39 protein-coding genes and 1 pseudogene (2 of these 40 cut by a window edge) are annotated in these 57,671 nt (G+C 44.2%); 17 read left to right on the top strand and 23 right to left on the bottom strand.

Annotated features, from left to right (window positions below; all coding sequences use genetic code 11):
- The 5 genes in view from lacZ4 to H6A28_RS05700 are tightly spaced (at most 27 nt apart) and all read right to left on the bottom strand, a layout consistent with a single transcriptional unit that may run on beyond the window.
- Window positions 1-1,755 carry the 5' portion of a beta-glucuronidase LacZ4 gene (gene lacZ4, locus H6A28_RS05680; RefSeq protein WP_204476121.1) on the bottom strand. 282 nt of this gene lie to the left of the window's left edge, so the window shows 1,755 of its 2,037 coding nt (coding positions 1-1,755); its start codon is at window positions 1,753-1,755; its stop codon lies beyond the left edge, outside the window.
- Between the two features lie 4 nt (window positions 1,756-1,759).
- Entirely contained in the window at window positions 1,760-3,172 is a 1,413-nt protein-coding gene (locus H6A28_RS05685; RefSeq protein WP_430622435.1) for a sulfatase, read from the bottom strand.
- 14 nt (window positions 3,173-3,186) lie between these two features.
- Window positions 3,187-4,974 (bottom strand): RagB/SusD family nutrient uptake outer membrane protein, encoded by a 1,788-nt coding sequence (locus tag H6A28_RS05690; RefSeq protein WP_204476122.1) that lies wholly within the window; start codon window positions 4,972-4,974, stop codon window positions 3,187-3,189.
- 9 nt (window positions 4,975-4,983) lie between these two features.
- On the bottom strand, window positions 4,984-8,418 hold the full coding sequence (locus tag H6A28_RS05695; protein ID WP_430641266.1) for a TonB-dependent receptor: 3,435 nt from the start codon (window positions 8,416-8,418) through the stop codon (window positions 4,984-4,986).
- Between the two features lie 27 nt (window positions 8,419-8,445).
- Window positions 8,446-9,468, bottom strand: coding sequence for a FecR family protein (locus H6A28_RS05700; protein ID WP_204476123.1), 1,023 nt, complete (start codon window positions 9,466-9,468; stop codon window positions 8,446-8,448).
- A 152-nt stretch (window positions 9,469-9,620) separates the two neighbouring features.
- Here H6A28_RS05700 and H6A28_RS05705 point away from each other — a divergent pair, with 152 nt between their 5' ends.
- Both H6A28_RS05705 and H6A28_RS15085 read left to right on the top strand, forming a co-directional pair.
- Window positions 9,621-10,217, top strand: coding sequence for an RNA polymerase sigma-70 factor (locus H6A28_RS05705; RefSeq protein WP_204476124.1), 597 nt, complete (start codon window positions 9,621-9,623; stop codon window positions 10,215-10,217).
- 188 nt (window positions 10,218-10,405) lie between these two features.
- Window positions 10,406-10,632: pseudogene (locus H6A28_RS15085) on the top strand (DDE transposase); the annotation flags it as partial.
- A 130-nt stretch (window positions 10,633-10,762) separates the two neighbouring features.
- Here the strand turns inward: H6A28_RS15085 and H6A28_RS05710 are convergent.
- From H6A28_RS05710 to H6A28_RS05725, 4 genes are all read right to left on the bottom strand, one after another.
- Complete coding sequence (locus tag H6A28_RS05710; RefSeq protein ID WP_204479292.1) at window positions 10,763-11,341, bottom strand: hypothetical protein; 579 nt, start codon at window positions 11,339-11,341, stop codon at window positions 10,763-10,765.
- A 624-nt stretch (window positions 11,342-11,965) separates the two neighbouring features.
- A complete protein-coding gene (locus H6A28_RS05715) occupies window positions 11,966-14,191 on the bottom strand; it encodes a GH92 family glycosyl hydrolase (protein WP_204479294.1) in 2,226 nt (741 codons plus the stop codon).
- Window positions 14,192-14,217: 26 nt separating this feature from the next.
- A complete protein-coding gene (locus H6A28_RS05720; RefSeq protein WP_204479296.1) occupies window positions 14,218-16,494 on the bottom strand; it encodes a GH92 family glycosyl hydrolase in 2,277 nt (758 codons plus the stop codon).
- 27 nt (window positions 16,495-16,521) lie between these two features.
- Complete coding sequence (locus H6A28_RS05725) at window positions 16,522-18,738, bottom strand: GH92 family glycosyl hydrolase (RefSeq protein WP_204479298.1); 2,217 nt, start codon at window positions 18,736-18,738, stop codon at window positions 16,522-16,524.
- A 631-nt stretch (window positions 18,739-19,369) separates the two neighbouring features.
- On the opposite strand from H6A28_RS05725, the gene mnmA reads away from it, so the two are divergent.
- Window positions 19,370-20,419 carry a tRNA 2-thiouridine(34) synthase MnmA gene (mnmA, locus tag H6A28_RS05730; RefSeq protein WP_204479300.1) on the top strand — a complete coding sequence of 350 codons (1,050 nt, stop codon included), beginning with the start codon at window positions 19,370-19,372 and terminating at the stop codon, window positions 20,417-20,419.
- Here the strand turns inward: mnmA and H6A28_RS05735 are convergent, their stop codons facing one another.
- Both H6A28_RS05735 and H6A28_RS05740 read right to left on the bottom strand, forming a co-directional pair.
- Entirely contained in the window at window positions 20,420-21,913 is a 1,494-nt protein-coding gene (locus H6A28_RS05735; RefSeq protein WP_204479302.1) for a DUF3843 family protein, read from the bottom strand. It abuts the gene before it with no gap.
- A gap of 285 nt (window positions 21,914-22,198) precedes the next feature.
- Window positions 22,199-23,470: a peptidase U32 family protein gene (locus tag H6A28_RS05740; RefSeq protein ID WP_204476285.1), complete on the bottom strand. Its 1,272-nt coding sequence runs from the start codon at window positions 23,468-23,470 to the stop codon at window positions 22,199-22,201.
- An 88-nt stretch (window positions 23,471-23,558) separates the two neighbouring features.
- Here H6A28_RS05740 and dusB point away from each other — a divergent pair, with 88 nt between their 5' ends.
- Window positions 23,559-24,548, top strand: coding sequence for a tRNA dihydrouridine synthase DusB (dusB, locus tag H6A28_RS05745; RefSeq protein ID WP_204476286.1), 990 nt, complete (start codon window positions 23,559-23,561; stop codon window positions 24,546-24,548).
- A gap of 19 nt (window positions 24,549-24,567) precedes the next feature.
- Here dusB and H6A28_RS05750 read toward each other — a convergent pair whose 3' ends face one another.
- The 3 genes from H6A28_RS05750 to H6A28_RS05760 are packed head-to-tail and all read right to left on the bottom strand — an operon-like array spanning window position 24,568 to window position 27,459.
- Window positions 24,568-25,545 (bottom strand): phosphatase PAP2 family protein, encoded by a 978-nt coding sequence (locus H6A28_RS05750; protein ID WP_204476310.1) that lies wholly within the window; start codon window positions 25,543-25,545, stop codon window positions 24,568-24,570.
- Window positions 25,542-26,552 (bottom strand): NAD-dependent epimerase/dehydratase family protein, encoded by a 1,011-nt coding sequence (locus H6A28_RS05755; RefSeq protein ID WP_204476287.1) that lies wholly within the window; start codon window positions 26,550-26,552, stop codon window positions 25,542-25,544. Before H6A28_RS05755 ends, H6A28_RS05750 begins: the two co-directional genes overlap by 4 nt.
- Before the next feature lie 4 nt (window positions 26,553-26,556).
- Entirely contained in the window at window positions 26,557-27,459 is a 903-nt protein-coding gene (locus H6A28_RS05760) for a cation diffusion facilitator family transporter (protein ID WP_204479304.1), read from the bottom strand.
- 148 nt (window positions 27,460-27,607) lie between these two features.
- Here H6A28_RS05760 and rnr point away from each other — a divergent pair, with 148 nt between their 5' ends.
- Window positions 27,608-29,758 carry a ribonuclease R gene (rnr, locus tag H6A28_RS05765; RefSeq protein WP_204476289.1) on the top strand — a complete coding sequence of 717 codons (2,151 nt, stop codon included), beginning with the start codon at window positions 27,608-27,610 and terminating at the stop codon, window positions 29,756-29,758.
- Between the two features lie 306 nt (window positions 29,759-30,064).
- Complete coding sequence (locus tag H6A28_RS05770) at window positions 30,065-30,976, top strand: serine O-acetyltransferase (protein WP_204476290.1); 912 nt, start codon at window positions 30,065-30,067, stop codon at window positions 30,974-30,976.
- A gap of 116 nt (window positions 30,977-31,092) precedes the next feature.
- Here the strand turns inward: H6A28_RS05770 and fucO are convergent, their stop codons facing one another.
- The 8 genes from fucO to H6A28_RS05810 form a co-directional block, all read right to left on the bottom strand.
- Window positions 31,093-32,247, bottom strand: coding sequence for a lactaldehyde reductase (gene fucO / locus H6A28_RS05775; protein WP_204479306.1), 1,155 nt, complete (start codon window positions 32,245-32,247; stop codon window positions 31,093-31,095).
- A 198-nt stretch (window positions 32,248-32,445) separates the two neighbouring features.
- Entirely contained in the window at window positions 32,446-35,856 is a 3,411-nt protein-coding gene (locus tag H6A28_RS05780; RefSeq protein ID WP_239465277.1) for an alpha-L-rhamnosidase, read from the bottom strand.
- Window positions 35,857-35,982: 126 nt separating this feature from the next.
- Window positions 35,983-37,494: a glycoside hydrolase family 30 protein gene (locus H6A28_RS05785; protein ID WP_204476293.1), complete on the bottom strand. Its 1,512-nt coding sequence runs from the start codon at window positions 37,492-37,494 to the stop codon at window positions 35,983-35,985.
- Window positions 37,495-37,918: 424 nt separating this feature from the next.
- Window positions 37,919-39,475: a sulfatase family protein gene (locus H6A28_RS05790; RefSeq protein ID WP_204476294.1), complete on the bottom strand. Its 1,557-nt coding sequence runs from the start codon at window positions 39,473-39,475 to the stop codon at window positions 37,919-37,921.
- 17 nt (window positions 39,476-39,492) lie between these two features.
- Window positions 39,493-41,133 carry a RagB/SusD family nutrient uptake outer membrane protein gene (locus H6A28_RS05795; RefSeq protein ID WP_204476295.1) on the bottom strand — a complete coding sequence of 547 codons (1,641 nt, stop codon included), beginning with the start codon at window positions 41,131-41,133 and terminating at the stop codon, window positions 39,493-39,495.
- A 6-nt stretch (window positions 41,134-41,139) separates the two neighbouring features.
- Window positions 41,140-44,445 (bottom strand): TonB-dependent receptor, encoded by a 3,306-nt coding sequence (locus tag H6A28_RS05800; RefSeq protein ID WP_204476296.1) that lies wholly within the window; start codon window positions 44,443-44,445, stop codon window positions 41,140-41,142.
- 234 nt (window positions 44,446-44,679) lie between these two features.
- On the bottom strand, window positions 44,680-45,687 hold the full coding sequence (locus H6A28_RS05805) for a FecR family protein (protein ID WP_204476297.1): 1,008 nt from the start codon (window positions 45,685-45,687) through the stop codon (window positions 44,680-44,682).
- Window positions 45,688-45,753: 66 nt separating this feature from the next.
- Window positions 45,754-46,347, bottom strand: a complete 594-nt coding sequence (locus H6A28_RS05810) for an RNA polymerase sigma-70 factor (RefSeq protein ID WP_204476298.1) — start codon at window positions 46,345-46,347, stop codon at window positions 45,754-45,756.
- A gap of 595 nt (window positions 46,348-46,942) precedes the next feature.
- Between H6A28_RS05810 and H6A28_RS05815 the strand changes: the two genes are divergently transcribed.
- The 5 genes from H6A28_RS05815 to H6A28_RS05835 are packed head-to-tail and all read left to right on the top strand — an operon-like array spanning window position 46,943 to window position 49,452.
- Window positions 46,943-47,263, top strand: a complete 321-nt coding sequence (locus H6A28_RS05815) for a DUF3836 domain-containing protein (protein ID WP_204476299.1) — start codon at window positions 46,943-46,945, stop codon at window positions 47,261-47,263.
- 26 nt (window positions 47,264-47,289) lie between these two features.
- Window positions 47,290-48,159 (top strand): CPBP family intramembrane glutamic endopeptidase, encoded by an 870-nt coding sequence (locus tag H6A28_RS05820; protein ID WP_204476300.1) that lies wholly within the window; start codon window positions 47,290-47,292, stop codon window positions 48,157-48,159.
- Window positions 48,146-48,760: a DUF2975 domain-containing protein gene (locus H6A28_RS05825; protein WP_204476301.1), complete on the top strand. Its 615-nt coding sequence runs from the start codon at window positions 48,146-48,148 to the stop codon at window positions 48,758-48,760. The genes H6A28_RS05820 and H6A28_RS05825 overlap by 14 nt, the downstream gene beginning before the upstream one ends.
- Before the next feature lie 15 nt (window positions 48,761-48,775).
- Window positions 48,776-49,228: a DUF2975 domain-containing protein gene (locus H6A28_RS05830; RefSeq protein WP_204476302.1), complete on the top strand. Its 453-nt coding sequence runs from the start codon at window positions 48,776-48,778 to the stop codon at window positions 49,226-49,228.
- 14 nt (window positions 49,229-49,242) lie between these two features.
- A complete protein-coding gene (locus tag H6A28_RS05835) occupies window positions 49,243-49,452 on the top strand; it encodes a helix-turn-helix domain-containing protein (RefSeq protein WP_022353539.1) in 210 nt (69 codons plus the stop codon).
- Between the two features lie 79 nt (window positions 49,453-49,531).
- On the opposite strand, the gene H6A28_RS05840 is transcribed toward H6A28_RS05835, so the two are convergent.
- Window positions 49,532-50,740 (bottom strand): ROK family transcriptional regulator, encoded by a 1,209-nt coding sequence (locus H6A28_RS05840; protein WP_204476303.1) that lies wholly within the window; start codon window positions 50,738-50,740, stop codon window positions 49,532-49,534.
- 293 nt (window positions 50,741-51,033) lie between these two features.
- Here H6A28_RS05840 and H6A28_RS05845 point away from each other — a divergent pair, with 293 nt between their 5' ends.
- The 6 genes from H6A28_RS05845 to H6A28_RS05870 all read left to right on the top strand — a co-directional run.
- The gene (locus H6A28_RS05845) at window positions 51,034-52,125 is read left to right on the top strand and encodes a cyclically-permuted mutarotase family protein (RefSeq protein WP_204476304.1); all 1,092 of its coding nucleotides are present in this window, start codon (window positions 51,034-51,036) and stop codon (window positions 52,123-52,125) included.
- Between the two features lie 73 nt (window positions 52,126-52,198).
- Complete coding sequence (locus tag H6A28_RS05850) at window positions 52,199-53,116, top strand: dihydrodipicolinate synthase family protein (RefSeq protein WP_204476305.1); 918 nt, start codon at window positions 52,199-52,201, stop codon at window positions 53,114-53,116.
- Window positions 53,117-53,127: 11 nt separating this feature from the next.
- On the top strand, window positions 53,128-54,315 hold the full coding sequence (locus tag H6A28_RS05855; RefSeq protein WP_204476306.1) for an AGE family epimerase/isomerase: 1,188 nt from the start codon (window positions 53,128-53,130) through the stop codon (window positions 54,313-54,315).
- 43 nt (window positions 54,316-54,358) lie between these two features.
- Entirely contained in the window at window positions 54,359-55,591 is a 1,233-nt protein-coding gene (locus tag H6A28_RS05860; protein WP_204476307.1) for an MFS transporter, read from the top strand.
- Between the two features lie 14 nt (window positions 55,592-55,605).
- On the top strand, window positions 55,606-56,052 hold the full coding sequence (locus tag H6A28_RS05865; RefSeq protein WP_204476308.1) for a YhcH/YjgK/YiaL family protein: 447 nt from the start codon (window positions 55,606-55,608) through the stop codon (window positions 56,050-56,052).
- Window positions 56,053-56,070: 18 nt separating this feature from the next.
- Window positions 56,071-57,671, top strand: partial view of a sialidase family protein gene (locus tag H6A28_RS05870; protein ID WP_204476309.1) — the 5' portion only. It continues 22 nt past the right edge of the window; the window shows 1,601 of its 1,623 coding nt (coding positions 1-1,601); it begins with the start codon at window positions 56,071-56,073; its stop codon lies beyond the right edge, outside the window.

Below are 57,671 nucleotides of genomic sequence, written 5' to 3' on the forward strand. Positions count from 1 at the left end.
ATAAAAATAAAATGCATCTTTTTTTATCTTACGATCAAATGTCACTAATCCTTTATCATTAATTCCTATACGATCCCCCTCATGACGGTGGGCAGCTCCAAAATCAAACATATTCCAAACAAAACTTCCCCATACAAAAGGGCGTTCATTAATAATCTTCCAATTCTCCATGTGATAATAAGTCTGCCAATTTTCAGGATGCCAGAAACTAACAGGAATAGGACGACATAAGGAATCTTGTTGATGATAAATACTCGCTCCAGCCCCGTATTCACTAATCCCTATACATAAATCTGGATATGTGGAATGAGTTTCATCTAAAAATTCTGCCAGATTCTCAGGGGTACTATTATACCAGCCATCATAACGATTCCAGGCTATACAATCCGTTAGAAAATTTAAACTACCACTTTGATTACTAGCTGCTGTTGTGGGACGTGAAGAATCCTCAGAATGAGCGAGAATATTTAACTCTCTAATATACTCAACAGGATTATCCCCTTGCTCTGTTAATTCATTGAACAACCCCCAGAAACAAATAGAAGGATGATTGTAATTTTGACGAATCAATTCCCGCAATTGCTGTTTACCATTCTCACGGAAGTCTAAAGAATTAACAAATCCTTTATCTTCATATCCCCCCGGTCCTACAAATGGAATTTCAGCCCACGTAATAATACCAGACCTATCCATCAAATCATATATATCTTCAGATTGTTGATAATGTGCTAGACGAACAGCATTTACTCCCATTTCAAGCATAATATGCATATCTTCCTCATGATGTTCACTATGCAAAGCGTTACCTAGTTCTGGGCGATCCTGATGCCGGCAAACTCCATGCAGTTTTAAATATTCACCATTTAAAAAGAACCCTTTATTAGGATCTATTCCAAAATAACGTATACCTAATGGTTGAACAACTTTATCCAATAACAGTCCATCCGCCCACAAAGTAGTTTCTGTTTGATACATAAAAGGATCTTTTTTCCCGTTCCACAAATGAGGACTCCCTATTTTTACTGGAAAAACGACCTTTTCTTCTTTTCCTTCTTCAAGATTTATCTGTCGTTCATATTGAGATGTAATATTTAGACCATCTTTTACCTCAAACCGAACCATTACATTACATTTCTTTAGACGGTTTGACAACAAAATCGTAGCTAAAATTATAGCTTCATCATTAGTTACTTTCTGCTGAGTTAAATATACTCCAGGAGAGGCATAATCCTGTAAAGAAATGCAAACAGATTCCGTTACAATTAATTCTACTCCACGATAAATTCCCCCATACATATTAAAATCACCCACCAAAGGCATTACATCCAATCGCTCAGCATTACTTACCCTCACTAATAACTTATTATCTTTCCCATAATTAACCTTATCTGTAATTTCAAAAACAAAAGCACTATATCCTCCTTTATGTTCCCCCAAGTACTTCCCATTAACAAATACATTGGCTATAGTATTTACCCCCTCAAAACGCAAAAAAAGTCTTTTACCTTTCCACCGAGAATCGATATATAGTGTACGCTCATAATTTCCTATACCACGCTTATAATCCAATTTACCCGATAAAGCATCTTGAGCATTCCATGTATGAGGAATCGTAACCCTTATTCCTGCATCTTTTTCCACTTGATGGGAAAACCTGAATATCCAATTATCATTTAAGGACTTACAAATGCGCTGGGAATATCCCCATAAAGCACAATAAGAGAATATGATTAATAAAATGTATCTTAAATTCATATTATTATTTATTTAAAATGCGTTTTTTCTTCTGTAAAAAAGATGACATATTCTTCACTACATTTTTATATGAAGGATCATCTGCCCTATTTTTATTTTCTTCTACATCGACTTGATGATCAAACAACATACGGCTACCTTTTTCCCATTCTGCATAATTATACCTCCAATCGACTGCATTATCTCCTCCTTCCCACTGAATGTATACTTTATCTTTGATCTCTTTTTTTAGATCTTTTAAAATAGGGACAAAACTCATACCGTCTAATTGTTCTGGAAAAGGAAGATTACAGAGTTCACACAAAGTGGGATAAATATCAACAAATTCCACTAAAGACTTCGTCTTCCCTTTTTGCATTCCTGGCACACGAACTATTAAAGGTACATGTGTAGACATGTTCATCAGATTATGCTTTCCTAGAAATCCATGTTCCCCTAAATGCCATCCATGATCTCCTAACAAAATGACAATCGTATTTTTTGACAGATCAAGTTCATCTAATGCATTAAGGACTTTTCCTATTTGTGCATCAACATAGCTTAAACACGCATAATAACCATGTTTTGCCTCTTTAATAAAATAAATATCATCCGGAGATGTAGTACGGGCATAAGCATAAATTTCCTGGGAATTTTTTACTTCTTCAGGGAGGCCTTCTGGACGAAAGCGATTTTCTGCCACAGGTATTTTCTCCCTATCATATAAATCCCAGTATTTTTTAGGAGCATTAAAAGGAAGATGAGGCTTCCAAAAGCCACATGCAAGAAAGAAAGGTTTTCCTTTCTCTTTCAGTCGCTTTAAATCAGCAATCGCCTTTTCTGCTAACTTTCCATCATCATAAGCTGTGTCCGGGACTTCTGCCCACTCACAAAAAGGACCACGCATTGTCTTAGGATTAATCGTACGAGCCGAAGCGCTATTCATCCATAGTTCCCATTTATTATATTCTGCCCAATATACATCATATCCATCAGGATGTGTCCGATACGGAGGCTCACTCCAAGAATCTGCATGATCCTCAATATGATGAAAAACTTTTCCATCAGAAATAGTATAATAGCTATGAGAAGAAAACCAACCAGATAAAGGAATCGCTTCTGGACAATCTTTACTAGCCATAGCTGAAAAACTAACAAAACGTTCTGGATAATGAGGATAAACCCCTGTTAATAAACTGGCACGAGAAGCACCGCTAACAGGAACGTTACAATATGCATTTTGAAATAAAACGCCTGTTGATGCAAATTGATCAATATTAGGTGTCTTCACTGCTTCCACTCCGTAACACCCTAATTCAGGACGCATATCATCTGCCATTAAGAATAATACATTCATTTTCTCTGTCTGCTTTGCCGCAGACAGAGAAAATGAAGTAAAAAAAGGAAGCGTTGATATTAATAATGAAAAAGCTCTCATATTCAAAATTTTTATTATTCCCAGCCGGGATTTTGACCAAGATTAGGATTCAATGCTTTCTGATTTAATGGAATAGGACGCAAATAATACTTATCAAGCCAACCTAAAGGCTTCTCAAAGAAATACACATAACCATCTGCATTTAATAAAAGTTTATTTCCATACTCTGCAGGATTAGAGATATATACTCCTAACGGTTGTTTATCTACATAATGTCCTTTTTTCCAACGACGCAAATCATCAAAGCGAAAACCTTCTCCCATTAATTCAACACGTCTTTCACGTCGAATCTCCCATAAAACAGGATCAACGTCCGCATCACGAGCCGGATCAAAAGCTTCATTTATCTGAGCGACCTCCATGTGGGCTACGTGTACACGATCCCTCAATCTATTAATAGTCAAATCAGCTATATCTTGATTAAATTCATTCAACTCCCACTTAGCCTCTGCATAATTCAGCAGTACCTCGCCTAAACGAAATAATGGCGCATCCGTTGTATTTACCCCATTAGCATTACTACAATCTGTATGGGTATTATAATATTTCCACATCCAAAAACCCATTTGACTTGCATTCCACGCAATACTCCAATTGTAATCTACAAAATGGGGCTGTCCCTGATTATAAAAACCCTTAAAGTTCGATGTAGGTAAACGATGATACGTTTCTCCTGATAAGTTCTTCATCAAATCTATAAATTTTCTTTCATCAGGATTTTCTGTATAACTCCATCCTGTAGAACTAGCTGCTGCTCCTGATAACTTCACTTTATAAGGAGGACACACCGTATAATACAATCTTTCGTCACGATCTGTAAATTGTTTATAAATATTCTGATCCCCTCCATAATTACTCAGATGATTATTTACAGGATAACCGTTCTTACATAAATAACTATCTACAGCATCTTTAGTCATTTCAATTTTCGACTCTCCAGTTCTTACCATACGGGTTAAACCATGTCCTAATTGAGCTGTTGCATAAGCTTTATATAAAATAATACCTGACACACCATTTAAATCTTCAGAGTTAAAAAGTTCATCATATTTAGGATGTAAATCCTTAAACTTTGTCATAATTTTCTCAGAAGCTTCAGCACTAGCTTTCAAATACGTCTCCGCATCATTCAAGCCATGATACTTTCTCCATGTTCCTTCAAACAATCCAAAACGAGATATTAGAGCTTGAACAACAGATGTATTAATTGTATTATCTCCATCACCTACTTCTTTAATATGTTCTTCTGCATACTGTAAATTTGACAATATATTTTTTGCTACCAAATCTCTAGAATCTCTTGAAGCATACAATTCTTCACTACTCTCTGTTAAAACATGCTCTACCCATGGAATATCCCCAAACAAAGACATCATCTGAAAATATTTATAAGCACGAAAAAAATACCCAACACTTCTCCAATGTTCTTTATCTGTATCAGACATTTCAGCATCATCCAGATTATCCAACATCAAATTTACTTTACGAATATATTCATAATCCCAATCACTGTCAGTAGCATTTACTTTTGCCTTCTGATAAGCATACTGCCCTTCATTCCCTTTGACGGCACGAATCATATTATCAGCTTCATACTCTCCTTTAAAGAAACTCATATCTTGACCATTTCCATATCCGGTAAAAATCTCATATAACCCCCAAGAATACATCTTAAAATTATCATACGAGGTAAAAGTTGTATGCTCTGTTTGACGATCTTTAGGATTTACATCCAAGAAACCATCATTTAAGCAACTTGTCATATATAGACACAATCCCAATCCTAATATATATGTTTTCATAATAAGCTATTATAAAGTTAAGTTGATACCAAATGAATATTGACGCATATAAGGATAAGTAAATCCTCGTGACCCTAAGTCATCAGTGACTATACGTTCTGGATCAAGTCCTTTCGGCAAATGATCAAAAGTAAATAAATTTTCACCACTAAAGAATATCTGTAAATTTTTTACTCCCCACGAAGTCAGCCATTTCTTAGGTAACGAATACGACAACGTAATATTACGAATAGTAAGATAAGCTCCATTCTGCAAATAACGAGTTTGAGTCATGGTATTTGCTGTTGTATTCCCTTTAGCTGATTGATACAAACGAGGGAAATAACTATTAGTACGCTCTGGAGTCCAATAATCCAACTGTGAATCATAAATTGTACTAAATTCCTCATATTGCGGATAAAACAGTTCATTCATAATCCACATATCACGTTTTCCTACTCCTTGCAGAATAAATGATAACGAGAATCCTTTCCATCCTGCACCTCCACGAATACCATATTGATAACGACGCGTGCTATTCCCTATAATACGTGTATCACCTGGGTTCACTCCTGTATTTGTACCATTATCAATAATTCCATCGTTATTATGATCTACATACAATATATCTCCAGGATTTGGATTGTAACCTTTCACTTTGGGAATTCCTGGCTTTAGATTTCCTTCTACATCAAAATCATCTTCTGTATACAAACGATCTGTATCATACCCCCATATTTCACCTAGCTCCATACCTTCACGATAATACAATTTACCATCTGCATCTTTACCCAATAACTGAGAAGCATTATCATATTTCATGATTTTAGTACGTGCATCATATAAATTAAAGCCTAAATAATAATTTACATTTCCAATTCGATCATTCCAATCTATTGAAACTTCCCATCCCTTAGAGCGTAAATCTGCAGTATTTTGCATAGGAGCCTTAGTTCCTAAAACACCAGGCAATTCCATACCAGGTGCGAGCATTCCTTTAGTATCACGACGATACCAATCAAACACCAAATTTAATCGATTATTAAATAAACCGAGGTCAAATCCAAAATCTAGTGTACTCACCTTTTCCCAAGTAAAGTTATTACTAACCAAAGCAGGTGGTTTTAAAGCCGTAGGTTTACTTCCATTTACAACCCAATTCGGTCGAAAAGCTTCCATAGCTGGAACAAATTGGTAAGGGTCTATGCTTTGATTACCAATATTACCCCATGACACTCTAAGTTTCAGATTGGATAAAAATGAATCACTCCAGTCCATAAAATGTTCTTCACTCACACGCCATCCTGCAGAGACAGAAGGGAAAAAACCGAAACGGCTCTTACCAGGGAATTTAGAAGATCCATCGTATCGCCCGTTAGTTTCAAATAAATATCTACCATCAAAAGAATAATTCAAGCGATAGAATAGTCCACGTACCTTATACTCAGAAAAAGACTCACTATTTTCATAATCTCCTGTTCCTTGAGACAAAGAGGGAAGATTATCATTAATCATGTCCCATCGAGCACTTATAATCTCATGAAACATATAACTTTCTTGATTAAACCCAGCCATAGCGCTAAAATCATGTTTCCCGATAGTTTTACTATAGCTTCCATAAAGATTCAAAGCCATATAATCTGTGGTACCTGAAATAACCTTATACATAGAGTTTGCCACCGAAGTCTCTTGATTAAAATTACTATTTCCATTGGCATACTCATATTTTTTATCATATTGGCTACTTTGAGAGTTTTTCCTATTATATGTATATTCACCGATAATCTTCAAATCTTTAAAAGGAGTTACTGTAATTTTTCCAAAAACACGCAAATTATCCCTATTATTCTCTTTAGGAGATCCTAATACAATCTGATTATGAGGAGTATTGATTGGTAAAGTAGTTCCATCCTCCATTTGTACATCTCCCAAAGGGAAATAAGAAGGGAAAGCTACCGCAGCTCCCCAAATACCATATGATGCAGCAGAATACGGGAGTGAAGAATGTACTTTTGTATACTTAAGATCCAATTCCGGTGTAATCCATGAATAAACATCAGAGCGAATATAAGAAGAAACATTATAACGATTATAAGCATCATTATCCGTGACTAATACTCCATCTTGCTTTACCATACCAGCCGACATCCGATAAGAAAGTTTCTTTGTACCACCACTTACAGACAAATTATGAGTCTGTTGAAAACCTGTTTCCAGCATATCGTCAAATAAATCTGTTTCTTGAAGTTGATAACGCAGACCATCTATCGTTGCATAACCTTCAGGATAATTTTGGGGATTATGGGCATAATCATCCAATAAGCCAAGCCAAGTATCTACATTTTCTCCAGTCCGATAGTTTACCCATCCCATATCTTTATAAGCCTGAACTGTCTGCATTGGACTAGCCTTATGAGGCATATTAGCCGGGCGACTAAATGAAAAATTATTAGAATAATTTACCGAAACACTACTGTCCGTATTTCCTTTTTTCGTTGTAACCAAAATAACTCCGAAAGCAGCACGGGCTCCATAAATAGCAGAAGCTGCCGCATCCTTCAATACCGTTACTGATTCAATATCTTCCGGATTCAGCATATTAATATCCATCTCAACATTATCCACCAACACTAACGGGTTTCCACCATTAATACTATTGGTTCCACGAATATTAAAACTCATTTCTGATCCTGGTTGCCCTGAAGTCCCTGTTACCTGAAGCCCCGGCATTGCCCCCAATAAGGCATCACTAACAGAAGTAATAGGACGATCTCCTAATATTTCATCCATCTTGACACTACTAACAGCTCCAGTTAAATTTGCTTTTTTCTGTACTCCATATCCTACCACTACAACCTCTTCCAAAGTTTGTGTATCTTCTTTTAAGACAATAGATAAAGGCTGACTTCCATCTGATTTTACTGTCTGACTCTGGTAGCCAATATATGAAATTTCAAGAACAGAAGAGGAAACCTCCAACACAAAATTCCCATCAAAATCTGAGATAGTACCATTAGATGTGCCTTTCTCCTTAATTGTAGCCCCAATAATCGGTTCTCCTGAAACATCCACCACACGACCGCTAATTTTCTGTTTACGCTGCACAGGACTCGTTGTTTCCGTATCAGTAGAAAGGATTATTTTTTTATCCATAACAACATATTTTACTCCCGTTCCCTTAAAAACATCGTCCAAAATAGCAAACAGTTCCTCTCCATTATCTGGAACTGCCACTTGGCGATTCAAATCGATATGGGCATTATTATAAAAGAAATCAAAGTCTGATTGAGATTCTATTTGTTCCAAGACCTCTTTCACAGTCATATTCTTTGCGGTTAAGTCAATCATCACACGCTGACCATAACTTTCTGACGCATGCAATATTCCAATAGGAATAAACATTCCACACAATAGCAGATTAGTTACAGAGGAAATTTTCCTCCAAAAGATTTTGTTATTCTCCATAATTTAAGGTTTTAAGTAAAAATTTTATCAATAAAGCTCTATTTGATTCTTTATGCCATATGTATCTGTATAATGCCAATGTATATTCGATGAAACATGAAAATATTCCATTATTTGTTCTAAACGCTGATTGGTAAACGTTCCCGTAAAAGAATATTGATAAAAAACTGGGTTCTTTATGACAAACTCCACATTATAATGTTTTTCAAGTAGATGCAATGCATCCTTCAAAGGAGTATTATTAAATATTATCTTATCATCTTTCCAAGCAATTTCAGACACTCCGTCCGTTTTATAGAATTCAATACTTTCACATGCGCGATGATAAACGACCTTCTGTCCAGGAAACATCTCAACGGAGTATGGTCGATTTCCTTTCTGATAAGAAAATAAGACCTTACCTTCAAGCAAGGTTGTTATTACTTCTTCCGTCTTATCAATTGTCTCCAAATTAAATTTTGTTCCAAGCACTTCTATTTTAGCTTGTTGAGGAGTAGTAATAACAAAACGATGAGAAGGATCTTTTGCCACTTCAAAATAAGCCTCCCCCATCAATTCAACGTCACGTGTATTTCCTGTAAACTCTGACGGATACCGTAAAACAGAACCCGAATTTAAATATACCAAAGTACTATCTGGCAAATATGTTTTAGCCGTCATACCTGAGGTCGTACGAATTTCTAAAATCTGAGCTACAGAAGAATCTACATTCTGCTGATTTATATATAAAAGATATGCCCCTATCAATAAAGGAAAGAATAATACTGCAGCAACACGTTGCATCCATAATACCCAATCTCTTTTTCCCTTTTTTTTATTATCACAACCGTCAAGAGATTTTTTCATACGCATCCAAGCCATATCTACTCTTTTATCATTAACAAGATGAGTATCTGCTGCTAGAATTAAAGTATACATTTTACGAACAATCTGAAAATTTTCCTCTGATTCACTCATCCAATTCTCCACATAACATTTTTCATTTTCACTAATATTACCTTCACAATAACGGATGATTAATTCCTCTATATCAATTTTATTATCTTTCATTTGAATTTTCTTTTTATTTAAAAGACAACTCCCAACCTAGAAATCCTAAACTCCCTTGGAATAGTTTAACATACATTAACCCTGCGATATTTTTATAAAAAGAAAAACAAAAAAACATATCAAAACTAAGATTTTCATATACCTTTGTAGATATGAGAATCTTAGACCAAGATATCTATTTGCTAGGTCGTCTACAACAAAATGACTTAACAGCTTTTGAATGCATTTTCAGAAAATATTATCCAATATTATGTACATATGGTACACGTTTCGTGCCAATCGAAGATGCAGAAGAAATCGCTGGTGATACTCTATTATGGTTATGGGAACATAGACAAGCTCTTAATATTCAAAGTTCTTTAGGAGGATATCTTCTCAAAAGTGTCTATCACAAGGCTATAAATCAAATCAAAGAAAATGAAATAAAAAACGCAGCTGATATCAAATTTTTTGAAGCAACGCAACAATTAATGGAAGAAGAAAATTTTTATCGTTTTCAAGAATTATCACAACGATTAAAAGAGGCTATCAATGCACTTCCTCCATCTTACCGAGAGGCTTTTATTATGCATCGTTTCCAAGGAAAAAGCTATAAGGATATTGCTGACATACTTAATGTTTCTCCCAAAACTATAGACTATAGAATTCAACAGGCTTTAAAATTATTACGAAAAGACCTACAAGAATATTTACCCTTTTTATGTATTGTTATTCCTCATTTCCTTACTCAATACAAACATATATTATAACAACTAGAAATGTCAAATATCAATATAAAACAGACATAAAAAGGCACCTCCAGTAAATAGTGTAGAATTAACTACCTAATTCATACATAGCAAGTTATGAATCAGTTGTTTTTTATATCTTTAAATATTTCACATAAATAAAATTTGATAATCCAAACGGAGGAATTCCCAAACTTCATACACAAGAAAGGACAGCCAAGGATGAATTCCTGAAGAAGGTTTTCAAAAATGAATAGTCAAAGAAAAGAACCATTCAGCCTGAAAACAGTTTCAGCACTCAGAAACAACATTACCCGCTCTCAAAAATAAAAGCACAAAACAGAAAAATGGAAATCCCATGAATCTTCTTCGGAATACATACGGCAATACCACACTGATGATAGACAAGACTAAGAACAGACTGGGAAAGGCAGCCTGGCATGATTTTACAGCCTCCCAAGAGGTCATCAGACTTCTTCCAAAGCTAAATAGAATTATTAAAAAAACACAGAAAAATAACAATAAAGATGACATATGGAGTGATTATACTCTATCATCCTCATATGTCATCTGTTTTTTAAAAGGCATTTACTGAATATCCTTAATAAAAAAATAAACCCTACTCGCAAAGAATGAGTCTTCGCTTTCATATCATTCGAATAAGTATGTCCCATTACATAAGTTTCCACATTTGCCTTTTGAAAATTCAACGCATAACCCACATACACATTCTTACATACATTCAGGCCAAGGTTAAATTCACAACATACGCCTCCATAATCGTTTTCTATATGGTATCCATATCCTGCATCCAAAGCCACATAACCCGACATATTTTTATAGAAACAAGGAGACGTACCTCTAATACCCGTCATAGCCTGCAATAACGTATGAGTCCATAATTCATCAAAATAATCTGTCCCTACCATCGCCTTCACTCCAATAGCATCCCAAGACAAATAAGGCAAGAAATTCCTCTGATAACGCACTCCTAAATCAAAGATTCCATTAGCTCCTTTCGCCGAGCCTATCCCTAAATCAATAGCCACACGGTTTTTCTTAAAATCATCTTCATACAGTTTTTGTGCACTTACGGTAACTGAGATGGAAAATATAGCCATCCATAAACATATAATCTTCTTCATCTGTCTTATTTTATTTAAACATAGTAATATTAATTCTTGCGTTTACTCCTTTCCCTCCACTCGACAAATACACATCCATCGTCGAACTGATTCTGCCAGTCAACCCCTCCCCTTCTCTCAATCCATAACTTCTGACGGACCTTAGAAAAACATACCGTTTTTTCATAACATCTTTTTTTATGCTTATAGCCTCCCCAGATTTAGCGGACAAAATAAAAAGGCATGGGAGTCTGTACTATGCTCATCCCGCATTCAGGCTCTCGCATTGCCCACCAACAAGGATAAGCAACGCAGCCAGCCCACGCCCTGGAATAATATACAGAGTATCGTGCACAGAACATGCACGACACTTGACACTACACCAAAAGTGGGCGTTTCCGTTGCCTTATCTTCCTGTTGGTTCAAACTTGCGAGATTCGAATGCAGAAGATAACGTTCGTAAACGCCTTTCTCATAAATAAAAATTCTATGCATCACGCCTGATTTTTCATAGAACACCACAAATATAAAGAGAGAAATCAAAAATTCAAAAAAAAGAGTCGTCTATCTATATAAATACTCCTTTATATAAAAAATCCGGCCATCGAGATACAAACTCGATGGCCGGACTTTCCATTAATTCCATCAATACCATACCACCGGCTTATCGCCCATCAGGAAGGTCAGCTCACCTCCCTTCATGATATCGGCATATCCTATCCAGGATTTTTTGTACTCTTTTCCGTTCAGGAGCACACCCTGTATGTAATTGTTCTGCTGGCCCTGATCGTTCCGCTTGATGACAAACTTGCCGCCCGGTACCGCAATTTCGACCTTCTCGAAGTTCGGATAACCAAAGACAAACTTACCTCCGGCAGGTTCCACCTGATAGAAACCGAAAGAAGAAAGCACATACCACGCCGACATCTGACCCACGTCTTCGTTGCCCGACAATCCGTCCGGCTGGTCGGTGTACATGGTATGCAGAATTTCTTTCACCCGCTCGGCGGTCTTCCATGGCTGTCCTACCATTGTATATAAATAGGTGATGTGGTGGCTAGGTTCGTTGCCATGTGCATACTGCCCAATCAGACCGCTAATATCCGGAGAAGATGCTTCTCCCATGTCACCTTCAGCGAGGAACAGAGAATCCAGTTTGTGGACAAAAGCCTCCTTACTGCCGAAGCATTCCACCAGTCCCTCTACATCCTGCGGCACCAGCCAAGTGTACTGCCAGGCATTTCCTTCACAATAGTCATCGTCTCTGTGCGCCGATGCATACGGACTGAAAGGCGTACGCCAGGAACCATCGCTCAACTTGCCTCTCATGAAGCCGGTAGCAGCATCAAAATATTTCTTATACGACTTGCTGCGCTCCAGGAAGTAGGCATAATCCTCCTGCTTGCCCAAACGGCGGGCAGCCTGCGCCACCGCCCAATCGGCAATGGCATATTCCATATCGTAAGCAATGGCTTCCGTCATCTTATCGGCCGGAATGAATCCGTACTGGATTCGATATTCCATACCACGTTCCGGCAGCATGGACGATTCCTTCAACGCCTTGAACGCCAGCTCCGAATCAAAGCCCTTGATGTCCTTCAGAATGGCATCTGCCACTACCGGCACTCCCGGATTGCCCACCATACAGTTGGTCTCGCAACCCATCAGGTGCCATACCGGCAACTTGCCCTGCTGCTCATAAATATGCAGCATCGTGTTGATGATGTCGCTCATCCGTTCCGGCTGGAGAATAGTCATCAAAGGCTGTGCAGCCCGATAAGTATCCCAAAGAGAGAAAGTGGTGTAATTCTTGAAACCCTTTCCGTGGTGTATTTGCTTGTCGGCTCCATAATAATCGCCGTTCACATCACAAAATTCTGAGGGAGCAAACAGGGTGTGATACAGGCTGGTATAGAAAATCTTCTTGGACACTGCATCCTGTGTGGAGACCTTGACCTTGTTCAGCTCCTTGTTCCAGGCAGCCTTGGCATCGGCCACAGTCTGCTCAAAATCCCAGCCACTAAGCTCCGTCTGCATGTTCAACTGGGCCCCCTCTTCGGATGTAGGCGAAAGGGCCACCTTCATGTAAATCGGTGCCGGATTTCCTGCCGGGAAATTCACCCGGGCAAACAGCTGGGCTCCCTGGCCCATATTGCCTTCCTTGACTGAATCATTGACAATGAAGGCTACACTGTCGAACTTCCGCGAGAACTCGGCCCGGAAGAAAATACGCTGGTCGTCGGCCCATCCCTTGGAATAACGGTAACCGCTCAGTGTGCTGTCGTTGACTACCCGAATCACCGCATCCGTAGTCTTGTCCCAGCAACCTCCGTTCACCATATCGAACACAATGGCCGGACTCTCCTTTTCAGGGAAGGTATATTTATGGAATCCCACCCGCTTGGTGGCTGTCAGTTCCACGTCCACATTGTATCTTGACAGATGCGTACGATAGTAACCCGGGGTGACCACCTCTTTCGAACGGTCGGAATATGACCAGAGACCGGTTTCATACGACGTGGTATCGCCGCGTGCATAAGTCACTTCGCCCACCACCGGCATCACGTTGATATCATGCAAATCGCCGATACCCGTACCGCTCAGGTGCGTATGAGGGAACCCGATGACTGTAGAGTCCGATTCATGATAACCCGACACCCAGTCCCACGACTGAGGGATGCTGGTCGGGCCCAACTGTACGAAGCCATAAGGCACATTCGCCCCGAAAAACACATGTCCGTGTCCACCGGTACCGATGCGGGGGTCTACAAACTGCGTCAAGTCTTCCATTTCCTGTTTCTCCTGATTACCTCCACAAGAAACCAAACACAAAGACAAGACCGGAACAAAGAATAATGATTTTTTATCCATGGTTTTAAATTTAATATAATTCAAGGTCAATAATTTCCTTCTCTCGAAAAAGAATAAGGGGCATCTTCCCGCGCGATACCTCTTTTTTCGTTCGGCAAGTTACTCATTTCTATTTGTATTTTAGCACCTTTCATCAAATCTTTATGAGAAAAATAATTATGTGTATAAGTTTTTCCATTCATTTCCAAATTCTTAATGTACAGATTCTCCTCACTGTTCAACGGAGCCTCTATCGTCACGTCCTTTCCGTTCTCCAGGTGAATGATTGCCTTCTTAAACAAAGGAGCCCCTATCACATACTGGTTGCTTCCCGGGCAAACGGGATAAAATCCCAGTGCAGAGAACACATACCAAGCCGAAGTCTGGCCGTTGTCCTCATCACCGCAATATCCATCCGGCGCAGGCGAGTACATCCGGTTCATCACCTGCCGCAACCAATACTGAGCCTTCCAGGGCTGTTTGGCATAATTATACAGGTAAATCATGTGCTGGATAGGCTGGTTGCCATGGGCGTAATTCCCCATGTTCATCACGGTCATTTCCCGAATTTCATGAATGACAAAACCATAATAGCTGTCATCAAATACGGGCGGAACGGCAAACACAGAATCGAGCATCGTCACAAACATCTTGTCTCCCCCCATCAGGTCAATCAGTCCCTGAGGGTCGTGAAATACCGACCAGGTGTAATGCCAGCTGTTTCCTTCGGTAAAAGCATCCCCCCATTTGAGTGGAGAGAAAGGCGCCATGAAAGTGCCGTCCTTTTTCTTTCCCCGCATCAGCCTGGTTTCCGGATCAAACAGATTTTTATAGTTCAAGGCCCGACGGGCAAACAAGTCGATTTCCGCTTTCGGACGCTTCAGTTCCTTGGCCAGCTGATAGATACACCAGTCATCATAGGCATATTCCAGCGTACGGGCCGCATTCTCATGGATGTGTACATCACAGGGCACATAGCCTAACTGGTTGTAATATTCATATCCCAGCCGTCCGGTAGAAGAGACTTCCGGATGTACGTTGTTTGTGCCGTGCAGCAATCCCTCGTACAAGGTCTGCAGGTCGTCCACCTTGACCCCTTTCATATACGCGTCTACCAGCACTGAAGCCGAATTATTGCCTACCATGCATCCGCGATGTCCGGGACTGGCCCATTCCGGGAAGAAACCGCTTTCCTTATAAGTATTGAGCAAGCCTTCCTGTATTTCCTTGTTCACAGAAGGATAAGCCAGATTCAGCAACGGAAACAGACAGCGGAACGTATCCCAAAAACCGGTATCCGTGTACATATACCCCGGCAGCACCTGCCCGTTGTAGGGACTGTAGTGTACCACCTGCCCACGAGCATCTATCTCATAGAACTTGCGGGGGAACAGCAACGAGCGATACAGGCAGGAATAAAACGTGCGGTACTGGTCCAGATTCCCTCCGTCCACTTCAATTCTGCCCAGCATCTCATTCCAGGCCGACTTTCCTTCTTCGACCAACACCTCCAGGCTGTCATCGCCCAGTTCCTTCAGGTTTTCCAAGGCCTGCTCCACACTGATAAACGAAGAAGCCACCCGTGCATGCACCTTTTCCCCCTTCCGGGTAGAAAACCCGATAATGGCTCCTGCATGGTTTGCCTCCTGTTCTGTTTTATCTACCGAGATACAGCTATCGGCAACCGTCGCCTTGTACGTAAAAGGCTTATCGAATTCGATGACGAAATAATTTTTGAAATTCTCCGGTACTCCCCCACTGTTTTTGGTGGAATAACCGATGATGCGGTTGTTCGCTGCCTCAATCTTTACGTATGAGCCCTGATCAAACGCATCAATCACCACATAAGAATGTGCATTTTCAGGGAAAGTGAAGCGGAACAACGCAGACCGTTCCGTGGGCACCAGTTCCGTCACCACATCGTGCTCGGCCAGATACACCTTATAATAATATGGCTTGGCCTCTTCCCCCCTGTGCGAGAACCAGCTGGCACGCTGGTCTTCCTCGAATACAGGCTTTCCGACCACCGGCATAAGGGCAAACTGGCCATAGTCGTTAATCCACGGACTGGGCTGATGCGTCTGCTTGAAGCCCCGGATTCGGGTGGCCGTGTACATGTACTGCCATCCATCTCCCATTTTCCCGGTTTGCGGAGTCCAGAAATTCATTCCCCACGGGCGGGCAATGGCCGGATAGGTATTTCCAGCAGAAAACTCATAAGTGGACTGTGTACCCATCAATGGATTCACATAATCGGCATAGTTCGTGGCCTGGCTGAAAAGGGCTACGAACAGTATCATCATTAACAAAACTAATTTCTTCATTCTAAATTTCCAATCTAACATTTTCCATTAATACCAGATATGTCCGGGTTCCTTGCACATTTCCAGTTCCAGCGTAGCCCCCGACATAATCTGCTCGTGCGTGATGAAACTCTGATGATAAGGCTTTCCGTCCAACTTGACCGCACGGATATACCGGTTTTCCTTGCTCAGGTTCTCTGCCTTCACGGTAAAGATTTTCCCGTTCGAAAGCTTTAACTCCACTTTCTTGAATTTCGGTTTGCCTATCTCATACTGGCCGGATACCGGATTCACCGGATAAAATCCCATGGCACTGAACACATACCATGCCGACATCTGTCCGCAGTCCTCGTTCCCGCACAATCCTGCCGGGATATCGAGGTAAAGTTCATCCATGATCTGCGACACATATTGCTGCGTCTTCCAGGGCTGGTTCACCTTGTTGAACAAATAAGCCACATGATGGCTCGGCTCGTTGCCATGCGCATACTGTCCGATCATGCCTGTGCTGAAAATAGGCAGGTCTTCCCCCTCCGTCGGATGAAAGGTGAACATGCTGTCCAGTTTCTCGGCAAAGCGTGCTTTTCCACCCACCAGCGCGATGAGTCCATCGATGTCATGCTGCACAGACCAGAAATAATGCCAGGCGTTGCTTTCGCAAATATGCGGGGTATAGTCCTCCGCCCGGAAATCCGGAATAAAATTCCCCTTGTCGTCTTTCGGCTGCATGAACGAAGTAGCCGGGTTGTACAGGTTCCGATAATTCTGCGAACGGGCATAGAACGTATCGGCCACGTCCTTGCGTCCCATCCTGGCGGCCATCTCCGCAATGCAGAAATCATCGAACGCATATTCCAGCGTCCGCGACAGCGACCAGTCGTCCGAATTGTATTTATCCGTCACATTATAAGGCACATACCCCAGCTGCTTGTAAAGACCGATGCCCCGGTATTCATCCAGATTGGCCGTATGCACACAAGCCTCCAGGGCCTTTTCCGCCTCAAAATCACCGATACCTTTCAGGTAAGCGTCCACAATGACCGGCACCGCATGATAACCAATCATCATGTCGGTCTCGCTTCCATAGAAGTTCCACACCGGCAGACGTCCGTTCTGCTCATAAAATGCCAGAAACGACTTGACCATGTCATTGGTCCGTTCCGGCTGGGTATAAGTGAACAGCGGATGCGACGCCCGGAACGTATCCCACAATGAAAACGTGCTGTAATTGGTCCATCCGGCGGCCTGATGCACCTGTCCGTCCGGTCCGTAATATTTTCCGTCCACATCCGAATAAATGGTAGGCGCCAGCATGCTGTGATAGAATGCCGTATAGAAGATGGCCTTCTCTTTCCTGTCGTCCGACTGCACCCGGATTTTCGCCAGTTCTCTGTTCCATTTCTCCCGGGCCTGCCCACGGTATTTCTCGAAATCATTTTCCGGCGCCTCTGCCTGCAGGTTCTTCGCAGCCCCCTCCATGCTGACACCCGAAAGGGCCGTGGTCACCACCACCTGCTCCCCTTTCCGTGTGGAAAAATCGAAACGCGCCACGTAGGCTGTCCCCATCTTGTGGTCGTTGTGCAAGATAGGCGTAGTATCCAGCTGTATCTTCTCAAAAGGTACCGAGAAACGGGTCTGGAAAAACACTTTCTGGTTGCGGGCCCACCCGTCGGAAAAACGGTAGCCCCGGATGGTCACAGAATCCACCACCTCCACATAACTGTCTTGCGTGGCGTCCCAGTTCATCGCTTTCTTCAAGTTCAGGATAATGGCCGACTGAGCTTCCGGAAACGTGTAACGCTGGATGCCGCAACGCTCCGTGGCTGTCAGCTCCACCTTGATTCCGTAATCTTCCAGAAAAACCTGATAATAACCCGCCGACGCACTTTCCTGCTCGTGCGAGAACTTGGAATGTATGCCCAACGGAGGCGCCGCCTCTACGTAGGGCAAGGTGACAGGCATAAAAGAAATGTCATACAAATCGCCTGCGCCGGTACCCGAAAGGTGTGTATGACTGAATCCGGCAATGGTGCTGTCCGGATAATAATACCCCGCAATCCGGTCCCAGCCCGGCAAACCGTTGTCCGGACTCAACTGTACCATACCGAACGGTACCTGTGCTCCCGGATACGTATTCCCTGTAAAATCGGTTCCGATAAAAGGATTTACATACTGTGTCAAATCTTCCCCCGTAGAAACAGCAGGAGGTGCACACCCCCACGTCAGACTGACTAACCCCACTAACGCCCAAAATGATTTTTTCATACTATGATTCTTTCTAAGTGGCTAAAAGATAAACAAATCTACTAAATCGGCTCGAGAAATCCCACAAAGGAAGCCTAAAAAACAATTTTTGAAATCACGCCTGCACATTCTCTCAAAGGCCCCTATCCATTCTCTGTTTCGCACTGCGGGATTTATATCTCACAGTGTGGGATATGTATTTCACACTGTGGTTTTTGTATCCCACACTGTGGGACAGAGAAATTACCGGGACAGAAACCATTATGCACCAGCAGAAAATAGACTACTCTTTCCATCGCCTGTTTTTATACCTCCTTACTGCTTTTTCTCACAGGATAATAAAAGAATATGATCACTTGAAAAATTTGTATAAAAGCCCCGAAGAAACAAGGTATTTTCTTAATACATGTTATAAAACACATTTTCTGCTTGCAGATTTCTCCAAAAGCCTTACCTTTGCAATGTGTTTTTCATAGTATTAGATTTAAGGTTAACAAAAGGTTGGAGTTCAGCGGAACTCCTTTTTTTATGTCCATACCCCACCACATTCTTTTTCTTACCATACCAATCACCTTCCGATAAACAATTTCCACCACTAAATCACAAGAAGAAAGAGTCTGCAAACCGAAGAAAAGCGTAACTTTGTCTCCCTATGGAAGAAAATAAGAAAGTCTTATTGGGAATGAGTGGCGGTACCGACAGCTCGGTAGCTGCCTTGCTTTTGCAGGATGCCGGATATGAAGTGACCGGTATCACGTTCCGTTTTTATGAGAAAGACGGGAACACGGAATACCTGGACGATGCACGCGAACTATGCCAAACTTTAGGAATTCCTCACCTGGTATACGACGCACGAGACATCTTCCAGGAAAAAATCATACGCTATTTCATTCAAGAATATATGGCCGGACGGACACCGGTTCCCTGTACGTTGTGCAACAACTACCTGAAATGGCCGTTACTGGCACAAGTGGCCGACGAACGAGGTATTTATCACCTGGCCACAGGACATTACGTCAATAAACGGAATATAAACGGTTACTGGCACATCACCTGTGGAAAAGATACCGACAAAGACCAGTCTTTCTTCCTGTGGGGCCTCCCACAATCTATTCTGAAGCGGATGTGCCTGCCCATGAGCGAACTGACCAAAACCCGGGTACGCGAAATTGCTGCCGCACGCGGATTCCTGAAAGCCGCCCGGAAGCGCGACAGCCTGGGTGTATGTTTCTGCCCCATGGATTACCGCTCTTTTCTCAAGACACATGTACCGGAAGGAAGCATTTCTCCCGGTCATTTTTACGATGAACAGGGGCACTACCTCGGGAAACATAAAGGATATCCCTTCTATACCATCGGACAACGGAGAGGACTGGGCATCCATTTGAACAAAGCGCTCTTTGTGAAAGAGATTATCCCTCCAGAAAATAAGGTGATTATCAGCGATAACCTGCAAGCACTGGAAAAGAACGAGATGTTTCTCACGCACTGGAATCTTGTGAACGCTGACACTGTACTTGGGCACGATGACGTCATTGTCAAGATACGTTACCGGAAACAAGCCAACCGGTGCACCGTCAGCCAGCTGGACGACGGAAGATTACATATCCAGCTGCACGAGCCGCTGGCTTCCATCGCCAGCGGACAGGCAGCCGCATTCTACCGAGGAGATGTGGTGTTAGGAGGAGGAATTATTGAATAATCAGGCATCCTTCTCCCTGCATTTTCCAAAGAAATAGTCGGTCAGGAAACGGGCATTCTTCTTGACCGGTTCCCGCCCCTGCTCCTCGCCTTGCAGACTATTCAGACCGGCATCCGGCAACATACCGGCATCTTGCAGAGCACAACTCAAGTCATACGGAATCACCTCCGGATTCAAGAGGAACAAAATGGCCTTCTTCTGTGCCTCCTTCAAATCATAAAACTTGTTTTCCGGTGAAGAGATGCATTCGCACAAACGCATCTGGATATGAATACCGGTATGTGAAGAAACCATCAGTACCAGTCCGTGCTGTGCATCCATCTTCGGCATCTGTATTCCTTCTTTTTCCTTGTACTCCATTTTCTGGAAAAGGAAATCCCGCACTTCTTCCTCCGACTGGCAGAACACAAACTGTTTGCCCCCGGATGCTTTTATAAAAGCATCGTAGGTTTGCCGGATATCTTCACGTTTCGCAGCTCTCTGTGCAATTTCTTCCTTCATCTTGTCCTCATAATCAGAAATCACCAGTGTGCCGTCCTGCCACCACGTACCGCCATATTGTACCAGCCGGCAACCAAGCACCGTCATTCCTTCCTTGCGATTTTTCAAAGAATTCAGGTTCAAAGAATCTTTGCGAATACGCAATTGCCCTTCTTCTTTTCCTGACAAGTCTTTTACAAAAAGAGAATCCTCGTCTTCTCCTTCATACAGGAACAAGCCTTGAGGGGTAACTTTTATTTCTGCCCAAGATGCCGTTTCGGGATGCTTCTTCCCGATCAATGCCAACCAATCTACAGAAGTCAACGAAAGCAAATGTTTTCTTCCTTCGAACAAGATGTTCTGTTTGACATCATACTCCAGAATTCCGGGATTCACATTTCCCATACGCGTCACCGTAGCTACCACTTGCTGGAATTCACTCCGATTCTCAAATCCGGTATAGCTGCAGAAGTGGAACCACTCCAGTACATTGCGATAACGCTGGTAATCATTTGCTCCAAAAGGTTCCCCATACAGCATTTCCTGCAAACGGGTATTCTCCGGTGCCACCTCATACTCTTCCGACAAATAATCGTAGAGTTGTTGAGCCACTTCCGCGATACCCGGATTTTCCGGATTCAGCACACCACCTTTCAGCTTCTCTAAGGACTGGAAATAATGCCACAACAGGAACCGCAACTCTTCCGGATTCACTTCTCCCGGATAATATTCCTTTTCTTCTTCCGGCGTCATAAAAGGTACCGGCTGGCCATACCGCTTACGACATTCTTCGCTAAATGCCTCCCAGATTCCGATCTGTGAAATGACATCCTGAAACCAAAGGGTCAAATAGATAGCAATGCCACGCAATGAATGCTCGGGGTAACGTTCTCCTACCATACCCACCAAACATTCGGCAATGTTGTTAGCTACTTTTACATAATATATGTCGATTTCATCTTGCCGCTCGTAGGGCTGAAACAACATCCATTCTTTTACATATATCTTCTTCATATTAGATTAGGATTTAAACTCCAGGACACAAAAGTAAAATAATTATGAGAATGAACAAATCCTTTCCACTGAACTTATTTGTAATCCACAAGTTATTCACAGCATGTGAATAACTATAATACACTGAAAACTAGCAAAAAGAGAAAGTTACAGAAAATCTTTCCACATGGATTTCAACAAGAAATCAACCACCCTGTTCATATCTATATATGCACAAAAAAATCCTGTCAAAGCACTTCAACTGCTCTGACAGGATTCACCCTTATTCTATTCGTGAGAATTAAATTACTCTTTCCGTTTTGCCTTCAGTTCCTCTGCCGGCACCATACGATACAGACGGTCACTCGGACGGATACGACCAGGTACCTTGAATGATACATGTACTCCTTTCTTCACTACATCCACCGGCTTCAGGTCTACCCGGGCTTCTTCCAGCGTGACATACATGGCTCCGGTAGTCGGACCGGTAATCAGAAGCTTGTCGCCCACCTTGATTTCAGCCGCTTCAATCAGAAACTCAGCTACCCCGATATTGGAGAAATATTTGATACCCCGTCCGGCATATACCTTGCGCTCCGTAGCTTCCGAACCGTAGTTCTTGCTCCATTCGCCCAGACGCTGTCCCAAATAATAACCATTCCAGAAACCCCGGTTAAACACGGTTTTCAGGCGTGTATCCCAGTCGGCCACCTTCTCGTCGGAGAACGTACCGTCGAGATACGACTGGATGGCTTCCTTGTAACATTCTACGACTGTACGCACGTACTCAGGACCACGGGCACGGCCTTCAATCTTGAACACCCGGACACCGGCTTCAATCATCTCGTCCATGAAATGAATGGTCTTCAAATCTTTCGGCGACATGATGTACTGGTTGTCTACTTCCAGTTCAATATCGCTTTCCTTATCCTTTACAATATAAGCCCGGCGACATACCTGCATACAGGCACCCCGGTTGGCCGACGCGTTCTGCTCGTTCAAGCTCAGGTAACATTTTCCGGAAACCGCCATGCACAAAGCTCCATGACAGAACATTTCAATACGGACCAGGTTGCCCATCGGTCCCTTAATCTGCTGTTCCTGGATGGCATCATATATCTTGCGCACCTGCTTGAGGTTCAACTCGCGCGCCAGCACCACCACATCGGCAAAGCGGGAATAAAACTTCAGCGCCTCCGCATTGCTGATGTTCAGCTGGGTAGAAAGATGAACCTCCTGCCCTACCTCGTTACAGTAAGCCATCACAGCCACATCGGCTGCAATGACGGCGCTGATACCGGCTTCTTTGGCTGCATCCACAATCTTACGCATCAGTGCAATGTCCTCGTCGTAGATGATAGTATTGATGGTCAGGTAACTCTTCACTCCATGTTCCTCGCACACCTTGGCAATCTCACGCAAATCTTCTATGGTAAAAGTGCTCGCCGAACGCGCACGCATGTTCAAACTCTCAATGCCGAAATAGATGGAATCGGCTCCGGCATGAAGGGCAGCTGCCAACGACTCGCGCGAGCCTACAGGTGCCATGATTTCAAAATCTTTGATTGTATAACTCATTTCCACTATTATGATATTACCGCGCAAAGGTAGCGTTTTTTCGGGATATAATAAAATTTCACTACCTTTGCGCGACAATATCAAGCCAATGAAAATTAGGAACATAGATTTAGGAGAAAAGCCAGTGTTGCTGGCCCCGATGGAAGATGTCACCGACCCTGCTTTCCGCCTCATGTGCAAGCAGTTTGGTGCCGACATGGTGTACACGGAATTCGTATCGAGCGACGCCTTGATCCGTTCGGTCGGAAAAACGATGCTGAAACTGAACATCAGCGAGAAGGAACGCCCGGTAGCCATCCAGATTTACGGAAAAGATACAGAAACCATGGTAGAAGCCGCCCGCATCGTGGAACAGGCACAGCCTGATATTCTGGACTTGAACTTCGGATGTCCGGTGAAACGGGTAGCCGGCAAGGGAGCCGGTTCGGGACTGTTGCAGAACGTACCCAAGATGCTGGAGATTACCCGTGCCGTAGTCGATGCCGTCAAGATTCCAGTCACCGTCAAAACCCGTTTGGGCTGGGATGCGGAGCACAAGATTATCGTGGAACTGGCGGAACAGTTGCAGGATTGCGGCATCGAGGCGCTGACCATTCATGGACGTACCCGCGCCCAAATGTATACGGGAGAAGCCGACTGGACACTCATCGGTGAAGTCAAGAAGAATCCGAGAATGCGCATCCCTATCATTGGCAACGGCGACATCACCACGCCTCAACGAGCCAAAGAATGTTTCGACCGCTACGGGGTGGATGCCATCATGATTGGACGGGCCAGTTTCGGACGTCCCTGGATTTTCAAGGAAGTAAAACATTATCTGGAGACTGGAGAAGAACTTCCGCCCCTTTCGTTCAAATGGCGGATGGATGTCTTGCGTCAGGAAGTACTCGACAGTGTGAACCTGCTGGATGAACGCAGAGGCATCCTGCACGTGCGCCGTCACCTGGCCGCTTCTCCCCTGTTCAAAGGAATTCCTAATTTCAAGGATACCCGCATCGCCATGCTGCGTGCAGAAACACTTCAAGAGCTGAACGCCATCCTGGATCACATTGAGAATACATTCGGTAAGGAAGAATAAACTCCTTACCGACCTTTCCTTAATACATGATACGTTTGAAAACGGGCGAAATGAACCAGCGCTTGTACATCAGCGTCGCTAACTGATACACAAAAAATGCTGTAATCAATCCCACGAGGGAATCAATCAGGTAGTGCGCCTGAATGTAGACTGTGGCGCAGCACAGCAACACATAGAACGGGAACAGAATGTAGGCTAATTTCCGGTTTACACGCCAGGCCATAATCATCACAATCGTTGAGATTCCCACATGTGAACTGGGGAAAGCGGCCGTAGGACGTTCACCCACTTCCTGTGAGGCTTCTACCAGATTATAGAAGAATCCGTGTTCATATCCCGGCCCAGGAAGCAAGAAAGTATTGTCATTAAAATAATCTCCTATTGCAGGAAAATCACAAGCGTTTACTTTATCCATTCCAATGGCTGGGAAATAGAATTGCGGTCCGGCCACCGGCACCAGAATATAGAACAGGTAGTAAATGAAGAAAGAGGTGACCAACACAAAACAGATTTTCTCAAACCACTCAAACCGGGTCAGAAAGTAATACACCACCACAATCAGCATCATGGGATAATAAAAGAAGTAACCCATATTGAACGGCTCACTGAACCATACCGAGGGGCACAGCTTGCTGAATTCCACGGAGGGCTGGCAATGGAAAATAGCCTGCTCGGCAGAGGCAAACAGATAGTCCAGGTTCGGAAACAAACGGTTGAACTCAAACGTATCCGGATACCAGTAAGCCAATAGCGACATCTGCACCACCATGCGGACGAAGGCCGTCAGCCGACAGGGAAACGCCTGATACAAATGAATCAGTACGAACGTCAGTACCACAATACCCAGACGTTCCAGCAACATCGTCCCTGGATGATCCATCCGGGGATAGAGCAACAAAATCAAAATGGTAGTCAGGGCATTATAAATCAAGCTGATGCTTTCTACTGCAAACAGTCCCTTCCCACTTTCTACTCGTTCAAATAACTTCAGTTCTATAGCCATCCTTCTTTCTTATACCAGGCAATTATTTCTTTTACACCTCTTTCCAACGGATATTGAGGTACATATCCCAATTCTTTTTCCAGCGGGGAAATGTCACATCTCCAGTTCCGCTGTTTCATGATACGATACTTGTCACAGTTTAATGTACTGACTTTCCGAGTCAGCCGTCCGATATTCTCCGCTACGAAAGAAATGGCTTTCAGAAGAAACAACGGACATACAAAACGAACCATCCACGGATTGCCCAGCTCCTTCCGAATCAAATCGGAAAACGTACGGCTGTTGTATACGCGGCCGTCACTCACGAAATAAGCCCGGTCTGTGACCTGTTTTTCAATGGCTAGGTAAATGGCCTGTACCAAATCTTTTACAAAGACAAACGTGATGTCCTGGCGCTTGAAGCCTGCCGCAAAATCCACATGCTGCTGAATGGATTTGGCCATCAGGAAATAATCGTGTTCCCGAGGGCCGTACACACCTGTCGGACGAAATATCACATACGGAAAGCCTGACAAGGATTTCAAGTATTCCTCCGTATGAAGCTTGCTCAATCCATACGCCGTATTCGGACGAGGCGTATCTTTCTCACAAATGGGAGTGTAATCTTTTTCACGTATCGGGCCAAATATACTTAACGAACTTATGTAAATAAAGTTCACGGGAAGCATGTCCAATCGCGTCAAAGTCTCAATAAAATGCCGCGTAGCCCAGTAATTTCCGATTTCAAAATCGGCCTTGTCCAGGCATTTCGTCACGCCGGCACAATGAATGATGTAATCCCACTTCCCGTACAAGCGTTTCTGCTCCTCCAGCTGACCGGCTAAACGATCGGAATCAGTAAAGTCCAGCACTGCAAAACGAATCCGTGCATCCTGCAAATATTTCCGGCTACTGGTTTTTCGCACACCGGCCCACACCTGATAACCTCGTTCCAAGGCTCCTTCCACCAGGAAACTGCCAATAAACCCACTGGCACCTGTCACTAAAACTTTCTTCTCCATACTTTTACTTTTCGGGTTCTGCATGGATACTGATATACGTATTCGCCCCAAAGGCCTCCCGCAATTTCCTTTCAATGGCCGTTACCTTTTCATGTGCTTCACGCAGCGGAATATTTCCATCCATACGTACATGCATATCCATCGCATAATGACTTCCTATGCGACGGGTACACAAATGATGCGGTTGTGACACGCCGTCTACCGACAAGACAATCTTGGTAATCTCCTGTTCGATTTCATCTGGAAGAGAGCGTTCCAGCAATTCATCCACGCACGACTTGAGTTGCTTGACAGCCACCTGTACAATAAAGACACTGACAATTACCGCAGCCAACGGGTCGAGCACACGCCAGTTATCACCCAATAGAATAGCTCCTCCGATACCAATGGCCGTACCAATGGATGAAAACGCATCACTCCGGTGATGCCATGCATTGGCAATGACCGCCGGACTGTTATAACGTTTCCCGACAATGCGGGTATAATGGAACAAGATTTCCTTGGATACAATGGAGATGATAGCTGCTACCAAGGCAATCCAGCCGGGTGACTGTAAAGTTTCTCCTCTAAAGACACGTACAATCGACTCCACACCACTCCAGCAAATGCCTACTCCCACAGCCAGCAAAGCCGCTCCAATTAGTAAAGTAGCCAGCGTTTCATACTTACCATGTCCATAATCATGGTCCTTATCTTCCGGCTTACTGGAAATACGGACGAACACGATTACAATCAAATCGGTAATCAAATCCGACAAAGAATGGACTGCATCGGCAATCATGGCCGCACTCTTGCCCCAGAAACCTGCCGCAAACTTACAGGCCACCAAAAGAATATTCACCAAGCTCCCTACCAGGGTCACTTTGTAAATCTCACGTTCGCGAACGGATGATTCAACTTCATTCATATCAGACTTTGTAATAAGAACGCGGCAAAGATAATAGTTTTTCAGCATCTTAACAGAAAAATCCTCGTTTATTCCACGGAATTTGCTTTCTTTGTATATCAAACATACCGGTCACTGAGAGAGTGCCGGTTTCTAAAATCTAAACAACATGGCTAAGAAGAAAAAAGAAAAAAAAGGCGGAAAACACCTGAAGAAAAAAGAGCTCGTAGAAATGCTGCTCAGTTATTTCCGCACAAAGCCGAATGAAGCATTCAGCCTCAAGCAGTTGTTTCAAGCTCTAAAACTCACGACCCATCCGGGAAAAATGCTCTGTATCGATGTCATAGAGGAAATGGTGGAAGACAATTTCCTGATTGAAGTCGAAAAAGGGCGCTATAAAATCAATGACAAAGGACAAATCCTGACGGGTACTTTCCAGCGGAAAAGCAACGGAAAGAACTCCTTTATTCCTGACGATGGCGGAGAACCGATTTTCATTGCAGAACGCAATTCCGCGCATGCCATGAACAACGACAAGGTCAAAATCTCCTTGTGTGCCAAATGTAAGAAACGTCAGGTGGAAGGGCAAGTCATCGAAATTCTGGAACATGCCAACGAAACGTTTGTCGGTGTACTGAAAGTATCGAAGAACTATGCCTTCCTGCTGACGGAAGCCAACACGCTGGCCAACGACATCTTCATCCCGAAAGACAAGCTGAAAGGCGGAAAAGATGGCGACAAAGCAGTAGTCCGTATCACGGAATGGCCGGAAGAGGCAAAGAACCCGTTTGGAGAGGTCATCGACATTTTAGGAAAGGCTGGCGACAATACCACTGAAATGCATGCCATCCTGGCCGAATACGGATTGCCTTACACTTATCCGCAGGCGGTAGAAGCGGCTGCCGAAAAGTTGTCGGCTGAAATCACGCCAGAAGACTATGCCGAACGTGAAGATTTCCGCGATGTAGTGACCTTTACCATCGACCCGAAAGACGCCAAGGACTTCGATGATGCCCTGTCTATCCGTAACCTGAAACCGGGATTGTGGGAGGTAGGAGTTCACATCGCCGATGTATCGCATTATGTGAAAGAAGGAAGCATCATCGACAAGGAAGCAGTAAAGCGTGCCACTTCTGTCTATCTGGTCGACCGCACCATCCCGATGCTGCCGGAACGGTTGTGTAACTTCATCTGCTCTCTGCGACCAGACGAGGAAAAACTGGCTTACTCTGTCATCTTCGACATGAACGACAAGGCTGAAGTGAAGAATTTCCGTATCCGCCACACTGTCATCAAGTCCAACCGCCGCTTCACATACGAAGAGGCACAGCAGATTATTGAAACGGGAGAAGGCGATTACAAGGAGGAAATTCTGGAACTAAATCGCTTGGCACAAATCCTGCGAGAAAAACGAATGAGTGCCGGATCCATCAACTTCGACCGCTGTGAGGTGAAATTTGAAATTGACGAGAACGGAAAACCGCTCAGCGTGTATTTCAAGGTTTCCAAGGAAGCCAACAAGCTGATTGAGGAATTCATGTTGCTGGCGAACCGTACCGTAGCCGAATACGTCGGGAAGGTACCTAAGAATAAGAAGCCGAAGGTATTCCCTTATCGTATCCACGACCTTCCAGACCCAGACAAGCTGGACAACCTGAACCAGTTCATCGCCCGCTTCGGCTACAAAATCCGTACAGGTGGCAGCAAAGTGGAAGTTTCCAAGTCACTCAACCACCTGCTCACGGAAATCAACGGCAAGAAGGAACAGAATCTGATTGAAACGGTGTCTCTGCGCGCCATGCAGAAGGCCCGTTACTCCATCTACAACATCGGACACTACGGACTGGGATTTGATTACTACACCCACTTCACCTCTCCTATCCGCCGTTATCCGGACCTGATGGTACATCGTCTGCTCACCCGTTACTTGGCAGGAGGACGAAGTGCTCAAGCCGACAAATATGAAACTTTGTGTGAACACAGTTCGGCTATGGAACAGACAGCCGCCAGTGCAGAACGTGCTTCCGTAAAATACAAGCAAGTGGAATTCATGGGCGACCGCATCGGACAGGTTTACGATGGAGTCATTTCTGGAGTGACCGAATGGGGTCTCTATGTGGAAATCAACGAAAACAAATGCGAGGGCATGATTGCCATGCGGGATTTGGGCAACGACTTCTACGAGTTTGACGAAAAGAACTACTGTCTCATCGGACGTCGCCATCACCAGAAGTTCAGTCTCGGCGACCCGATTAAGATTAAAGTGGCCCGTGCCAACCTCGCCAAGAAACAATTGGATTTTGTATTGGCTGAAGCTTAACGGATATCCACATCCGTTTACCTTATAAAAATCTCCCCGTTCTTCTTAAAAACCTCAGTCATGTCTGAGAAGAACGGGGATTCTTATTATTTCACTCTGCGGTTCAACTGGTTATTCGCTTTTTCCGGACGAGATTTCCCTACCCGTTTCCCACTCGCCTTTTTCTTATTATTTTGCTTCGCTTTGAAAGCAAAAGGATTCTTTTTGTTCACAACCATACTGCACTGATTTTTCTACAAAAATAGGATTTTATTGGTTTCATCACAAAATATCGTTACTTTTGTCCATTATCAAAATGAAAACTCCATGAGTCCAACTGATTACACGCATATATTGACAAAGGCCGTTGACGAACTTTCCGACAACCAATCCTACCGGGGACTGTTCCATCAGCACCGGGAAGGAGAACCACTCCCTTCGGGAAAATCACTGGAACGGATTGTGGAACTGGCACGCGCCATCCTCTTTCCCGGCTATTTCGGTAACTCGACCATCAACAGCCAAACCATCAACTATCACATCGGGGTCAATATCGAAGAACTGTTTTCCCTGCTGATTGAACAAATACAAGCCGGATTGTGCTTCGGTGTGGAAAACGAGGGACAATGTAACTGTCAATCTCCTTGCCGGGCTACAGCTACCCAACTGGCAGCAGAATTCATCAGTCGCCTACCGGAAATCCGCCGCATTCTGGCCACCGACGTAGAGGCTGCCTACTACGGTGACCCTGCCGCCACGTGCTTTGGGGAAATCATCTGCTGCTATCCGGTTATCCGAGCCGTGACCAACTACCGGATTGCCCATGAACTTTACCGGCTCAATGTTCCTCTCATTCCACGAATCATCACCGAGATGGCCCATTCCGAAACAGGTATCGACATCCATCCGGGTGCCCAAATCGGACACCACTTTACCATTGACCACGGCACGGGTGTAGTCATCGGGGCAACCTGTATTATCGGTAACCACGTAAAGTTGTATCAGGGAGTAACCTTGGGAGCCAAAAGTTTTCCCTGCGACGAGCAAGGCAATCCCATCAAGGGTATCCCTCGCCATCCGATACTGGAAGACAATGTGATAGTCTATTCCAACGCCACCATCCTGGGACGCATCACCATAGGTGAAGGCGCTACCATCGGCGGTAACATCTGGGTGACGGAAAGCGTACCCGCAGGTGCCCGCATCGTACAACGGAAGAGCAAAGAAAACAAAGGATAAAGCCCCGTCCAAGCACCGTTTTTTTCCACTTGAGAAATTCACAAAATAACGTCCGCAGCTTCAGGAAGAAATCTCCGGAAACTGCGGATGTCTAATTTAGCAAGGCTTGAAATATATTAGAAAGCCTTGTGATAAAGCGCTTCGATTTCTTCTACCGAAGTCGGACGCGGATTACCTCCGGTACAGACATCATTGAACGCATCGATGGCCAGCTGGTGCAAATCACCCTCTTTCACTCCAATCTCATGCAACTTCTGTGGAATGCCGATGCTCAAAGAAAGCTTGCGGACCGCCTCTACAGCAGCTTTTACCCCTTCCGCCTCACTCATGTCGGTGGTATCCACTCCCATGGCTTTAGCAATGTCCATGTATTTAGGTGCAGCCGGAGATTCTGCATTGTATTCCATGACATAAGGCAACAGCAATGCATTGGCTACTCCATGCGGAGTGTCATAGTGTGCCCCCAAGGGATGTGCCATGGAATGAACAATCCCAAGTCCAACATTGCTGAACCCCATTCCGGCAATGTACTGTGCTTGTGACATAGCCTCACGAGCTACCGGATCACTACCATTGTCGACCGCAGCCTTTAAATGTTTGGCAATCATTTCAATGGCCTTCAGTTCAAACATGTCCGACATCACCCAGGCTCCCGGAGTGATATAACTTTCGATGGCATGGGTCAAAGCATCCATCCCTGTGGCTGCCGTCAGTCCCTTCGGCATGGAATACATCAGTTCAGGGTCAACGATAGCTACCGATGGAATATCATTCGGGTCTACACACACCATTTTCTTGGTAGCCGCCTCATCGATAATCACATAATTAATCGTTACCTCGGCAGCCGTTCCAGCTGTAGTAGGAAGAGCAAAAGTCGGCACTGCTTTGTGACGCGTATTGGCTACTCCTTCCAACGAACGTACATCCGCAAAATCCGGATTATTTACTACGATACCGATACCTTTGGCAGTATCAATGGAAGAACCGCCACCCAGTGCCACAATGAAATCAGCTCCGGAAGCTTTAAAAGCGGTCACCCCATGCTGCACATTGGCAATGGTCGGATTCGCCTTCACATCATTGTATATTTCGTAAGGAATACCTGCCTTTTCGAACACTTCAATCACCTTATCGGCTACATGAAAACGAATCAGGTCTTTGTCTGTCACAAAAAAAGCTTTCTTAAAACCTCTGCGAGCAGCTTCCGTGGCAATTGCTTCACGACATCCGGCTCCAAAATAAGAGGTCTCGTTCAAAATCATTCTGTACATAGATTTACGGTTTAAAAGGTTAAACTGAAATTTATCCGGAAGCCTGGAACCTTAGTTAAATTCCAAACTTATACCAGAAATATAAATGTTTAAATCGGCCATAAAGCTACAAAAATTCCCTTGGTAAAGGCAAAGGTTTTCACAGTTTTTCCTTTTCTTTTTCATCTGATACACTCAAGCCCATCTTCTTAATAAAATTCATGGTATAACCTGAACCACCCACTGATAAGTACCCGACAACACTTCTGCCCGGAGCATACCCTCCTGCCACATCACTTCCTTCACCCCATTTTTTCCTGCCTGCAAGACACGACCGTTTTCCGTCACCTTGTCGGCCGAGGCAGCCGGCAAATAAAGTGTGGCACTCGTATTAGCCGGAATAGTGAATGAATACCTCACTTCCCCGTCTTTCACTTCCCACGCACTTTCTATCCGTCCGTATAAGGAGTCATAATGCCCACGGGCAAACGTCATCTGCCCGGTCGGGTCCACCCGCGGAGACAACACAAAATGCTTGAATCCCGGATGATTTTCATCCCGCATAATTCCCAGTGAATAGGCATACATCCAGGCCCCTACGGCCCCGAACGAATAATGGTTGAACGAGTTCATCCGGTTGTTCTCGCCAAACCCATCCACATGAGTATACGAATTCAGTCGTTCCCAAATGGTTGTAGCTCCCTGTTCCACGGAATACAGCCACGAAGGGTAAGTGGTCTGCTGCAACAGCCGGTAGGCCACGTCATCATAGCCATTGTCCGAAAGCGCTTTGCTGATCCAGGCCGTCCCGATGAATCCCGTCATCAGAGAATAAGCCGGATACGTCTTTCCGTCGTCACCCACATTTTCCCGCCGAACCGTTTGGGCGAGATGGGCTGCAAACTCTTCCCGAAGCTCCGGCGGAACCAGGCCGAACGCCAGCGGAAGCACGTACGAAGTCTGTATGTCTACCCGCTTCCCTTTTTCGGGTCCGTCGGCTCCGGAAGAAATCGTCTGGGCCGTCGCCTTATCTACATACGTACGCAGGAAGAAATCCTTCCGTTTCTGATACAAATCCGCATACCTCCGTGCCTCACTTTCCTTTCCCAATATCCTGGACACTTTCACCATGATATCCAAGTCGTACAAGAAATAAGCTTCCCACATCAGCGTTTTGTCGTTCTTGTTGTCCTCCGGCCCCAGCCAGTCGCCCAGATTCCCCCACACCTTCTCCTGCTCCAAGATACCTGTTTCCGGGTTGATGGTCTTTGCCAGTATATAATCGATGTAACGGCCCATCGCCGCATAGTGTTCCGCCAGCAAGGTCTTGTCGCCGTACTGCTGGTACACTTCCCAAGGCACCGTGATGCCCGCGCTACCCCACAACAGGCCCCCAAAGCCTACGCCCAGCGGAGCCACATCGGGGAAACGTCCGTCTTCCCGCTGCACATCACGCATGGCCTGCAAATAACGGCGAAGGAATTGCGGCACATCGGCCAGATAAGTCGCCGTCCGAGAGAAGACCGAGATATCCCCCGCCCAACCCAAACGTTCGTTCCGCTGCGGACAGTCGGTCGGGATGGAGAAGAAGTTGGCATAAGTCGACCACACGATGTTGTGCCACAGCTGATTCACTTTCTCATTCGAGGTTTCATACTGAGAAGCAAGCCCGTCAATCGAGCTCAGTACCGTACCCTTCACACTTTCCAAAGGCAAAGCCTTGTCAATGCCCGTAATCTCGACATACCGATAGCCGTGATAGGTGAACCTCGGTGCAATCGTTTCCTCCCCTCCCTTGGTGATGTATTTATCCTGCGCCATCGCCGCACGGATATTCTCCAGCATAATCATTCCCTCGTTGCCGGCATAACGCGGCAGGTCCGGATATTTCACCTCGGCATAACGCAGGTTGATTTCCCGACCCGCTTCCATGCCGCGAAGTGTGATTTCAGGCACTCCCACCATGTTTTGTCCCATGTCGTACACGAAGATACCCGGCCGTACTTCTTCCACCGACCGAGCCATCAGTTGCTGAATGGCCCGTACCGTCTGGCCATACTGGGCTTTCAGGTGAAAATCCGAATAATCGTTCACTTTCGGCACGTTTCCTCCTCCCTCCTGACTGACATGGTTTTCCAGCGTCACTTCCACCGCCGGCTTCCACGCCGAGTCGTCATAACCCGGCCGAGACCATCCGACGATTGCTTGTTCCTTTCGGGCGTCATAGACTTCTCCCTGAAAGAAACTGCCATACACCACCGGTCCCTGATTGAAATACTTCCATGTGTCCGGCGAAGTGACCACCGCCTGCTGCCGTCCATCCTCGTACGTCACCACCAGTTGGGCCAGCAACGACTGACGGTCGCCGAAGAAATTCCAGTTTTCTCCGGCATAAGTGGCACCTCCGCTCCACCATCCTTCGGCCAGCACCGCACCCAATGCATTCTTCCCGGCTTGTACCAACTGCGTCACGTCGTACACCTGATACAGATGTGTTTTATTATACTGTGTTACGCCCGGATTGAAATAATCCTTTCCTACCCGTTGCCCGTTGAGATACATCTCATAAATACCGCGGGAGGTGACATACAGCCGTGCTTTCTTGATTTTATTGGAGGAAGTCGCAAACTCCGTACGCAACATCGGCATGGAATTGCGGCTCGGGTCTTGCACATACCATTTTCTCACCCCTTCCAATCGGGACGCATCCAATGTTACGGAAGTCAGTCGGTTTTCCGGACTCCTGAAATTACGGATCTCTGTTTTCACCCCCGAAAAGCCCTTCGCATCCTCCAAGGCAAAGCCCACCTCACCCACTACGGGAAAGGCAATGAAATCACCTCCTTGTCCCAAAGGATTCACATTCACTTCCCCTAACTCCACGTCTCCTTTTTTCAGGGTCGTGAAGCCCAAGTTGGAATACAGAGAAAAAGTATGCGCCTGATACTGGTTTCCGGCATTCAACACGTCATTCGGTATCAAAAAAGATTTCAACGGTACGGAGGGTTTGTCATCAGGCTGATAACCCGCACGATAAAGATGTATCCATGCGTTTCCGCCTCCTTTCAGCGGCGTCAAGTCAAACTCTACCTTTATATAAGAAGCATCCTTTCCATTGGAAAGATGATACAGGTTCTTGTTCGCATCCATCAACCGCTCGTCATTCGCTCCATACACAAAGGCTATCTTACGGGATACGGCCTGCTCCTTCATCTGGAAAGAAAAATCCAAGCGGAACACAGGCAGATAGGGTGAATAAAGTACCATATCCTCGTCGCCACCCCCAATCCAGCGGGCTCCGTGCCAGCCATTCGCCTCGTGGTCTGTCAGCAGACTGGTTTCAAACCAGGACATTCCTTCCTGCACCTTCCCCTGATTGTTCCATACCTTTACCTGCCACGTATAACGGGTCGTCGGCTGCAAAGCTTCTCCCTGGTATACTACCTGCTGGGACGCATCTCCTGCCACCTTTCCGGAATCCCATACCCGCTTTCCAGCCTCATCCTGCACAATCAGCTGATAGGCCGTCTGATAGATTCCCCTTTCCTGCGGAGTAGCCGTCAGTTGCCAGCCAAACCTCGGGGCTGGAGTATCTATACCAAGAGGAGTCTCGGCCAGTTCTACGGTCATCCCTGCCAAAGAGGGCGATTCTTTCTTATAGGTATTGCTCGACAGTATGATTCCACACAAAATTGCGATAAGTAAGTGCTTCCCAACCATAACCAATATTATTATCTTAGATTATAAATTTTCATCTTATTTCATTTCAAACGTATTCATGGAATGAGGAGCCAGCACCACTTCCAAATACCGCTTGCCCAACTTTACGGTCAGCTTTTGTGACTCTTCCTTGAAGTTTCCGGCTATCACCACATACTTCTTCGCCGGAGTCCTTACCACCAGCACCGGCTTCTTGTCGTCTCCCTCCGGCTTATAGGCCAGTACTTCCGAACCCGAAGCAATATAATGGGCATAATGCTTCACCGCAAAGTACTCAGGTGTATACGTAAACGTACGTGTCTTTGAATCAACCCGAATCAAGGCATTCTGTTTCCATCCCCAAGTGCTTGTTCCCTCATCCGAAAGAATGAAATTCCAAAGGTTATACTCGTTGCATCCATTTCCCAAATAATGATTGATTAGTTCAAAAGTGTGTTCGCCCGACTTCCAGTCAAAGCTTCCCCAGCCACATTCACTCTCGGAACAAATGTAACTCCAGTCGGGATGCTGCTGCCGGATGGCTGCCAGAATCTCGCGTCCTTCCCACTGAAAACCCATTCCGGAAATACAAGCCTGCAACTGTTTGTCCGAAAGAATCTTCTCCACATGATCCTGCCGGTTCGTGTTCAGTGTACCTAAATACAACTTCACCTCGGGATGCGCCTTTTTCAGTACCGGAGCCAGGTAATCCCGATTAAAGAGGATAGTACCTTCTGCCGTCCATGCACATCCGGGATAGGGCGTATAGCTGTACGCCTCATTCTGATACATCACCATATCAATAGGAATGCCTTCTGCCTTGTAGGCATCGATGAACTTACAGAAGTAATTGGCATACGTCCGCAAATAGCGAGGGTCTTGTATCATATAGTCGGTAGTAGCCAGCTGACGGGGGAATTTTCCTTTACGTTCTCCCACCAGCTTCATCTCGTCCGGATCGGTTGTTCCGCCTACATTTCCATACAGCAGGTAATCCAACTTCGGCGACAGATGGTTGGCCGGACTGCTCAACACCGGATAATCTCCATTTATTTTCAACCAGCTGGGGGGAGACCAGGGAGAAACCCAAAAGGTAAGTGCCGGATTGTATTTCTGTGCCGCCCGGATGAAAGGAATAATCGCCTGTTTATCCCGGTCGATATTGAAGTAGCGTAACTCAAAATCTCCTTCCACCTCATCGCAGCTGTACCAGGAACGGGCATAGTCGTTGGCACCCAATGAAATTCGTCCTCGCCCGATACGCAAATCACCCTCCGGAGCAAATACCTTCTTCAAGATTTCATCCTGCTCTTCACGGGTCAGCACGCCCAACGCATCCCAACAAAGCTCATTGAAAGTGACTCCCCAAGTCTTAAACGTGGCGATTTTAGCCTTTCCGTCCACAGACACATCCGGAAGGGTATTTACTTCGCTTTTCAAACGGACAGTGGATTGCTGCCAAGTATCATTCTCACTGCTATGTATCCAATGATAAGTTTGTGCGGAAAGTTGTACGGCCCCTAAAGTTACCAGACAACTTACACAAAATATTCGATATTGAAATCTCATAAATACTACAATTTTTTATGCTTTCTATTTATCCCAAAAAGTACAAATAAAAAATCAAGACTCCGCTATCTCAAGATAAAAAATTCACTCAGCAAATCTTTATTTCTCTGAAAGCAGAATAACCAAGACTTTATACGGAAGGTATACTTAATTAAGAGTATACAATTAGTATCCACGAGAATGAATATACTATTAAAAATTTAAATTACTAAATAAATCAAGTCTCTAAAATCACTTTATTCTTTATTAATTTTGCTAAAGGAATTATTATCTATTAGCATAATCCAAAGAGTCTACAAGACTTTTATCCAACTAATTTCATATCATACTGCATAATATAAAAAGATGACATGTGAAATGCAATAAAATAAGCATCGACACATGTCATCTTCTTTTTCAGTACACTAACTGAATATCTTTAAAACTACTTACCTAATTTCGCTCTTCGTAACAAAGTCTGCATTTCAAATAACTTTTCAGGATACTGAGCCGCTACATTTTCTTGTTCACTGACTTTTTTCATCTCATATAGTTGAGGAATACTGTCATTACCTGTTTCTATTTTCGGTCCCCAAGTAATCATACGCGGTCCATCATTGGGTTCTATATACTTCCAGTCCTTAGTTCTAATAGACAGTACATGATTAGCCGCAAACTCTATGACCCAAGGACGGTCTGTATTGTCCATACCCAACAGATTACTTAATCGATTCCAGCTATCGGGAGCACTACCTTTAGGCAAACGTGCATGAATCAATTCTCCTAATGAAGCCATCCAATCAATCTGTGACATCAGCACGTCTGAGACATTTCCTTTTTGTATCATTTTCGGCCAACGTACAATAGCAGGAACGGTTGTTCCACCTTCAAATGCACTATACTTATAGCCTCTTAGGGGTCCGGAAGGTCTATGCCCATTCAACAATTCTTCAGCCTGATCATCGTAACCATCATCTACAACCGGCCCATTGTCACTGGACAAAATAACAAGTGTATTTCCTGACAATCCCAACCTATCTAGTGCTTTCATAATTTGTCCTACACTCCAATCAAACTGAAGAATGGCATCTCCACGCAATCCCATTGAACTTTTCCCGCGAAAACGTTCGTGAGGAAAACGAGGCACATGCACGTCATTTGTTGCAAAATAAAGAAAAAAAGGCTCGTTTTGATGCTGGCTAATAAAATCAATAGCATGCAAGGTAATAGAATCTGCGATATTCTCATCCTTCCACAAAGCTTTTCCACCCCCTTTCATGTATCCGATACGACTAATACCATTCACAATAGACATATCATGTCCATGACTGGGCTTCAAATTATACAATAACTCAGGATTATCTTTCCCTGTAGGTTCTCCAGGAAAATTCTGCTTGTAACTCACTTCGATAGGAGCCGTCGGATCGTATCCCGCTACCTGTCCATTCTCAATAAAGACACAAGGCACACGATCGGCTGTAGCAGCCATAATATAATGATAATCAAATCCTAAATCATCTAACGAGGCAGATAACGGAGCATTCCAATCCTGCTCCCCTGTTTTATCACCTAATCCTAAATGCCATTTGCCAACAGCTCCGGTCACATAACCAGAATGCTTGAACATATCAGCCATAGTATATTGTTCAGGACGAATAATCATTCCCGCATTTCCAGCCGCCACATCTGTACCTTTTTTCCTCCAAGCATATTCACCCGTCAATAAAGAATAACGCGATGGGGTACTAGTAGCGGCTACAGCATGCACATTCGTAAAACGTAACCCTTCATCAGCCAACCGGTTTACATTTGGAGTCTCCACATTCTTCGCACCATAGCACTGCAAATCACCATACCCCAAATCATCGGCATAAATAATAATGACATTGGGTAACTGAGGTTCAACCACCTCATTTTTATTGTTATCTGCTAATGCGGCTCCACAAGCCCAGTTGTAAACAATAGGAGAAAGCAAAGAAAATGTCAAAAGTTGTATCTTCATAATAATTATTATCAGTTTTAGTCACGCAAATTAGGATTAATATTTTGTTCAGACAAAGGAATAGGCCATTTATAGTCTTGCGGATTACGAAAATCACGACGCCCGACATACCAACGGCAATTCCCTGTAGGGTCTATTTCCTTAGTAGATGCAGCATAAGTTGTAGAAGAAGGATAAGGTGCTCCCCAAACTTCTCCAACCAGAACCTTGTCCGCAATCTCCCAACGCAGTAAGTCCCAATAACGTATTCCCTCATAAGCCAATTCTACTCGACGTTCATTACGGAGTTTTTCCCGTAAAACAGACGGATCTGTTTCTGTAATAGGAGGCATACCTACATCAGCGCGTCCACGTACTTTATTAATTGTAGCGTCCAATATAGATCTATTGATAGTCTGTCCACTTTCAATCAGACATTCCAAATACCCTAACAGTACTTCTGCATATCGAATAACAGGTGTCACTGCACTATAGCTTTGAATATTATTAATCGGATTCTCATCAAAATATTTCCGCCACATGAAACCTGTCTTCGATGCTTCCGATGAATAATCAAGTCGCTCTTTAGCAGAAGCCTCGTAATCCGGACTCATACGGTACGTCGTTCCCATAAAATTCGCGCCATTATAAAATATGGTATAATCTAAACGAGGATCACGGTTTTCCCCTAAATTATTCGGATTGTAACGCGGGTCATCATAACTAAACGGAGTACCATCAATAAATTCATAAGATTCAAACAAACCGGCAGAAGGATTGGAAAGACTCCACCCTCCATCTTTAGCTGGAAGCACCTGCTGAGGCATACCACAGCCAACATAATTCTCCAAATAAGCAATATAGAAAATATTTTCTTTATTGCCAATACCAGTACCTGGCCAAAATAGTTCCGGATAACTAGCATGAATATCATTATCTCCATAATTTATGATTTCCTCATAAGCAGCAGCCCCACCTGCCCAATCTTTTTGAAGCATACATGTACGTCCAAGAAAAGCAAGGGCAGCCTGTTTGCATGCACGCCCCGTTTCACTTGAGGAAATATCCTTAAAGCGTGGCAAATCTGCGGCAGCTTCTTTAAACTCAGTGGCACACCATGCCAATATTTCAGCTTGAGAATTTCTTTTTACAGTATTAGCTTCCTCACCACTCAAAACAGTAGTAACTAACGGTACATCTTTAAAATAACTTGCCAGATAATGATATTGAGTTGCCCGCAAAAAACGAGCTTCGGCTACCATCCTCTTTTTCAAATCCGATTCCGGCATTTTTTGCATTCCTTCCAAAAAACGATTACATTTACCAATACGTGAATAAGCCGAAGACCAATAATTCTTGATAAAAGAGTTTGTGTTCAGTAACTGTCCGCTGGATATTTTATAAAAGTCATTATTTTCTCCTCGACGATCAAACGCATTGTCAGTCAAGTGCTCCATAAACAACAACCCATGATAAGACCAAAAATCAGACACACTATATTCCAAACCATTGGTTATTTTTCCACGATAAAGAGCAGTCAAAGCAAGTTCAGCATTTTTTTCATCATTCCAAAAATTTTCTTCCGACAAGTCAGTCAAAGGCAATCTTTCCAAGTCACATGACGAGAAAGACAGTGAAACCAGCAAAGTGGCAAGTATTAAATATCTAGAACATTTCATAAGACTTTAGAATTTTAATGTTAAACCAAAGGTGTAAGTAGACATCGTTGGGTAATATTGTCCATCATTACTTGTATTCTCAGGATCCCAACCTTCACGATAACCTTTAAATGTTAACGGATTATCTAAACTTACATAAAAACGCATACCACTGGAACCAAACTTCCGAGTCACAGATTCAGGCAATGTATAACCTAACTGGATGTTACGAACCTTGACATAGGAAGCATCCAACACCCAATAATCAGAAGTTAAAGTATTATTGCTTCCCGCATTCGACATAACTTCCAAACGTGGATATTCAGGATAACGATTGTCTTGCTGTACATTCCAGCAGTTTTCCATCTGCCAGCGTTGTATGTTACCTTCCTGATAGAAAGCATATCCGGCATATACAGAAAGCGTGCCTTTTACATCGGCAACTCCCTGAATCAGCATACTGAAATCAAATCCCTTATATTCAGCACCCAGATTCAATCCAAAAGTATATTTCGGAATGCGTGATCCCAAGTATGTTCTGTCATCAGGTGTTACTTTTCCATCACCTGTAATATCTACATAACGGATATCTCCGGCCCGTGAACCTTTAGCTATTTCACTTTGGTCATACCAATCGTTTACTTCTTCATTCGTCAGAAACACACCATCCGTCTTATATCCATAAAACATCTGCATCGGATAGCCGATAAACAAATCACTTCCATTACCTACCATCCCATTATTTTGAATCACATTTCCCATACCCAATGTCAAAACCTTATTTTTAATGATAGAAAAATTACCATTGACATGATAATGGAAATCACCAATTGTATTTTGATGCCCTATCTCAAATTCCCATCCTTTATTCTCTAATTCACCTGTATTGACCTCCGAGATAGACAAACCAAAAATAGAGGAATAACTGGCTGCAGGCTTGTAAAGCACGTCGGTTGTCTTCCGATGGAAATAAGTAGCATTCAAAGTCAGCATATTATTGAAAAAACCTGTCTCGATACCAAAATCAGCCGTACGCGTACGTTCCCATTTCAATGTGGGATCCACGTAAGTCGTAACAGCCGCACCTTGTGTATATACCCCTCCAAACACATAATTCTGTGCCTGTCCTAACGTATACACAGACTGGTAAGGATAATTACCAATATTATTATTTCCCAATATACCGTAGGAAGCTTTTATTTTTAGATTATTGAACCATTCGGATACACTTTGCTCTTTCCAAAATCTTTCTTCAGACATACGCCATCCCGCAGCTACAGAAGGGAAGAAACCGAATTTCGTATTTGACGGAAATCTTGAAGAACCGTCATATCGCATGGTTGTCTCAAAAAGATACCGCTGGTCATAATTATAAGTCAAACGGCCAAAGATAGATTGTATTGCCCAATCATATCCACCTCCATCATTAGTTTGCCCGTCAACCCCTCCTGCACCTAGATATGGTACATCATCTGATGGAAAGTTATTACGACTTCCACTTAATGTCCGTTGCCCTTCGTCCTCCCAAGTATAACCAAACAGTACCGACAAATTATGCTTTTTCGCAATGGTAGTATTATAATCGGCCACAGCCTGAAATGTCTTGTATACAGTACGCTCCATAGAATTAGTCAACGACGAAGGACCTGTACTTTGCCCACCGACCAGCGTCATATCTGCCCGATAGTTACGGATAGTGCTCAATGAATAGTTATATCCGCCAATAGCTCTCAAAGTAAGCCCTTTTACAGGTTTCCAAGAAAGTTCAATATTACCTTTGAACTTGTCAAAATCTTCACGATAAAAAGAAGCACAATTCACCCATGCCACCGGAGTACCCTGCAATTTGGGTCCCAAACCAATTTCACCAGTCGACAAATAACTAGGTGTCAGTCCTGGATAACGAACAGCATTAGCTATAATTCCTTTGAATCCCTCATTGTCAAGTACTCCAGGAGTAGAAGGTTCATGCCTATCTGACGTCATTCCACTGACTCTCACACTAAGTGACACGTTTTTAGCAATTTCCGCATTTAGATTCACTCTTGCATTATAGCGATTATAATAATTATTTTCTAACAAACCATTCTGACGAAGGTATCCCAGCGAAGCCATATACTGAAGTTTTCCAGAACCTCCGTTTACACTTAATTCATGCTTGGTCTGCAACGCATGTCCGCCAAGCAATTCATCCAAATACATTTCATCAGCATAATTGTCCGGGTCCGATCCGTCACGATATTTCTGAATCATCTCTGGGGTGTAAGTTTCTGTTCCCATCGCCATATTATAATATTCTGCATACTCGTACGAATGTGCAAAATCAGGTAATTCCGTAGCTTGACTCATACCAATGGAACCATTATAGGTAATATGCGTTTTCCCAGCTTTTCCTTCCTTTGTTGTTACAAGAATTACCCCATTTGCCGCACGTGAACCATAAATAGCAGCTGAAGCAGCATCTTTCAATACTGAAATGTTTTCTATCTCCGACGGAGTCAAATCACTAAGAGAGCCAGGCATACCATCAATCAGCACCAACGGATCAGGAGTAGCCCCGAAAGAACCTACCCCACGCACACGAATCGTACCAGCATCCTGTCCAGGATTCCCACTCGTCTGAGTAATAGTCACTCCAGATAACTGACCGGTCAACATATTGGAAACATCAGGAACCGCACGTGACTCTAAAGTCTCACTATCTAATGTCGCTATAGAACCTATCACATTCACCTTTTTTTGTGCTCCATAACCAATGACTACGACTTCATCTAATGTTTCAGAATCTTCTCTTAAACTGACAGCTATCTGTTTCCCGGAAATTGCTTGTACACTTTGATCTTTGTACCCCACATACGAAATGTCCAGCATAGCTCCTTCGTGCACCTCCAGTATAAAATTACCATCAATATCCGTAATCGTACCATTAGATGTGCCCCGCTCCATGACTGTTGCACCGATAACAGGTTCACCATTCACATCCCGTATAGATCCTTTTGCCTGCAATTTTTCGGCTGAAGCCTCCTCTTTTACAGCCTTTTTTATAATAATTTTTTTATCTTGAATCTCATAGGTGATTTCTTTCTGTCCGGCCAGGATTTGTTTCACCGCTTCCTCGATACTGGCATTCTGTACCGATACAGACACCCGTTTCTGCGTGTTCACATCGACCGATGAAAATACAAACGAGTAACCCGACGACTTCTTCAATTGTTCCATTGCCTCTTTTACTGTCACATTACCGGTTTTCAACGTAATATTCTGAGAAAAAGCCGATAAGTTCAGGCAAAGCGCTGCCGAGGCTATTAACATAGCCTTACTGAAATATCTCATAATTCTGTTGATTTTTAATTAAATAACTAAAAGTTGGAATTGTAAGAATCGAAGAATACCTATCTTTGCAGTATCTTTGATTCAAGTTATTATGCCCTATATGCAAAAGACTTGTAAACTTGCAAGGAGGATGTGCCCGCATCTTCCTTGTTTTTTATGTCTTCGCCTTGTAGCTCTGTCAGCTGGAAGGTTTCATTTTCATGGTGTTTCTCTTTTTAAGGTTTGACAAATCAGTTAATAAAGAATGTATTTCTCATTTTCGTATCGATACTTCATGCGATTGGTCGAAGCAATAGTTTCCAACACTTCTTCTATGGTATTGCCCATCACCCTGAAACTACCGTAAAAACGACGGTTCTTCAGACTGTCGGCAATCTCTATTTTCACGTCATAACTACGCATCAGCTTCTTGGCTATATCCTGCAACAATTCTTCATCAAAAAACAATTCATCGTTCGTCCACAACCTGGAATTTTCGGCACGGCTCTTCAGTTTTCTCATTTCTCCCGTACGCTTGTTCATCACCATCTTCTCATTAGGCGAAAGATACAATTCCGGCATGGATTTCATACCATTGTACAAGGCTACTTTCCCTTCCAGCAGATTTACCGTCACTTCCTCATCGTCCGAATAGTTCTTGAAATTAAACTTGGTACCCATTACCCGCAAATCCACTTCACGTGTATGAATCTCAAAAGGCAGTTCCTGATTATGAATTACCTCAAAATATCCTTCTCCTTCTAGATTCAATTGCCGGTTGTCCATGCCAAATCCCTGCGAATAGGTTATTTTAGAACCCGCATTCAGCCATACTAATGTGCCGTCGGGCAAATACAACTTGGTTCGTGCTCCCAGCGGAGCTTCCACTACAATATCCGAGAAGGTCTGACGGAGGGTTTCTTGTCCTTTCCAGTAGCCTGCTAACGGAAGCAGCAATATCAAGATTACAGCTGCTACCCGATAGACAATCTTCCACGGAATCCGATAAACTCTTGGACGTTCATTTGCCACTCTCTTCTGGAAGCGGGCAAAAGCCTCTTCCTTATCAAACATCTTTTTTTCATCGGCGGCAGCACCTGAAGAAAACCAAACTTCAATCTTGTCACGGACATACCTACGATTTTCTTCCGACTCCCGGCTCCAACTTTTCAATTCCTGAAAAGCGTCTGCCGTCAGATGGCCGGAAAGGTATTCCGCAATCAACTCATCAATCCGTTCATTTTTCATTTTTTCGTGCTGCATAATTTGCTGTGTTTATAAGTAAGACAAAAAAGAGGAAAAGCAGGGTAGTCAAAAAAGAACTTTTTTTCAATTTCCCCAAAAAATATAGCATAAAAGAAGTTTCAGATAGCCAGACATATGCTTCTGAAGAAATGACAATGCATTCTTTATGTGATATTTCACCGTATTGACTGATATATTCAGCTCCTGAGCAATTTCTTCGTATTTCTTTTGTTCATAACGGCTTTTCTTGAATACGGTCCTGCATTCTTCTGGTAAAGCCTCAATGCTGCGTGCCAGTTCATCCTCCAGTTCCTGCTCCAGCAAATATCCCAGTGGATGGTCTTTTTCTACAAATAAGGTATCCAGAAATTCCACATTTTCCGGAAGCGAAAAAGAAGAAAAACGTAGTTCTTCACGATGGGAAAGAGAATTCAACTCATTCAGGCAACGATTGCGAACAGACTTCATCAGATATGCCCTCAAAGAATACACAATTTCCACCTCCGCACGGTGTTCCCACAGATAGAAAATGGCGTCATCTACTATCTCTTCCGCCAACGCCGTATCGTGCAGAAACAAATCTGCAAAACGACATAGAGATTCATAGTGGCAATCGTAAATGCATCTGAATACAGATTCATCTCCACGCCTAAGACCTTCTATCAGCTGTTTTTCCATTATGATTCCAAATTCAATTCGTAGCGAGCAAAATTAAAGATTTTCTTCTTATTTTCAGGAATTCTCCTTACAATTATTCTTATACTATAAGGTTTCCAAACACAATCAGTCAATTCTTTTTACACAATAAAACAAACCGACAAAGCTCTCAGTTATATACGACGCAAAAGCAATAACTATAAAACCACAATACACTATTTCCTAAGAAACAGGGCATTTTTTATATTCCCCTATACGGAAACATACGTTTTCCTACCGTGAAACGTACGTTTCCGCACTGAGAAACGTATGTTTTCCGTAAGGGAAACGTAAAATAAGCCACCGCATTTCTCCATCCATATCCTTAGGTTTTCCAAAATTCAAACCTCACCATACGCCTATGCACCTTAAAGCCTGCAAAGTCCTCTTTTCTCCTTTTCCAGGCCTTTAAGCCTCATTTTTCCCGTAAAAACAGAAAAATTTATCGTTTTTCGATAAAATACTTCTGTTTTTCTTTTGGAGTTCAAAAATAATACCTACATTTGCATATCGAAAAACGATAAATATTTATCGAAAACAAACGACACACACTATTTACACACAAACACGTACAGTTATGAAAAAGACATTCACAAAAAAGACACTGGCAGCAGGAATCGCCGCTGCACTGATGACATTGACAGCCACACACGCAAACGCAAAAGAAACCTTCATTTACGGACAAAACCACCAAAGCTTGACGGTATCTACCCTGAATGAAGACGGCAAAACACTCACTCCCAAGTGGAAGTACGAATACCGATACGACACACTGGGAACCCTGACCGAGAAAAAGGCTTACCGCTGGGATGCGGACCGAAGGACCTGGAATCCGGCTTATCTGCTGACCTGGGGCGCTGAAGGTCCGGCTCTTCAGAAACTTTCAACCAACAAGTAAACAAACTTTTTAAAACGTACACGATTATGGGACGCACCATCAAATTATTACTGTATTTCTTTGCCTACCAACTGGCTTTTATGGGGGTAGCCATCTGTGGGTACATGTGGTATCGCCACACCTTCGAATTGCCGAAGACACCCGACAGTCTGTATACAAACCTGATTATGCTGGCACAGGTACTCTCTACCGCCGCAGTAGGCATCCATCTGCTGGCAGGTAAATATGTGGGACTGGACCGAAAGACTTGGGGATATCACTGCTCCCCCAAACTGTTAGTTACATCGGTGATATTCATTTTAGTGATGGGCTTTTGGACCAATTACTTCAACGAGCTGGCCGACCTACCCAACAATATGGAGGCTGCCTTTGACATGATGATGCACCATCCCTTAGGTATCGTGGCCATCGTCATCATGGCTCCCCTCGTAGAGGAACTGCTGTTCCGTGGTGCCATTCAGGGACATCTGCTCCGCAAATGGAAACATCCGGCAGGGGCCATCGTACTTTCTTCATTGATTTTCGGACTGGTACACGGCAACTGGGTACAGGCACCTTTCGCCTTTGTTACCGGACTGGCGCTGGGATGGATGTACTACCGCACGGGGAGTCTGTTACCCGGCATCCTGATGCACTTTGTCAATAACAGTGCGGCTGTGATTGCTTTCTTATCGGCAGACGACCCGAATGCAACCATGGTTTCTACTTATGGAGCCACCGGAGCGGCGCTCATGGCAGCCGGAGGATTTGTCCTCACCGTCCTCTGCATACTGTTCATCCAAAAGAAGCTGGTTCCGCAACCGGCTTCATGGTATCAGCCTGCCCAGGCAGAAACGATTGAAATAGAAGACCAGACATTATCCACACAAACACATTCACATAATGAAAACATTTAAAATCATTGCATTAATCGCCCTCCTTGGCATCTTGTTCGAATCAATAGGAGGGTTCATCGACGGCTGGAACGAACCCGACCAACTGGCTCCCATTCGCATAGAACGTACCCATCCCGCTTTCGACAAAGTGACTGCGGTGACCTTTGATGTACTGCCACAGTCAGCCCAACAAGTAACCAACCTGCAAACCGATACTCGTGTACCGGCCGGATTCATACAATGCCATGCATATATCACCCCCAGTGGTCTTACGACTTTCGCTTATGTGTTGCTGGCAATTACGGGATTGTTTACTCTATATGGATTCTACAGCCTCATCCGCCTGTTTATCTCTGTCATCCGTAAAGAGATATTCACACCCACCAATATCCGGCGCATCCGATGGGGAGTCTATCCTCCCACCGCCTACACTTTGGCCAAATATTTCCTGTCGTGGTGTGAATCTCACGATGCCATGACCCAACTCACCGTTCCGGGATATGTCATTCAGCCTGCTTCTCCCTTTGAATTCAGCTGGATGAGCCTCATACTCCTGATACTTCTCACGGAGGTCTTCGTAGTTGCCGTACGCTTGAAACAAGAAAACGATTTGACGATTTAATTAAACACACGAACAATGAAAACCCAATCCTACAAACGCCTGATGCAATACTGCGACTTTGTTTCGGTACTCAGCCTTTTGGCATCCATCGCTTATGGCTTTAGCCAGATAGTGCCTCTCTGTTATGGAATTGGGAAAAACGACAGCGATACTTTTATATGGGAAGCGTTGATACAAGCCATTGAGTGTTATGCCATTTTCTTTATCGGTCTGCTGACCTATTTCATGGCACGCAACGTGAAAAGAGGAAAAGTATTCTGCCGCGTCAACCAACGGATTTTGTCGGCCATCGGAATCTCCACCATGCTTTCGGGAGTGCTGATGAATGTCATCGTCAATCTCACCCCGATAGACACATTCCATCAGAACAGCATCCTGCTGATTGTGATAGGAGCTGTTTTCGTACTGGTCTCCTTGTTGTTTGAGATAGGTATCCAGATGCAGGAAGAACAAGATTTAACTATTTAACCCAACTACTAATTATGCCGATTATCGTAAATCTCGATGTGATGATGGCGAAACGGAAAGTTTCGCTGGGAGAGCTTGCCGAACGGATTGACCTGACACCGGCAAACCTCTCTATCCTGAAAACAGGAAAAGCCAAGGCCATACGCTTCTCTACCCTGGAGGCCATCTGTAAGGAACTGGACTGCCAGCCGGGGGACATACTGGAATATCGGGCGGAAGAATAGAAAGACAACAAATGTATACACAAAAAACAGGCCTATCTGGAATGAATCATTCCAGACAGGCTCACCTATTTTCTATGATTTACCATTCAAACAATTTGCTTCTGGACAGCAGACAAGCACCTACCACTCCTGCTTTTGCCTGCAACTTCGACAAGACCACAGCCGAATCCTTACTTACCAGATTCAAAGAGTATTTGCGGATAGCGGTCTTGACGGGTTGCAAGATATAATCTTCCGTCAAGGCCAGCGTTCCGCCGATGACCACCAGTTCCGGGTTGAACAGGTTGATCAGTCCTGCAAGATAACGTCCCAGCTTGCGACCGATTTCTTCTACCAGTTCAATACACAGGATATCTTCTTTATTGGTAGCCTCCACAATCTCTTCCAAGGTAAGCGGAGAATCCCCCGTAAGAATTCGCTTGGAAAGGATGGAAGTCTGTCCGTTCTTCACCCGCTCACAAAGAATTCGATGCAGCGCCGAACCGGAAACCTCGGTTTCCAGACATCCTTTTTTCCCGCAGCGGCAGATGATTTCATTGTCGAACACATTGAAATGACCGAATTCTCCCGAGAAACCCGAACGTCCCGTATAGATTTTCCCATCAATGATAAAGGCCGAACCAAGTCCCCAGCTGAGATTGATGAACACCACATCTTTTTCTCCTTTGACCACCCCTTTCAGCAGCTCGCCATAAGCCATGGCACGGGTATCATTGTCAATGCTCACCGGAATGCCGATTTTTTCAGTCAGAATCTCAGCCAGCGGACGCTCCTCGAAGTTAAACATGCTGAAACTGTAACCTTCCTCCGGATTGACCCGCCCGGAGATGTTCACCCCGACCTGAAGAATCTTTTCCCTGACATTTTGATGTTTCTCAATGAATGTGGAAATATGATGAATCAGCACATCCAGACTTTCCAATGTATTGTCGAGATGGCATTCTATCCCCATTTGAATATCAACCATATCACCCGTAAAGTTCATCAAACCGATATTCAGACAAAATGCCTTGATATCCACTCCTACCATATACGCAGAATCCGGATTCAGACCATATAGATTAGGTGGCCTGCCCTCGCTGGTCTCCTGCTTTCCATAATTGATGATGTATCCTTCATCTACCAGCTCCATCACGAACTTGGTGACAGTAGGAATACTCAAGTCTATGTCTTTTGCCAAATCAGGAATGGTCGATGAATGGTTATGCATCAAATAAGTCAGAATCCGCTTTTGAGTAAGCATACTTTTCGTGCCATTTCCTAGTTCTTCGATTAACTTGTGTCCCATAATATTATCAGTTAAACCCACAATAGCATGCTAAGAGGCACACTATTTTCTATCGCTATTAATAAAATATTATATTTAATGGTCCCTAAGGCATGTTTTACTTATTAAAGTAGCCTCCCCATTAAACCGATTGCCAAGGTAATAAATTTATTGATACGAAACAATAAAAGCAAAATATTAATGATATATAGCAAAAGTCAAGAAAAATCTTCATTAAATCATGGATAACTTAAATATTATGCTTATTTTAGCTGAAAGAAATCCCATCCTTCCTTAACCTAATGACAATACGTATGAAAAAACGACTCCTGATGTGGGGAATTCTTGTACTCCAATATGCAATATCTCTGGCACAATCCGTACCCGACTATCCAATTACACAAGGTGTATCCGCTCCTTTTGCGGGCTTTATAAAAGACTGGCTGATAGTGGGTGGAGGATGCAATTTCCCTTTGAAGCCTGCTGCCGAAGGAGGAGAGAAAATATATTACGACCAATGCTATGCATTAAACGTCCAGTCTGAATGCCCACAGTGGATACCGGTTCCTTCACTTGCCTGCCCGATGGCCTACGGGTGCTCCATAGAAACACCGGAAGGACTTGTCTGCATCGGGGGAATGAATGCGGACTCCTGTCTGACCCATGTATTCCGTATTCAAGCCACCGACTCTCCACAAAAGTTTACTATCCAGCCACTTCCTTCACTACCAGAAACCATAGACAACGCTGCAGCCACCCTTCTCAACGGATGTATCTACCTTACCGGAGGGAACCAGCAGCATGGGCAGAACACCTTGTACAGACTGGAATTGAAAACAAACCGTACCTGGCAAAAACTATCTGCCTATCCTGGGCCTCAACGCGTACAGCCGATTCTGGTAAACGACGGCCATAAGCTTTATTTAATAGGTGGATACCAAGCTGCATCGGACACTTCGGAAAGCATACTTTCACACGACATCTTATGCTATCTCCCCGAAACCAATCGCTGGGAATACGAGACAGACATACCCTTGGAAGAGAATGGGGAGCAACGCTGCATGGCAGGAGGAAGCGGTACCCAGACTTCCACACATTTTATCCTTACCGGAGGAGTCAACTATACCATCTTCAAAAAAGCCTTGGATGGAAAAGTCGGGAAAGACTATCTCACTCACGAGCCATCCTGGTATCGATTCAACGATGACATTCTCTGTTTTGATTTCACACATAAAAAATGGACTTTGTATCCTAATATTCCAGGTATGGCACGGGCCGGAAGCATTCTCCTGCAACATCATCATTGTTTATACATGGTATGCGGAGAAATAAAACCCGGCATACGTACCCCACAAATTACAATTTATCCGCTTAAAAAAGAAATAGATTTTCAAAATAACCCCTAAAACCCTTGTAGTATAAAAATTATATCGCTATTTTTGCCGATATTAAATAAATCAATTTATTAAATATGATATTATGGAAAAAATCATTGGCTTAATTGATGCTCCGTTTACCCCATTTTATGAAAATGGCGAGGTAAACTATGAACCGATTGCTGCGTATGCGGCTATGCTGGCAAAAAACGGCCTGAAAGGTGTGTTCATCAATGGTTCATCTGGTGAAGGCTACATGCTGACGGAAGAAGAACGTATGAAACTGGCTGAACGTTGGATTGAAGTAGCCCCCAAAGGCTTTAAAGTGATTGTCCACGTAGGAAGCTGCTGCGTAAAGGCAAGTAAGATGCTGGCTGAACATGCACAGAAAATCGGGGCATGGGGTATCGGTGCAATGGCTCCTCCCTTCCCGAAAATCGGCCGTATCGAAGAACTGGTGAAATACTGCGAAGAAATCGCAGCCGGAGCACCGAATCTTCCATTCTATTATTACCACATTCCGGCATTCAACGGTGCCTACCTGCCGATGGTGGAATTACTGAAAGCGGTTGACGGACGCATTCCAAATTTTGCCGGCATTAAATATACGTACGAAAGTATTTATGAATACAACCAGTGCCGCCTGTACAAAAACGGTAAGTTCGACATGCTGCACGGCCAGGATGAAACCATCCTTCCTTCACTGGCCATGGGCGGTGCACAAGGTGGTATCGGTGGAACCACGAACTACAATGGCATCAACCTGGTAGGCATCCTCGATGCATGGAAAGCTGGCGACATTGAAAAGGCACGTGAGCTGCAAAATTTCTCACAAGATGTCATCAATGTAATTTGTCACTACCGCGGCAACATCGTAGCCGGAAAGCGTATCATGAAACTGATCGGACTGGATCTGGGCAAGAACCGTACTCCGTTCCAAAATATGACTGATGAAGAAGAGGCCCGCATGAAAGCGGAACTGGAAGCTATCCATTTCTTTGACCGTTGCAACAAATTCTAATCGTCGGCCTTATGATGTGCATAGATACCTACGCAAAGTACTGGGCTGAGAACTACAAGGAAGATCTTACCCACAATATCATGCCTTTCTGGCTGAAATATGGTCTGGACAAGAAACACGGAGGCGTATATACCTGTGTGGCCCGCGACGGACAGCTGTTCGACACCACCAAATCAGTGTGGTTCCAAGGACGTTTTGCCTTCATCTGCTCTTTTGCTTACAACCATGTGGAAAAGAATCCGGAATGGTTGGAAGCAGCCAAACTGACACTGGATTTCATTGAAAACCACTGCTTCGATACGGATGGAAGAATGTATTTCGAAGTCATGGCCGACGGCACTCCGCTCCGGAAAAGAAGATATGTCTTTTCTGAAAGCTTTGCCGCCATTGCCATGTCGGAATATGCACTGGCTACCGGCAACCAGGAATATGCAAAGAAAGCACTTGATTTGTTCAAGCGGATGCGTCATTTCCTGAATACTCCCGGCATTTTGGAGCCGAAATACCTCCCAACCCTTCAGGCGCAAGGACATTCCATCACCATGATTATGGTCAACGTGGCTTCCTGCATCAAGAAAGTGATTTCCGACCCGGAACTGGATGCCCAGATAGAAGAATCCATCTATGCCCTGAAACACTATTTCATGCATCCGGAATTCAAGGCGCTGTTAGAAATGGTTGGCCCTAAGGGAGAATTCATCGACACCATGAACGGACGTACCATCAACCCGGGACATTGTATTGAGACATCCTGGTTCCTGTTCGACGTAGCCCGTAACATGGGTGGCAACAAAGAACTCATTGACATGGCGCTGACTATTCTCGACTGGTCATGGGACTGGGGATGGGACGAGCAGTATGGCGGTATCATCAACTTCAAAGACTGCAAGAACCTGCCTCCACAGGATTACTCACAGGACATGAAGTTCTGGTGGCCGCAAACCGAAGCCATCATCGCCAACCTGTATGCCTATAAGCTGACCAAGGATGAGAAATACCTGAAACGCCACAAACAAATCAGCGAATGGACGTATGCCCATTTCCCGGATAACGAGTTTGGCGAATGGTATGGATACCTGCACCGCGACGGTACAGTAGCCCAACCCGCAAAAGGTAACTTGTTCAAAGGTCCTTTCCATATTCCAAGAATGATGGTCAAGGGATACACTTTATGTAAAGAAATACTTGCCGGAGAATAATCCGGCAAGTTTCATCACTAATCTGAATAACCATAATAATATTATGAAAAACTCTAAGATTTATCCTTGGGTTGTAGTAGGACTGCTCTGGGGCGTGGCATTGCTCAACTATATGGACCGGCAAATGCTCAGCACCATGAAGGAAGCCATGCAAGTGGATATCACGGAACTACAATCAGCCACTAATTTTGGATATCTGATGGCAATCTTCCTCTGGATTTATGCCCTCATGAGTCCGGTTTCTGGTATCATCGCCGATCGTTTGAGCCGTAAATGGCTGATTGTTGGAAGTCTGTTCGTATGGTCTTCCGTAACCTACCTGATGGGAATTGCCGACTCCTTCAACCAGATTGTTTGGCTGCGTGCCTTAATGGGAGTGAGTGAAGCACTCTACATCCCCGCCGGACTTTCCCTCATTGCAGACTACCACACGGGAAAATCACGTTCTCTGGCTGTGGGTATCCACATGACAGGACTTTATATGGGACAAGCCATCGGTGGATTTGGAGCCACTGTCGCTGCTGCCTTCTCCTGGCACACCACTTTCCATTGGTTCGGAATCATCGGAATAGCATATGCCGTGATTTTGATGTTATTCCTGCATGACAAGAAGATAGAAACAATTCCTACCGAAAAACTTCAAACCAACCCTCATAAAGAAGGAGTGTTCATCAGCCTGAAATCCTTGCTGACCAACGTAGCCTTCTGGGTTATTCTGCTTTACTTTGCAGCTCCCAGCCTTCCTGGATGGGCTACAAAGAACTGGCTCCCAACCTTGTTTGCCGAGAACCTCAATTTACCGATGTCACAGGCAGGCCCTATTTCTACCATTACCATTGCCGTGTCTTCCTTCATCGGTGTCATCATCGGAGGCCCCTTATCCGACAGATGGGTACAGAAAAATCTACGCGGACGCATATATACGGGAGCAATCGGTCTGGGACTGACTATCCCTTCCTTACTCTTATTGGGATTCGGACATAACTTGATTGCCGTAGTAGCCGCCGGATTATTGTTCGGTATCGGCTATGGCATCTTCGACACCAACAACATGCCTATTCTCTGCCAGTTTGTGTCACGCAAACAAAGAGCTACTGCCTACGGGGTGATGAACATGATAGGAGTTGCTGCCGGCGCCTTTATTACGCATCTGTTAGGCCGATGGGGCGACAACGGTAATTTAGGAATTGGTTTCGCCATGCTCGCCATCGTAGTGGCTGTTGCACTCTTCGTGCAATTATACTTCCTGCGACCCAAGACAGACAATATGGAATAATAAAATTTGAAGATATGATTGTATCCAACCTGCAAAACAGTGCCCGAATCGAAGCACTTCACCCTTTATTCAAACAATTGTTTGACTATGTAAAAAATCACGACCTGCTGCATACTCCATGTGGAAGAATCGAACTGGACGGCAGCAACCTGTTCATCAACAATGTGAATCCGACTTGTATAAAAGCGTCTGAGCAGGTACTCGAAGTACACCGTGACTACATTGATGTACACATCCTGCTGGAGGGAAAAGAACGTATCGGCTGGAAAGCCCTTGAAGATGTCAGTCAATTGAAACAAGCCTACCAAAAAGAAGGAGATTGTGCCCTCTATGCAGACACCCCAACCTCCTTCGTAGACTTGCTTCCGGGACAGTTCATGATTGTCTATCCGGAAGACCCTCATGCTCCCATCATCGGAGAAGGAAACATTAGAAAACTAATCGCTAAAGTAAAAATCTAACCTAACCACCGACCAATTATGAGAAAATTACTTTCCCTATGTATCGGAATGATTGCTATCGGACTGCAGGCTGCAGACACGGTATTCGTGAAAACCCCACAGGTGCCCATCCTGATAGAACGACACGACAATGTGCTGGCTTACCTACGTCTTGACGCCAAAGAGACTCAGACACTGGAAAATGTCACACTGACCTTTGACAAAGATGTACCTCTTTCACAGATAAAAGCAGTCAAACTCTATTATAGTGGTACGGATGCTTCCCAAGACAGAGGGAAAAAACGGTTTGCCCCAGTAGAATATATCTCCAGCCAGACTCCCGGCCAGACATTATCGGCAAATCCTTCTTATTCCATCAAGAAATCGGAAACGGCTCCCAAGAAGCATACCCTCACACTGGAGGGCAAGCAGAACCTGTTCCCCGGATACAATTTCTTCTGGGTCAGTATTGAAATGCAGCCCACGGCCTCACTGCAAACCAAAATCAGTGCAGAAATCACACAAGTGAAAGCAGACGGAAAAATTCTGCCTACCAAAAACGTAGCACAACAGAAAGTGGTTCAAAGAATGGGAGTTGGTGTACGTCATGCAGGTGACGATGGTTCTGCCGCTTTCCGTATTCCGGGTCTGGTTACTACGAACAAAGGTACTCTTTTAGGTGTATACGATGTACGCTACAACAGCAGTGTAGACCTGCAGGAACACATCGATATCGGTCTCAGCCGCAGTACCGACGGTGGAAAGACATGGGAAAAGATGCGTCTGCCACTGGCCTTTAAAGAATATGGAGGACTGCCTGCCGCACAAAACGGAGTCGGCGACCCTTCTATTTTGGTAGACACCCAAACCAATACGGTATGGATTGTGGCAGCCTGGACACACGGAATGGGTAACCAACGAGCCTGGTGGAGTTCCCACCCGGGCATGGACATGAACCATACCGCTCAGCTGGTACTTGCCAAAAGTACGGATGACGGAAAGACCTGGTCTGAGCCCATCAACATCACCGAGCAAGTGAAGCTTCCGGAATGGTATTTTCTGCTTCAAGGACCGGGACGAGGCATTACTATGGAGGATGGTACCTTGGTATTCCCTATCCAATTTATCGACAAGACCCGTATTCCCAATGCAGGCATCATGTACAGTAAAGACCACGGAAAGACCTGGACCATCCATCACCATGCACGCACCAATACCACAGAAGCACAGGTGGCCGAGGTTGAACCTGGTACCCTCATGCTGAACATGCGTGACAACCGGGGAGGAAGCCGGGCGGTATATACCACACAGGATTTAGGCAAAACGTGGAAAGAACATGAATCCTCACGCACAGCTCTGATAGAACCTGTATGTATGGCCAGCCTGATCAGCGTGAAAGCCAAAGACAACGTGTTAGGAAAAGACCTGCTGATTTTCTCTAACCCGAATTCTACCAGTGCCCGCAAGGACATGACCATCAAAATCAGTCTGGACGGTGGAAATACCTGGAGCCCGGAACATCAGTTACTATTGGATGAAGGATACAACTGGGGCTATTCCTGCCTGACCATGATTGATAAAGAAACCATCGGTATATTATATGAGAGCAGCGTGGCTCACATGACGTTCCAAAGTATTAA

The organism is Bacteroides mediterraneensis (assembly GCF_016900355.1).
Lineage (GTDB): Bacteria > Bacteroidota > Bacteroidia > Bacteroidales > Bacteroidaceae > Phocaeicola.

Coding starts and splice junctions, on each gene's coding strand:
- H6A28_RS05740 (WP_204476285.1), bottom strand. CDS start 23,470: ATGAGTTATACAATCAAAGATTTTGAAATCATGGCACCTGTAGGCTCG.
- fucO (WP_204479306.1), bottom strand. CDS start 32,247: ATGTACAGAATGATTTTGAACGAGACCTCTTATTTTGGAGCCGGATGT.
- H6A28_RS05860 (WP_204476307.1), top strand. CDS start 54,359: ATGAAAAACTCTAAGATTTATCCTTGGGTTGTAGTAGGACTGCTCTGG.
- H6A28_RS05720 (WP_204479296.1), bottom strand. CDS start 16,494: ATGAAGAAATTAGTTTTGTTAATGATGATACTGTTCGTAGCCCTTTTC.
- H6A28_RS05785 (WP_204476293.1), bottom strand. CDS start 37,494: ATGAGATTTCAATATCGAATATTTTGTGTAAGTTGTCTGGTAACTTTA.
- H6A28_RS05825 (WP_204476301.1), top strand. CDS start 48,146: ATGAAAACATTTAAAATCATTGCATTAATCGCCCTCCTTGGCATCTTG.
- H6A28_RS05865 (WP_204476308.1), top strand. CDS start 55,606: ATGATTGTATCCAACCTGCAAAACAGTGCCCGAATCGAAGCACTTCAC.
- H6A28_RS05690 (WP_204476122.1), bottom strand. CDS start 4,974: ATGAAAACATATATATTAGGATTGGGATTGTGTCTATATATGACAAGT.
- H6A28_RS05845 (WP_204476304.1), top strand. CDS start 51,034: ATGAAAAAACGACTCCTGATGTGGGGAATTCTTGTACTCCAATATGCA.
- H6A28_RS05850 (WP_204476305.1), top strand. CDS start 52,199: ATGGAAAAAATCATTGGCTTAATTGATGCTCCGTTTACCCCATTTTAT.
- H6A28_RS05835 (WP_022353539.1), top strand. CDS start 49,243: ATGCCGATTATCGTAAATCTCGATGTGATGATGGCGAAACGGAAAGTT.
- rnr (WP_204476289.1), top strand. CDS start 27,608: ATGGCTAAGAAGAAAAAAGAAAAAAAAGGCGGAAAACACCTGAAGAAA.
- H6A28_RS05770 (WP_204476290.1), top strand. CDS start 30,065: ATGAGTCCAACTGATTACACGCATATATTGACAAAGGCCGTTGACGAA.
- H6A28_RS05795 (WP_204476295.1), bottom strand. CDS start 41,133: ATGAAATGTTCTAGATATTTAATACTTGCCACTTTGCTGGTTTCACTG.
- H6A28_RS05700 (WP_204476123.1), bottom strand. CDS start 9,468: ATGAAAGATAATAAAATTGATATAGAGGAATTAATCATCCGTTATTGT.
- H6A28_RS05725 (WP_204479298.1), bottom strand. CDS start 18,738: ATGAAAAAATCATTTTGGGCGTTAGTGGGGTTAGTCAGTCTGACGTGG.
- H6A28_RS05710 (WP_204479292.1), bottom strand. CDS start 11,341: ATGAAGAAGATTATATGTTTATGGATGGCTATATTTTCCATCTCAGTT.
- H6A28_RS05815 (WP_204476299.1), top strand. CDS start 46,943: ATGAAAAAGACATTCACAAAAAAGACACTGGCAGCAGGAATCGCCGCT.
- H6A28_RS05755 (WP_204476287.1), bottom strand. CDS start 26,552: ATGGAGAAGAAAGTTTTAGTGACAGGTGCCAGTGGGTTTATTGGCAGT.
- H6A28_RS05810 (WP_204476298.1), bottom strand. CDS start 46,347: ATGGAAAAACAGCTGATAGAAGGTCTTAGGCGTGGAGATGAATCTGTA.
- H6A28_RS05715 (WP_204479294.1), bottom strand. CDS start 14,191: ATGGATAAAAAATCATTATTCTTTGTTCCGGTCTTGTCTTTGTGTTTG.
- H6A28_RS05855 (WP_204476306.1), top strand. CDS start 53,128: ATGATGTGCATAGATACCTACGCAAAGTACTGGGCTGAGAACTACAAG.
- H6A28_RS05695 (WP_430641266.1), bottom strand. CDS start 8,418: ATGGAGAATAACAAAATCTTTTGGAGGAAAATTTCCTCTGTAACTAAT.
- H6A28_RS05830 (WP_204476302.1), top strand. CDS start 48,776: ATGAAAACCCAATCCTACAAACGCCTGATGCAATACTGCGACTTTGTT.
- H6A28_RS05805 (WP_204476297.1), bottom strand. CDS start 45,687: ATGCAGCACGAAAAAATGAAAAATGAACGGATTGATGAGTTGATTGCG.
- H6A28_RS05790 (WP_204476294.1), bottom strand. CDS start 39,475: ATGAAGATACAACTTTTGACATTTTCTTTGCTTTCTCCTATTGTTTAC.
- H6A28_RS05800 (WP_204476296.1), bottom strand. CDS start 44,445: ATGAGATATTTCAGTAAGGCTATGTTAATAGCCTCGGCAGCGCTTTGC.
- H6A28_RS05840 (WP_204476303.1), bottom strand. CDS start 50,740: ATGGGACACAAGTTAATCGAAGAACTAGGAAATGGCACGAAAAGTATG.
- H6A28_RS05820 (WP_204476300.1), top strand. CDS start 47,290: ATGGGACGCACCATCAAATTATTACTGTATTTCTTTGCCTACCAACTG.
- H6A28_RS05760 (WP_204479304.1), bottom strand. CDS start 27,459: ATGAATGAAGTTGAATCATCCGTTCGCGAACGTGAGATTTACAAAGTG.
- H6A28_RS05705 (WP_204476124.1), top strand. CDS start 9,621: ATGAGAATCTTAGACCAAGATATCTATTTGCTAGGTCGTCTACAACAA.
- H6A28_RS05780 (WP_239465277.1), bottom strand. CDS start 35,856: ATGACCGTAGAACTGGCCGAGACTCCTCTTGGTATAGATACTCCAGCC.
- H6A28_RS05735 (WP_204479302.1), bottom strand. CDS start 21,913: ATGAAGAAGATATATGTAAAAGAATGGATGTTGTTTCAGCCCTACGAG.
- dusB (WP_204476286.1), top strand. CDS start 23,559: ATGAAAATTAGGAACATAGATTTAGGAGAAAAGCCAGTGTTGCTGGCC.
- H6A28_RS05685 (WP_430622435.1), bottom strand. CDS start 3,172: ATGAGAGCTTTTTCATTATTAATATCAACGCTTCCTTTTTTTACTTCA.
- mnmA (WP_204479300.1), top strand. CDS start 19,370: ATGGAAGAAAATAAGAAAGTCTTATTGGGAATGAGTGGCGGTACCGAC.